Source organism: Rhodococcus sp. NPDC057014 (genome assembly GCF_042673295.1).
In the GTDB taxonomy this organism is placed as follows: domain Bacteria; phylum Actinomycetota; class Actinomycetes; order Mycobacteriales; family Mycobacteriaceae; genus Rhodococcus_F.
Genome location: NZ_JBHUSF010000009.1, coordinates 1 through 57,671 on the forward strand (window position 1 = coordinate 1; position 57,671 = coordinate 57,671).

The 57,671-nt window shown below is 69.5% G+C and carries 30 protein-coding genes (1 of these 30 running past the window's edge); 7 read left to right on the plus strand and 23 right to left on the minus strand.

The features are described from left to right. Nucleotides 1-189: 189 nt before the first annotated feature. The 5 genes from ACFTZB_RS03275 to ACFTZB_RS03295 form a co-directional block, all read right to left on the minus strand. Nucleotides 190-441: an MbtH family protein gene (locus ACFTZB_RS03275; protein WP_005244517.1), complete on the minus strand. Its 252-nt coding sequence runs from the start codon at nt 439-441 to the stop codon at nt 190-192. Next, a complete protein-coding gene (locus tag ACFTZB_RS03280; RefSeq protein ID WP_378430070.1) occupies nt 438-1,784 on the minus strand; it encodes a lysine N(6)-hydroxylase/L-ornithine N(5)-oxygenase family protein in 1,347 nt (448 codons plus the stop codon). The genes ACFTZB_RS03275 and ACFTZB_RS03280 overlap by 4 nt, the downstream gene beginning before the upstream one ends. A gap of 162 nt (nt 1,785-1,946) precedes the next feature. Further along, nucleotides 1,947-18,662 (minus strand): amino acid adenylation domain-containing protein, encoded by a 16,716-nt coding sequence (locus ACFTZB_RS03285; RefSeq protein ID WP_378430071.1) that lies wholly within the window; start codon nt 18,660-18,662, stop codon nt 1,947-1,949. A 308-nt stretch (nt 18,663-18,970) separates the two neighbouring features. After that, nucleotides 18,971-20,170 carry a diguanylate cyclase domain-containing protein gene (locus ACFTZB_RS03290; RefSeq protein WP_378430072.1) on the minus strand — a complete coding sequence of 400 codons (1,200 nt, stop codon included), beginning with the start codon at nt 20,168-20,170 and terminating at the stop codon, nt 18,971-18,973. Between the two features lie 79 nt (nt 20,171-20,249). Further along, a complete protein-coding gene (locus tag ACFTZB_RS03295) occupies nt 20,250-21,053 on the minus strand; it encodes an alpha/beta fold hydrolase (protein ID WP_015888572.1) in 804 nt (267 codons plus the stop codon). Nucleotides 21,054-21,163: 110 nt separating this feature from the next. Between ACFTZB_RS03295 and ACFTZB_RS03300 the strand changes: the two genes are divergently transcribed. After that, nucleotides 21,164-22,099, plus strand: coding sequence for a methionyl-tRNA formyltransferase (locus tag ACFTZB_RS03300; RefSeq protein ID WP_378430073.1), 936 nt, complete (start codon nt 21,164-21,166; stop codon nt 22,097-22,099). A gap of 87 nt (nt 22,100-22,186) precedes the next feature. Here the strand turns inward: ACFTZB_RS03300 and ACFTZB_RS03305 are convergent, their stop codons facing one another. Next, a complete protein-coding gene (locus tag ACFTZB_RS03305) occupies nt 22,187-23,944 on the minus strand; it encodes an ABC transporter ATP-binding protein (protein ID WP_378430074.1) in 1,758 nt (585 codons plus the stop codon). Then, on the minus strand, nt 23,941-25,671 hold the full coding sequence (locus tag ACFTZB_RS03310) for an ABC transporter ATP-binding protein (protein ID WP_378430075.1): 1,731 nt from the start codon (nt 25,669-25,671) through the stop codon (nt 23,941-23,943). Before ACFTZB_RS03310 ends, ACFTZB_RS03305 begins: the two co-directional genes overlap by 4 nt. A 166-nt stretch (nt 25,672-25,837) precedes the next feature. Between ACFTZB_RS03310 and ACFTZB_RS03315 the strand changes: the two genes are divergently transcribed. Both ACFTZB_RS03315 and ACFTZB_RS03320 read left to right on the plus strand, forming a co-directional pair. Next, complete coding sequence (locus ACFTZB_RS03315) at nt 25,838-26,011, plus strand: hypothetical protein (RefSeq protein WP_005244525.1); 174 nt, start codon at nt 25,838-25,840, stop codon at nt 26,009-26,011. 33 nt (nt 26,012-26,044) lie between these two features. Next, entirely contained in the window at nt 26,045-27,592 is a 1,548-nt protein-coding gene (locus ACFTZB_RS03320; RefSeq protein WP_378430076.1) for a trehalose-6-phosphate synthase, read from the plus strand. On the opposite strand, the gene ACFTZB_RS03325 is transcribed toward ACFTZB_RS03320, so the two are convergent. The 13 genes from ACFTZB_RS03325 to ACFTZB_RS03385 all read right to left on the minus strand — a co-directional run bounded on the left by ACFTZB_RS03325 (nt 27,562) and on the right by ACFTZB_RS03385 (nt 40,615). Beyond that, complete coding sequence (locus ACFTZB_RS03325) at nt 27,562-28,572, minus strand: NAD-dependent epimerase/dehydratase family protein (RefSeq protein WP_378430077.1); 1,011 nt, start codon at nt 28,570-28,572, stop codon at nt 27,562-27,564. The genes ACFTZB_RS03320 and ACFTZB_RS03325 overlap by 31 nt on opposite strands. Before the next feature lie 173 nt (nt 28,573-28,745). Then, nucleotides 28,746-29,264 (minus strand): h domain protein, encoded by a 519-nt coding sequence (locus ACFTZB_RS03330; protein WP_378430078.1) that lies wholly within the window; start codon nt 29,262-29,264, stop codon nt 28,746-28,748. Further along, on the minus strand, nt 29,261-30,007 hold the full coding sequence (locus tag ACFTZB_RS03335; RefSeq protein WP_378430079.1) for a hypothetical protein: 747 nt from the start codon (nt 30,005-30,007) through the stop codon (nt 29,261-29,263). Before ACFTZB_RS03335 ends, ACFTZB_RS03330 begins: the two co-directional genes overlap by 4 nt. Beyond that, nucleotides 30,004-31,413 carry an MCE family protein gene (locus tag ACFTZB_RS03340; protein ID WP_378430080.1) on the minus strand — a complete coding sequence of 470 codons (1,410 nt, stop codon included), beginning with the start codon at nt 31,411-31,413 and terminating at the stop codon, nt 30,004-30,006. The genes ACFTZB_RS03335 and ACFTZB_RS03340 overlap by 4 nt, the downstream gene beginning before the upstream one ends. Then, nucleotides 31,410-32,639 (minus strand): MCE family protein, encoded by a 1,230-nt coding sequence (locus ACFTZB_RS03345; RefSeq protein WP_378430081.1) that lies wholly within the window; start codon nt 32,637-32,639, stop codon nt 31,410-31,412. Before ACFTZB_RS03345 ends, ACFTZB_RS03340 begins: the two co-directional genes overlap by 4 nt. Next, nucleotides 32,636-33,928, minus strand: coding sequence for an MCE family protein (locus ACFTZB_RS03350; protein ID WP_378430082.1), 1,293 nt, complete (start codon nt 33,926-33,928; stop codon nt 32,636-32,638). The genes ACFTZB_RS03345 and ACFTZB_RS03350 overlap by 4 nt, the downstream gene beginning before the upstream one ends. Beyond that, nucleotides 33,925-34,980, minus strand: a complete 1,056-nt coding sequence (locus ACFTZB_RS03355) for an MCE family protein (protein ID WP_378430083.1) — start codon at nt 34,978-34,980, stop codon at nt 33,925-33,927. The genes ACFTZB_RS03350 and ACFTZB_RS03355 overlap by 4 nt, the downstream gene beginning before the upstream one ends. 2 nt (nt 34,981-34,982) lie before the next feature. After that, a complete protein-coding gene (locus ACFTZB_RS03360; RefSeq protein WP_378430084.1) occupies nt 34,983-36,005 on the minus strand; it encodes an MCE family protein in 1,023 nt (340 codons plus the stop codon). Beyond that, the gene (locus tag ACFTZB_RS03365) at nt 36,002-37,177 is read right to left on the minus strand and encodes an MCE family protein (protein WP_378430085.1); all 1,176 of its coding nucleotides are present in this window, start codon (nt 37,175-37,177) and stop codon (nt 36,002-36,004) included. Before ACFTZB_RS03365 ends, ACFTZB_RS03360 begins: the two co-directional genes overlap by 4 nt. Nucleotides 37,178-37,189: 12 nt before the next feature. After that, nucleotides 37,190-38,041 (minus strand): ABC transporter permease, encoded by an 852-nt coding sequence (locus ACFTZB_RS03370; RefSeq protein ID WP_087561127.1) that lies wholly within the window; start codon nt 38,039-38,041, stop codon nt 37,190-37,192. Between the two features lie 20 nt (nt 38,042-38,061). Beyond that, nucleotides 38,062-38,826 carry an ABC transporter permease gene (locus tag ACFTZB_RS03375; protein ID WP_015888557.1) on the minus strand — a complete coding sequence of 255 codons (765 nt, stop codon included), beginning with the start codon at nt 38,824-38,826 and terminating at the stop codon, nt 38,062-38,064. A gap of 575 nt (nt 38,827-39,401) precedes the next feature. After that, the gene (locus ACFTZB_RS03380; RefSeq protein ID WP_378430086.1) at nt 39,402-40,319 is read right to left on the minus strand and encodes a 3-oxoacyl-ACP reductase; all 918 of its coding nucleotides are present in this window, start codon (nt 40,317-40,319) and stop codon (nt 39,402-39,404) included. A gap of 104 nt (nt 40,320-40,423) precedes the next feature. Next, a complete protein-coding gene (locus ACFTZB_RS03385; RefSeq protein WP_378430087.1) occupies nt 40,424-40,615 on the minus strand; it encodes a ferredoxin in 192 nt (63 codons plus the stop codon). Between the two features lie 247 nt (nt 40,616-40,862). Here ACFTZB_RS03385 and ACFTZB_RS03390 point away from each other — a divergent pair, with 247 nt between their 5' ends. From ACFTZB_RS03390 to ACFTZB_RS03400, 3 genes are read left to right on the plus strand one after another with little or no spacing between them, the layout of a single operon-like run. Further along, the gene (locus ACFTZB_RS03390; RefSeq protein ID WP_378430088.1) at nt 40,863-42,044 is read left to right on the plus strand and encodes an acyl-CoA dehydrogenase family protein; all 1,182 of its coding nucleotides are present in this window, start codon (nt 40,863-40,865) and stop codon (nt 42,042-42,044) included. Between the two features lie 10 nt (nt 42,045-42,054). Next, complete coding sequence (locus ACFTZB_RS03395) at nt 42,055-43,176, plus strand: acyl-CoA dehydrogenase family protein (protein WP_378430089.1); 1,122 nt, start codon at nt 42,055-42,057, stop codon at nt 43,174-43,176. Continuing rightward, nucleotides 43,173-44,744, plus strand: a complete 1,572-nt coding sequence (locus ACFTZB_RS03400) for a long-chain-fatty-acid--CoA ligase (protein WP_378430090.1) — start codon at nt 43,173-43,175, stop codon at nt 44,742-44,744. Before ACFTZB_RS03395 ends, ACFTZB_RS03400 begins: the two co-directional genes overlap by 4 nt. A 43-nt stretch (nt 44,745-44,787) precedes the next feature. Here ACFTZB_RS03400 and ACFTZB_RS03405 read toward each other — a convergent pair whose 3' ends face one another. The 3 genes from ACFTZB_RS03405 to ACFTZB_RS03415 form a co-directional block, all read right to left on the minus strand. Beyond that, entirely contained in the window at nt 44,788-45,753 is a 966-nt protein-coding gene (locus ACFTZB_RS03405; protein WP_378430091.1) for a pirin family protein, read from the minus strand. Between the two features lie 155 nt (nt 45,754-45,908). Next, entirely contained in the window at nt 45,909-46,322 is a 414-nt protein-coding gene (locus tag ACFTZB_RS03410; RefSeq protein WP_378430092.1) for a DUF732 domain-containing protein, read from the minus strand. Nucleotides 46,323-46,416: 94 nt separating this feature from the next. After that, nucleotides 46,417-56,997, minus strand: a complete 10,581-nt coding sequence (locus tag ACFTZB_RS03415; protein WP_378430093.1) for an SDR family NAD(P)-dependent oxidoreductase — start codon at nt 56,995-56,997, stop codon at nt 46,417-46,419. Nucleotides 56,998-57,233: 236 nt separating this feature from the next. Here ACFTZB_RS03415 and ACFTZB_RS03420 point away from each other — a divergent pair, with 236 nt between their 5' ends. After that, nucleotides 57,234-57,671 carry the 5' portion of a putative protein N(5)-glutamine methyltransferase gene (locus ACFTZB_RS03420; RefSeq protein ID WP_378430094.1) on the plus strand. It continues 351 nt past the right edge of the window, so only the first 438 of its 789 coding nucleotides appear in the window; the start codon lies at nt 57,234-57,236; its stop codon lies off the right edge, out of view.

Genomic DNA, 57,671 nt, shown 5'->3' on the forward strand with positions numbered 1-57,671 from the left:
GCACAGACGACATCCGCCGCCCCGTCTTCAAGACGAGGCGGCGGAAGCCGGTCGAAACACACACACAGAAAGCGGCCTGAGGCAGTTTCAGGTGACGGCCTCTCGGCCGTCGGCCGGGCGCGACCGCCGGAATCTCACCGGACGGTCGTCCCGGCCCGGATCGGCACCGAACCGCGGGCGCCGTGGAGGTCAGCTCTTGTCGACGCTGTGCCGTCCGCCCGACTTCTCGTCGGCCTCCATGGCCTCACGCAGGCTCTTCGGCCGCATGTCGGTCCAGTTCTTCTCCACGTACTCGAGGCAGGCTGCCCGGCTTTCCTCGCCGAAAACCACGCGCCAGCCTGCCGGCACCTCAGAGAACGTGGGCCACAGTGAGTGCTGGTCCTCGTCGTTCACCAGCACGTAGAAGCGGCCTTCTTCGTCATCGAATGGATTGGTGCTCATCTCGCCTCGCTTGTCGCATACGTGTCCTGTGCGTTCACACTAGCAAGCGCGCCGTTGCGGCTACGCCTTGTTACGACAGATGTAACGATCTCTCCCGCCCGCACGGCAACGTTCGACAGGAGCGACGACGTGATTCCGTGCGTTTTCTCCGTGCCGCCCTGCAGATAGATTCCCGCTGTGACGTCCGGTGAAACCGCCAATCGGTAATCTCGGCCGACTTCCCGCGGCGGGTGGGTTTTCGGCGCCAGGTCGCCGAGCAGCGGCCCGAGCGGGGCGGGCGTGAAACCGGTGGCCAGAATCAGTGCGTCGCAGGCAAGAGTGTCGGTGAGGCCGTCCACACCGCTGCGCACCGACACCTCGATTCCGTCCGAAGTCTCGTCGACGGCAACGATCTCCGACGCGCGGCGCATGAACAGCCGGCGGCGCCCGCGCACGCGTTCCTGGTACTCGGTCGCGTACAACTCGTTGATGAGCTCGATGTCGACCACCGAATAGTTAGTACTCCTATGGACATCCAGCAATCGCAGACGCTCCGCCTCCGGGGCGCCGTGCAGGTCGTCCACGGCCTCCGGATCGAAGATGCGGTTGGCGTACGGACTGTCGTCGGCCGGGCTGTAGCCGTAACGCGAGAAGACGCTGTGGACTTCGGCGTCGGGGTAGTTTCCGTGCAGGTACTGCACGATCTCGGCGGCGCTCTGGCCCGCCCCGAGGACGACGAACCGCTGGTGGACCGGGGCAGGCATCTCGCCGAGCCGGAACAGGAATTGATGGTTGTGGAAGCACCGCGTAGAGGGGTTGGCCCACTCGGGGATTCGTTCCCGCAGGCCGGCGCCCACCACGACGTTGCGTGCGATCACCGCGCTGCCGTCGGCGGCCCGGACCTCGAAGCGGTCGATCACCCCGTCGTCGCCGCGGATTCCGCGTACCGTCTCCACCGCTGTGCCGTACCGCACGTCGGCGTCCACTCGGCGTGCCGCCCACTGCAGGTAGTCGTGGAACTCGTGCCGAGTCGGGAAGAAGGTCTGGTGATTGACAAAGTCGACGAGGCGACCCTGATCGAAGAGGTAATTGAAGAACGTGAATGCGCTGCGCGGATTCCGGAACGTCACCAGGTCCTTGGGGAACGCGATCTGCATGGTCGCGCCGTCGAGCAGCATCCCGGGATGCCACCCGAATCGATCCTGCTTCTCGAAGAACTGCGCGCTGATCCGCTCGCGCGGGGGGCACTCCGCATTGTGTTCCTCGATGGCAATGGCCAGTGCGAGGTTGGCGGGACCGAATCCGACACCCACGACATCTCGCACCGGGAGATCTGTACCGGCCGTTTCCGGCGATTCACTCATAGCTCGTTGTCCGTCCTCGACGCCGCGCCGCACCCGACCCAGCCGCCGTCTGTCTTCCGGCAAGATAGTGAAGCCTATCCTTATTTCGAGCACAGTACCAAGTACTTCCGGCTCCCGCGGCGGCGAAGTCCGCCCCGAATGTGCGATCTAGATCACTCCTGATCATCGGGCTCCTTCCGCCCATGCGGTAACCAGCGTCGACAACTCCGACGCCCAGCCACGGACCTCCCCGGCATCGAGCACATCCGAGGAGAACGAGAAATATGCGTGGACGGGTCCGCCGCCGATCGGCTCGTAGAAGCTCAGCGTCAGATCCGAATCCGGCACACCCACCGGCACCGGCATGAAGCCGCCCAGCGCATCGAGGTGACCGAGCCTGGCCTGTTCGTGATGAACGATCATGACCTGCGGACGAAGCACCGGCGTGTCGCCGAGCGCCTCCGCGACGTCGGCGAACGCCACGTCCTGATTGTCCAGCGCGTCGAGATTCGCGGCCCGGATACGCTGCAGCAACTCCACGGGATCGGGATCGCCACTCGTATCCGTTCGCAGCAGAACGATATTGAAGAAGCAGCCGACCAGCGCGTCCAGCGACTCCTCCGTGCGTCCCGCGACGAGCGATCCCAGCGGAATGTCCGTGCCGGCGCCGTGCCGTGTCAGCACGGTGGCGAGCGCCGCCTGCAACACCATGAACAGGCTGGTGCCCGTGTCGCTCGCGAACTTCGCGACCGCACTGTGCAGTTCCGCGTCGATCTCGACCGGCACGATCTCCGCGGTCCGCAGTCCGCGGACGGTCGGGGCAGGAAGGTCGAGCCGGGACGGCATCCCGTCGAGCGTCTCGCGCCAATACGCGAGCTGACGGGACCGGCGGCTGTCCGGATCCCCGGGATCGCCGGCGACTGCCTGCGACCACACCACGTAGTCGGCGTATCCGACGGGCAGCGGTTCCCATTCGGGTTCTTCGCCGTGCGACCGGGCAGCGTATGCACCCATCAGATCTCCGAGCAGCGGCACCACGGACCACTCGTCGACGGCGATGTAGTGCATCGCGAGGAGCAGCGCCTGGGTGCCGTCTTCACCGGTCACCAGATGCACCCGCAGCGGTGCGTGCTCGGTGAGGTCGAGGGTGGCCTGCGCCAATTCGAAGACCGTGCGGTGCACGTCCCCGTCCCCGACGTCGACGAGTTCGAGAGCGGGCCGCACCGCCTCCTGGGCGAACACGTGGTCCCCGACCTCCACGTACACGGTGCGCAGCGGTTCGTGCCGCGACGTGACGTCGTCGAGAGCCTGCGCCAGGATCTCGGGGTCGACGGTGTCGCGAAACTGCAGCGACAGTGCGTGACTGGCGCGCGCGTCGGCGCCGGCCGCCCGGAACTGCTTCCAGAACCGGCGTTGCGGCCCGGACAGCGGAAGCGTCTCGGGCCGGGGATCCGACGCCGTCAGCACCGGCCTACCGGTGGACGCGGCCGCCGCGACGATCGCGGCGAGTTCGGCCACCGTGGAACTGTCGAACACGTCCCGGATGCCGATGTCGACGGCGAACCGCCCACGGATCCGGCCCACCAGCCGCATCGACGCCATGGAGTTGCCGCCGAGGTCGAAGAAGTTGTCGTGGACGCCCACCGACGGCAGGTGCAGGATCTCGGCGAACAGGTCGGCGAGATCCTTCTGCTCCGGCGTCTGCGGGGTGCCGTCCCCGGTCAGGGCCGACCAGTCCGGCAGTGGCAGTGCCTTGCGGTCGAGTTTCCCGTTGGGGGTCAACGGAAGTTCGCCGTCCAGCACGACCACGAGGGTCGGCACCATGTAGTCGGGCAACCGCGCGGCGGCGTGGTCCCGCACCACCTGCGGGTCGATCTGCCCGGCCCCGTGGCCGTCGGCCGGGGTGACGTAGCCGACGAGGCGGACGATGTCGCCGGACCGATCGGCGACGACCGCCGACTGCTTCACGGCGGGATGGCTTCCGAGGGCCGCGATGATCTCGCCGAGTTCGATGCGGAACCCCCGGATCTTCACCTGGTCGTCGACGCGCCCGAGGAAGTCGATGTTGCCGTCGGCCCGCCAGCGCGCCCGGTCGCCGGTCCGGTACATGCGGGTGCCCGCGTCGCCGAAGGGGCTGGGCACGAACCGGACCGACGTGAGGTCGGGCCTGCCGAGATACCCGCGGGCCAGTCCGCGGCCGGCGATGTACAACTCGCCCGCCACCCCCGGCGGCACCGGCTGCAGGCGGTCGTCGAGGACGTACGCCTGTTCGTTGGGGTCCGGGATGCCGATCGGCACAGCGGAGTTCCACCCGGGCTGCGCCTGCCACAGCGTGTTGTTGACGGTGGCCTCGGTGAGACCGTAGGCGGCCAGCAGGTTGAGCCGTTCCGCCCACCGTCCGATCAGTTCCGGCGGCACGGTCTCCGTGCCCACCAGCACGGTGCATCCTTCGGGGACGTCGCATCCGGACGGCAGCGCCGCCAGCAGGGACGGCGGAATGATAGCGTGCGTCACGGAATGCGCAGCCATGAAATCGGTGAGTTCCGGCCCGGCGACGCGGGACTCGTCGGGCACGATCACCAGACGGGAGCCCGTGCAGAGCGCCATCGACAACTCGAAGACCGCCACGTCGAATCCGATCGACGCGAACTGCATCACCACCGAGCCCGGGATCAGTTTCATCCGCTGTTCGGCGGTCGCGACGAGGCTGGGGATCCCATCGTGAGTAAGGATCGCGCCCTTGGGTTTACCGGTGGAGCCCGACGTGTAGATGACGTACGCGGCGTGGTCCAGGCCCCGCGGGGGCAGCGGCACCGGTCCGCCGGGCCCGGACTCGAGTTCGGCGACGACGCCCGGGTCGTCCAGGAGAACGCGAACGAGGCCGTCGGCCTCCGCGATGCGCGGGCTCTCCCCCACCGTGGTCACCAGCACCCGCGCGGCGGAGTCGGCGAGCATGTAGGAGATGCGGTCGGACGGGTGGTTCAGGTCGAGCGGCAGGTACGCCGCCCCGAGCTTCAGCACCCCGAGCACGACCGCCACCATCTGCGCAGACCTCGGAACCGCCAGACCCACAACACTTTCGGCCGACACACCGCGCCGATGCAGCAGCGCGGCGATCCGGTCGGCGCGGGCACTCAATTCCGCGTACGTCACCTCGCCCTCGGCATCGACGACGGCCACCGCGTCGGGGGTCGCGACGACGTGGCGCGTGAACGCCTCGTAGAACGTCTCCTCCGCCACCGGCTGTGCGGTGTCGTTGAATCCGTGCAGCACCAGTTCGCGTTCCGCACCGAGGAACACGTCGAGGTCGCCGACGGCGACTCCCGGGTCCGACGCGACGGCGCCGAGCACCTCGACCTGCCTGCGCGCGATCTTCTCCGCGGTGGCACGGTCGAACAGGTCCGAACCGTATTCGAGGCGCAGTTCCACCCGTTCGTCGTCGAGGTATTCGGTGAAGTTGAACACCAGGTCGAACTTGGCGGTGCGTTCCTCGAACGTCACCGGGGTGAGGGCCGATCCGGGTGCGAGAACCGCATCGGACGTCCGGCTGTGGTAGCCGACCATCACCTGGAACAGCGGGTTCCGGGCCAGGGTCCGCGCCGGATTCACCTTCTCCACAACGGTTTCGAACGGGACGTCCGAGTGCGAGAACGCCGCCAGGTCGGTGTCGCGGACCCGCTCCAGCAACTGGTCGAACGTGGGGTTGCCCGACACGTCCGTCCGCAGCACCACGGTGTTGACGAAGAACCCGATCAGGTCGTCGAGGCCCTGTTCGCTGCGGCCGGCGACCGGCGCCCCGATCGGCAGGTCGTCGCCCGCGCCGAGCCGGTGCAGCAACGCCGCCGACGCCGCGTGCAGCACCATGAACATGCTGGTCCCCGACGTCCGCGCGAGCGAACGCAGCGCCCGCGTCGTCGCGGCGTCGAGCGTCGTCTCGATGGCGCCGCCCGCGAAGCTGGGCCGCGCCGGACGGGTGCGGTCGGCGGGGAGCACCAATTCCTCGGGCGCCCCGTCGAGGGTCTTCGCCCAGTAGTCGAGTTGCCGGCTGACGAGGCTGGACTTCTCCTGCGGATCACCCAGCACGTCGCGCTGCCACAGCGTGTAGTCGGCGTATTGCACGGCCAGCGCCTCCCACCCCGGTGCCGAACCCTGCGCGCGAGCGGCGTACGCCGTCATCAGGTCCCGCAGGAACGGCCGGTCCGACCACTCGTCGGTGGCGATGTGGTGCAGCACGATCGCCAGCACCTGCTCGTCGCCGACCCGGATGAGGCTCGCGCGCACCGGGATCTCGGTGGCCAGATCGAACGGCCGGCCGACGGTCTCGGTGACTTGCCGGACCAGATCGGCCTCGGTGCCGTCCACGACCGCCACGTCGGGGCGGACGTCGTCCAGGATCACCTGCACGGGTTCCCCGTCGTGCTCCCCGAACACGGTGCGCAGCGACTCGTGCCGGGACACCACGTCGGTCAGCGCCTGCTCGAACACCGCCGGGTCGAGTGCGTCCCGCAGTCGCAGGACGATCGGGAAGTTGTAGGCGACGGCGGCGCCCGCGCCCGCCTCCACCTGCTGCAGGAGCCAGAGGCGTTGCTGCGCAGCGGAGAGCGGCAGATGCTCGGGCCGTGGCCCGGCCGCCAGCACCGGACGCGACGACGTGGTGTCGTCGCCGATCCGGGTGGCGAGTTCCGCCACCGTCGGCGCCTCGAACAGGTCGCGCATGGTGAGGTCGGTGTCGAGCGCGGCCCGTGCCCGGCTGATCAGCCTGGTGGCGAGCAGCGAGTGACCGCCCAGGTCGAAGAAGTCGTCGTCGACCCCGGGAGCGGGAACGCCGAGGACCTCGCCGAACAGTTCGGACAGCACCCGTTCGGTGTCGGTGCGGGGTTCGGTGCGCGCACCTCCGCTGCGGCCGAGCACGTCGTCCGCGGACGGCAGTGCCTTGACGTCGAGTTTGCCGTTGACCGTCATCGGCAGCCGGTCGACCTCGATGACCGCGGCGGGCACCATGTAGTCCGGCAACGTTGCGCGCAGCGCCTGTGAGTACTTGTTAACGTCCGGCGGTTGACAAGTACTCACGGGTGCGGCGTAGCCGACGAGCCGCTTGAACCCGCCCGGGCCCGAGTCGACGACGACCGCCGCCTGGCGCACGCCGTCCAGCGCTTCGAGCGCCGAGGCGATTTCGCCGAGTTCCACCCGGTGACCGCGGATCTTCACCTGATCGTCCGTGCGGCCCAGGAAGTCGAGGTTCCCGTCGTCACGCCGGCGGACGAGGTCGCCCGTCCGATACATACGTACGGATTCACAGAAGGGGTCGGCGACGAAACGCTCCGCCGTCAACGCGAACCGGTCGAGGTAGCCGCGGGCCAACCCGACCCCGGAGATGTACAGCTCACCGGGAACGCCGTCGGGAACGGGGCGCAGCCAGGCGTCGAGCACGTACGCGGACGTGTTCCAGATCGGTGTGCCGACGGTGGGCGTCGCGCTGTCGGCAGTGCCGGCACCGAGCGTGTTGATGGTGTACTCGGTGGGACCGTACAGGTTGTACCCGCACGTTCCGTCCGTGTCGCGCAACCGGTTCCACACCGAATCCGACACCGCTTCGCCGCCGAGAAGCACCAGCGGCGGCCGGTGCCTGCCCGGGCCGTCGTCGAGCAGACCCTCCTCGATCAGGTGCTGCGCGTACGTCGGTGTCACGTTGACGACGTCGATCCGGTGGGTGTCGCAGTAGGCCACGAGCGCCTCGGCGTCACGCCGCAGGTTCTCGTCGCAGATGTGGACCTCGTGGCCCTCCACCAGCCACAGCAGCTCCTCCCACGACATGTCGAACGCGAACGACACGGTATGGGCGATGCGCAGTCGCCTGCCACCCGCCGCGGCGACGACGGGCTCGAAGATCGCCTCCCGGTGGTTGAACTGCATGTTGGTCAGGCCGCGGTACGGGGTGACGACGCCCTTCGGCTTGCCGGTGGACCCGGACGTGTAGATGACGTACGCCGGATGGTCCAGGCGCCCTTCGGTTCCGGGCGCGAACCCGCCGAGTTCGGCCTCCGACAGCGGTACCGACGCGACCGTGCCGAAGTCGAGGGTGTCGACGGCCAGCGTGTCCACGGTGGCAGCGGCGAGCGTCCCCGCGACGTCCGACGTGGTGACGAGGACCGTCGGCCGGGCGTCGTCGAGCATCGCGACGAGACGCTCGGCCGGGTGGTCGAGTTCGAGCGGCAGATACGCGGATCCGGTGCGCAGGACGGCGAACAGCGCCACCACCATCTCCACAGTCCGCGGCAGCGCGAGCGCGACGATCCGCTCCGGTCCCGCGCCGCGGCCCAGCAGGAGCCGCGCCATCCGGTTCACGTCGGCGTCGAGTTCGGCGTAGCTCACGGTGCGGTCACCGAATACGAGCGCGGTCTCGTCAGGACGGATGCGGGCCGCGTCGGCGAAGAGGTCGGCGATGGTTCTGTCGGGCAGGGCCTTCGGCTCGGCCGGCGCGGGCGTTGCGGCACCGGCGATTCCGCCGACCACACCCGACAAATCCGTGGACCACTCCTCGAGCACGGTCACGTACCGCGACAGCATGCGTTCGACCCGCGACGCCGGGATCTTCTCGGGGTGGAACTCGAACTTCACCCTCACGCTCGCGCCGGGGGTCACGACGACGGTGACCGGGTAGTGCGTGTGGTCGATGCTGTCGCCGCCGCTGATGTCGTGCGCCGCGTTGAGCGCCGACACCTGCTTCTCGTCCACGAAGTTCTGCAGCACGTACAGCACGTCGAACAGTTGGCGGTGCTCGGAGACCCGCTGGATGGAGGCGAGCCCGAGGTAGTCGTACGGGGTCAGCGCCAGCCGCTCGGACTGGGTGCGCCGCAGCAGGTCGGCGACGGTCTCGTCGGCGCGCAGCGTCGTCCGGACAGGAACGGTGTTGAGGAACATTCCGGTCACCGCGTCGATGCCGGGGACCTCCGGTGGGCGTCCGGCCACGGTGGTGCCGAACACGAGGTCGCGGCGTCCGGTCTCGATTCCGAGGACGACGGCCAGCGCGGCGTTGAGCACGGCGTTGAATGTGACACCGGCACCGCGGGCCCCGGCCCGGAGCCGTTCGCTCAGGTCCATCGGCAGCACCGCGTCCCGGCGCTGCGGCGGCTCCGGCTCCCCGGTGATCGTCGCGGCGAGCAGCGTCGGCTCGTCGAGCCCGGCGAGGGCGTCGGTCCACGCCGCCTGCGCGGCGTCCGCGTCCCGGGTGGCCAGCCACCGCAGGTAGTCCTCGAAAGAACCTTCCGGGGCGGCGAACCCGGAGTCGTCGCCGCCCGATTCGTAGAGCGCGAGCAACTGGCTGACGACGAGACCGTTGGACCATCCGTCCCACAGCAGGAACTGCCGGTTGATCACGAGGCGGTCGTGGGCGTCGCCGAGCCGCAGCACCATGGCCCGCCACAGCGGCGGGGACGTGAGGTCGAACGGTGTCAGCCGGTCCTGCGCCGTCAGTTGTGCGGCGTAGGAGTCGCGTTCGGGCTCGCCGAGTTCGCGCAGGTCGAACTCGGCGACGGGCACGTCCAGTCCGGTGCCGAAGAACTGCACCGGCGCGGGCAGGCCCGCGCTGACGAATCCCGCCCGCAGCGTGGGGTTTCGGCGCTGCAGGGTGCGCAGCGCGGCGGCGAGCCGATCGGTGTCGAGGGGGTGCTCGAAGTCGAGGGAGAACTGTGCCGTGTAGATGTCGTTGCCGGAGTCGAACCCGGCCTGGAAGTACAGACCCTCCTGCAGCGGCGACAGCGGCAGCACCGTGTCGATCCCGCTCGGACTCGCCAGCGCGATCCGGTCGATCTCGTCCTGCGTCAGCGTCACGAGCGGGAGGTCGGACGGCGTGAGCATCGCCGGTCCGTCGTGTTCTGCGGCGGCGTCGGCGAGTTCACGAAGGGCGGCCACCCAGCCGTCGCTCAACGCGACGGTGTCGGCCTCGCTCAGGTCGGCCTCCGACCAGGCGAACACGGCCTGCAGTTCGGTGCCCTCCGCGGATTCCTCGCACAGCGCGTTGATCACCAGACGGTACGGACCGCCGAGGTCGGCATCGGGATCGGTGGCCAGGGAGTCGGATTCGACCGCGGGAGTCCAGGGTCCGGGCGCGGCGTGCGGCATGCGGCCCAGGTAGTTGAACAGCACCTGCGATTCGGACCGCGCCGCGAGGAGACCGGCGGTGCGCGCGTTGACGTACCGGAGCATGCCGTAGCCGATGCCGCCGTCTGGCGCGCCGCGCAACTGTTCCTTGACGTCCTTGAGCGTGTCGAGTGCGCCCGCCCGGCTGCGCAACCGGACGGGGGTGACGTTGGTGAGCCAGCCGACCGTGCGGGAGAGATCCACGCCCTCGGCGAGTTCTTCGCGCCCGTGCCGCTCGAGATCGACCAGCAGGTCGTTCTCCCGTCCGCGCTCGGCGAGCCAGCGGTCGGCCGACAGTCGCAGCGCCGCGAGCAGCACGTCGGTGACGTCCGCGCCGACGACCGCGGGCACGGTGGTCAGCAGGGCCGTCGTGAGTTGCCGGTCCAGGCGGACCGTCCGCCGGGCGCCGCTGCTCACGACGGCAGGCCCGTCGGTGCCGGGCACCAGGTCGGCACCGGGTTCGGTGACCCGCAGCCAGTGGTCGAGTTCGGCCAGGCGGGCCGGTTCCTGCGCCTGCTCGGTGACGATGCGGGCGAATCCGCGCAGCGACGTGGGAACCGGGTCGAGTGCCGCGTTCTCGCCGCTGTCGGCGGCCACCCACGCCATGGCGAGGTCCTCGATCAGGGTCCGCCACGACACCCCGTCGATCACCAGGTGGTGCGCGACGAGCAGCAGCCTGCCCAGTTCCCGCGGGCCGGCGTCGAACCACACCGCCGACAGCATGGTGCCGTCGTCGGGGTTCAACCGGTCGGTGGCGGCATCGGATTCGGTTGCCACCGTCTCGCGCAGCGCGTCGGCGTCGAGTCCGGTGACGTCGACGCGGCGCACCGTGACCTCGGCGGTCGCGGCGATCTCGAGCGACCACACGCCCGGTGCGTGCCGGGTGAGCGTCTGCCGCAGGCCGTCGTGGTGAGCGACCACCGAATTCAGGGCGGCAGCCAGCACGGCACCGGTGGTGCCGGCCGGTGTGTTCAGCAGCACGGCCTGGTTGAAGCGGTTCTTTCCGCCGCTCCACTCGGACAGCCGGTGGACGACGGGCAGAGGCAGCAGGACGCCGATGCCCGACTCCTCCACCCGCGGGGCCTGCGGGACGGCCGTGGCCGCGACCAGACGTGCGAGCGCGGCGGGCGTCCGTTGTTCGAAGATCTGCCGCGGGGTGACGGTGATTCCCTCGCGGCGCGCGAGATTCACCAGCCGGATGGCGAGGATGCTGTCGCCGCCGAGAGAGAAGAAGTCGTCGTCCACCCCGACCGCCCCGAGACCGAGAACCTCGGCGTAGTGGGCGGCGAGCACAGCCGCGGAGCCGCTCTCCACAACAGGCTCGGAGCTCGCCTGCCCCGAAGTCGTGTGTGCCGCGAAGTCCGGCGCGGGAAGGGCTTTGCGGTTCAGCTTGCCGCTGGGGCCCAGCGGGAATTCCGTCACGTCGACGAACGCGACGGGCACCATGAACTCCGGCAGCGCCGAGGCCAGGCGCGCACGGACGTCGTCGAGGTCGGCGTCCCCGACGACGTACCCGACCAGCTGCTGCCGGCCGGGCGCGTCCGAGCGCACGACGGCGGCGGCCTGCCGCACGCCGGGGCAGGCGGCCATCTGGGCTTCGATCTCGCCCAGTTCGATCCGGAAGCCGCGCAGCTTCACCTGATCGTCGATCCGGCCGAGGTACTCGACGGCACCGTCCGCGTCGACCCGTGCGACGTCACCGGTCCGGTACATGCGGGCCCCGGCGCGGGAGAACGGGTCGGCGACGAAGCGTTCCGCGCTCAACCCGGGCCTGCCCAGGTAGCCGCGGGCGAGCTGCGGCCCGGACAGATAGAGCTCACCGGCGGCACCCGCGGGCACGGGCTGCAGGTACCGGTCGAGCACGTAGAGTCCGGTGTTGGACGTCGGCAGGCCGATCGGCACGGACGGCGCGGCCGCGTCGATTCCCTGGACGGACGCGGCGTAGCTGACGTCGACCGACGCCTCGGTGGGACCGTAGAGGTTGTCGAGTTCCACCCCGGGCAGGAGTTCGGCAACGCGCCGCGCGGACGCCACGGGCAGCGCCTCACCGCTGCAGGAGATGATCCGCAGACCGGTGCACCGGGCGGCGGCCGGCTCGGCGAGGAACACCTCGAGCATCGAGGGGACGAAGTGCACGCGCGTGATCGCCTGCCGCACGATGACGTCGGCGAGGTACGCCGGATCCTTGTGACCGTCCGGCCGGGCGAGCACGAGCGTCGCCCCGGCGAGGAGCGGTCCGAAGAATTCCAGCACCGACACGTCGAAGCTGGACGGCGTTTTCTGGAACACGTTGTCCGAAAGGGTGATCGGGCGGAATCGCTGAACCCACAGCAGGCGGTTGACGATGCCTGTGTGCGGCACGACGACCCCCTTGGGCCGTCCCGTCGAGCCCGACGTGTAGATCACGTAGGCGGGGTGCTGCGGTGCGAGCGGGACACCGGTCAGCGGCTCGGGCGAGTACCGGTCGGCGTCGGACACCCGGACCTCCGGGACGCCGGACCCGGCGAACGTCACGGTGCCGTCGGTGAGCACGCACACCGGCTGCGCGTCGGCCAGCATGTACGCCAGCCGATCCGCGGGGTACCCGGTGTCGAGCGGAACGTACGCGCCGCCCGCTTTCCCGACCGCGAGCAGCGCCACCATCAGATCCAGCGAACGCGGCAGTGCCACCGCGACCTTCGACTCGGGTGCCACCCCACGCTCGACGAGCAGCCGGGCGAGGCGGTTGGCGCGCGCGTGCAGTTCCGCGTACGTGAGGTGGTCGTCCTCGAACACGACGGCGACCGCGTCCGGTGTGCGCTCGGCCTGCTCCTCGAGCAGGGCCGTCACCGTCGTATCGGGGAACTCCACGTCGACGTCGCGCAGTGCCGTCTCAATCGGCTCACGCGACGCCAGCGGGACGGCGGACACGGTCTGGTCGACGTCGCGGGTCAGCTCGGCGAGATAGGCGACCGTCGACTCCGCGAACCGGGTCGCGGTCGCCGCATCGACGCGGGCGGCGTCGTACTTCAGCTCGAGCATCAGCGCGTCACCGGGCACCACGATCAGCGTCATCGCGTACGGCGGATGCTCGTCGAAACGGATGCCGGTCAACTGCACCGCACCCGTGGGATCCGCGACCGCGCCGTCGCCGAGCGGATAGTTCTCGAACACGACCAGCGTCTCGAACAGGTTCTGCAGTCCCGCTTCCCGGCGCAGCTCGGCCAACCCGAGGTACTGGTGGTCGAGCAGCGTCGACTGCTCGTGCTGCCACCGGGCGAGCGTCGCGGCCACCGTGTCGGTGGCCCGGTACCGCAGCCGGGTGGGAACGGTGTTGATGAACAGGCCCACCATGGTCTCGATGCCGGGCAGGTCGCCGCCGCGCCCCGACACCGTCGAACCGAACAGCACGTCCTCGCGGCTGGTGAGGCGTCCGAGGACCAGGCCCCACGTGCCGTGCACCAGCGTGCTGAGCGTCAGTCCGCGGGCCCGGCCCACCGCGGTGAGGGCGGCGGTGTCTTCCGGCGGCAGCGCCACCCGGACACTGCGGATCCCGGACTCCCCCTTCAGCGTGGGGGTCGGCAGTTCCACCGGCTCGGGAGCGTCGGCGAGCGCCTCCCGCCACACCGCGAGCGACGCCTGACGGTCCCGCGTCCGCAGCCATTCGAGGTAGTGCCGGTAGGGCGTCGGCGTCGGTAGCGCCTGCGGCGCCCCCTCGACGCTGTACAGCGCCATCAGCTCCCGCAACATCACCGGCACCGACCACCCGTCGGCGACGATGTGGTGAATCGACTGCAGCAGAACGAACCTGCGCGGCACATCCCCCGTCGCTTCGCTCACCCCGAGCCCGACCCGGGCGAGCGTGTACCGCAGCAGGGGTCCGCGGGCGAAGTCGAAGCCCCGCGCGCGATCCGCCGCCAGTACCTCTTCCACGCGCTGCTCCGGATCCGCGACGCCGGTGAGGTCGAGTACCTCCATCGGCACCTGGACGTTTTCGCCGACCACCTGGACCACCCGGCCGTCCGATACCGCCCGTACCGCGACGCGCAGGGCCGCGTGCCGGTCGACGACGGCCTGCAGTCCGCGGTGCAGCGCCGCCGCGTCGACGGGCCCGGTCAGTTCGATCACCTGCTGCACCACGTACGGGTCTGTGCCGGTGTCCTCGAACGCCGACTGGAAGTAGATGCCCTCCTGCAGCGGTGTCAGCGGCAGCACGTCGGCCGCCCCCGCCAGCGCGGCAACATCCGGCTGCGTCAGTGAGACGAGCGGGAAGTCCGACGGCGTGTGACCGCCGAGGCGGTCGACCCCGGCGAGCACCCGCAGCACCGCGGTCCACTCGTCGGCGAGGGCCCGGACGGCGTCACGGGTGAGCACACCGGGCGCCCACGTCAGCGTCGTCCGCAGCACCGGACCGTCGGCGCCGTCCTCGGCGATCACGTCGAACGCGAGGGCATGCCCGAGCGGCATCCGCGGGTCGTCGGCGCCGCCCATCGCCCGCGGCAGCCAATCGGCGCCGGCGCCGGACGCCACCCGTCCGAGGTAGTTGAACAGCACCTGCGGTGCCGGCGCGTGCCCGAATTCCGGTGTCGCGGCACCGAGGTACCGCAGGGCGCCGTAGCCGAACCCGGCACCCGGGATGCGGCGCAACTGGTCCTTCACCGCCTTGAGTGCGTCGGCGATGCCCGCCTCGTCCGCGGCCGCACCGGGGTCGAGCACCACCGGGTAGACGGTGGTGAACCAGCCGACGGTCCGGGAGAGGTCCAGGGCTGGTCCGCCGGCGCGGCGCACGAGGTCTTCCTCGCGTCCGTGCCCCTCGACGTCGAGGACCACGGGGCCGGGTTCGGCGTCCCGCCACCGCTGCAGCGCCACCGCGGCGCCGGTGAGAAGTGCGTCGTTGACGTGGCCGTGGAACGCTGCGGGCACCGTGGACAGCAGCGGCCCGGTGAACTCCGCAGGCAACGTCACGGTGAGGGTTTCGGCGTGACCGGCGAGGTCGACGGCCGGGTCGAGCGCACGCGAGCCGATCAGCGCGTCGGGGGTGGCCGCGACGTCCGCCCAGAACGACAGTTCCCGGTCGAAGGCGCCCGACTTCGCGCGCTCGTCCAGCAGTTCGGACCAGCGGCGCAGCGACGTCCCGACCGGCGGCAGTTCGGGAACGTCCCCGGCCGCCGCGGCGGTGCCCGCGCGGGCGAGGTCTTCGAGGATGATGCGCCACGACACCCCGTCGACCACCAGGTGGTGGCCGATCAGCAGCAACCGGCCGGATCCCTCGACCGCGGAGAACAGGACGGCCTGCAGCATCGTGCCCGCGTCCGGGTCGAGCCGTGCGACGGCCGCGCGGGTCTCGCTGTCGAGTTGTTCGGCGCTGCCGTCGAATTCGACGACCCGGAGGATTCCGTCGACCGCCGCCGGGGACGGTTCCGGCACGGAGAGTGTCCAGTGGCCGGTTCCGTTACCACGGACCAGCGTCGCGCGCAGGGCGTCGTGTCGCTCGAGCACCGCCGCCAGGGCCGCCCTCACGGCAGGTTCGTCGAGGGCCGCCGGAGTCTGCACCAGCACCGACTGGTGGAACGCGGCGATCTCGCCGCCCCGCTCGGCGGTGCGCGCGAGGATCGGCGTGCTGCGGACGTCACCGACCGCGACATCGTCCGAATCCACGGCGGCCGCGGTCCGGCCGTCCTGCGCCAGGGCGAGCGCCTCCGCGGTGCGGAGCTGGAATATCTCCCGCGGGCTGATCGAGAGCCCTTCCCGCCGAGCGTGGTTGACGAGCTGGATCGCCACGATGCTGTCGCCGCCCAACGCGAAGAAGTCGTCGGTGACACCGACCGAGTCCACCCCGAGGACACCCGCCATCAGCGCAACCAGGGTTTCCTCGGCGGCGGTGCGGGGCGCGACCTTCTCGCCGGCCGCGGCGAGGTCCGGCTCGGGCAGTGCGCGCCGGTCCAGTTTTCCGTTGGGGGTGAGCGGGAACCGGTCGAGGACGACGAACGCCGACGGCACCATGTACTCCGGCAGCTTCGACGACGCCCAGACCCGCAACTCGGCGACGTCCGGCACCGAATCCTGCTTCGCCACGACGTAGGCCGCGAGATACTGTGCACCCGTCGGCGTTTCCCGCACGACGACGGCGCTGTGCCGGACGGCGGGATGCGACACGATGCCCGCCTCGACGCCGTCGAGGGTGCCGTCCGGCGCCCACCGGGCGAGGTCGCCGGTCCGATACAGCCGGGAACCGTCGTCCGCGAACGGGTTCGCGACGAAGCGGGACGCCGTCAACCCCGGTGCGTCCACATAGCCGCGCCCGAGGAGGAATCCGCCCGCGTACAGTTCGCCGCCGGCACCGAGCGGCACCGGGTTCAGGTGCTCGTCCAGCACGTACAGCTGGGTGTTGGGGTTCGGGCGCCCGATCGACGTCGCGATCCGCGCGGCGTCCTCCCGGTAGATCACGTGCGACACCCCGATCGTCGCCTCCGCCGGACCGTAACCGTGGTACATCGTGATGGCGAGTTGCGCGCGGAACCTCTCGAACAGCCGGGGTGTGAGAACCTCACCGCCGCACCACACGTGCTTCAGCGCCGACAGCCGGTCCGTGCCCCGGGACAGGTCGAGCAGCACGTCCAGCATCGACGACACGAGGTAGACGAACGTCACCGACTCGCGCGCGATCAGGTCCAGGAGATACTGCGGGTCCCGTTCTCCGCCGGGCTCGGCCACCACCAGCCTGCCACCCGCCACCAGCGGCAGCAGGACCTCGTTCACGGAGATGTCGAACGACAGCGGCGCCTTGAACAGCGACGCATCCGAAGGTCCGAATCCCAGGATCTCGTCGCGCTGCCACAGCAGTCGCGCGCAGACGGCCTCGTGCCGGATCATGGCCCCCTTGGGCCTGCCCGTCGAACCCGACGTGAAGATGACGTACGCCAGCCGCGCGCCCTGCACGGTCACGGTGGGCGGTTCGGCCGGCTGCCCGTCGTGCGCCCACGCCGCGAGGTCGACGGGCACGGCCCGCTCCCCCGCGTCGGTGACCCCACCGGGGCCGGTGAGAACGAGTGCGGCCCCGGCGTCGGCGAGCACCGACGTCCGGCGGTCCTCCGGCCACGACGGGTCGAGGGGCACGAACGCCCCACCCGAGCACATGACGGCGAGCAGTCCGATCACCATTTCCGCGGAGCGCGGAAGGCCGATCGCCACAACGGTTTCCGGCCCGACACCGCGGCCGAGGAGGTGGTGGGACAGCTGCGCCACCCGCTCCCCGAGCTCCCGGTAGGTGAGCCGGACGTCGCCGGCGATCAGGGCCTCGGCATCCGGTGTCCGCGCCACCTGGGCGTGGAACAGTTCCGGGACCGTCACCGATTCCTGCGGGGACGCCGTGTCGTTGAACTCCACCAGCAACTGCCGGCGCTCGGCCGCGGTCATCGGATCGAGAGACGCGATGGGCTGCGCCGGGTCGGCGACGATCTGCCCGACGAAGTGCTCGAGCCGACGGCGGTGCTCCTCGAGCTCGGCCCCGAGGCCGGCCGGGGCCCGGAGGTCGATCTGGATGGGCTCCGAATCCTGCCCACCGCGGATCGAGAAGTCCAGGTCGCGGACCGGTCCGGTCGCCGAACCGCGCACCCACGCCGGGAATCCGCCGAACGTCAGCGAATGCTCGAACATCATGGAATTGATTCCGGGACCGAAGATCTGGCGGTCCGGGTCGATCGACCGCAGTTCGCGGGCGAGGTCCTCACCGCGGTAACGCCCGTGCCGCAGCACCGAGATCAGCGTCGTGTCGATGCGGGTGGCGAGCTCACCCACCGTCATCTCGGGATCTACCTGCACCCGGAGCGGCAGGATCGTCGAGCACATCCCCGGGATGCGGCGCAGTTCCCGCCCGACCCGCGCCGTCATCGGCAGCGACAGCGTGAGGTCGCGGCGGCCGGTGAGCCGGTGGATGTATGCCACGACCGCGGCGAGCGGCAGCCGGGTGCGCCGGATCCCGGCGTCGGAGGCGAAGGCGTAGAGCGCGTCGGCGTCGTCCCCGTCGATCTCGACGAGAGCGGAGATCGGCGTCCCGGAGTGGTCGACGACCTGCGGGAGCAGCCGGGGCGGTTCCGGCGCGTCGACGACCTGCCGGACCCAGAAGTCGCGGTCGGATGCGAAACGCTCCGAGGAGCGGTAGTCGCGATCGGACGCCACGAGGGTGTCGAGGGGCCACGACGACGTGGACGTCTCGAGTTCCGGGTGGTCGTATCGATCGACGACGTCCGCCACGAGCAGGGTGATGCCGTACCCGTCGATGAGACTGTGGTGGTAGCGCTGATACCAGATCACCGACTCGTCGCCGGTGCGCAGCAGGGCGTGCCGGAACAGCGGTTCGTCGCCCTCGATGTCGACGACGGTCTGCATGTCGCGGTCCATCCACCCGCGCGCACTCGTGTCGGGATCGGCTTCGCGGCGCAGGTCCACGACGCTCAGGGTCCACTCGCCGGGCGCTGTCGGCACCTGGAGCAGTTCGTTGCCTTCGCCGCGCTCGAAGCGCACGTGCAGGGCGTCGGCGCGTTCGACGGTCTTCCGGATCGCCTCGACGGTCCGGTCCAGATCGATCCGGCCCGCGACCTCGACGACGAGCGAGAGGTTGTAGACCGGGCTGCCCGGGTTCAGTTGCTGCCCGACCCACACCTCGGACTGCGCGGCGGTCACCGGCAGCGCGACAGGCGTCGCACCGGCGCCGGTCGAGGAAGAAGCGCTCTCAGCCGAAGGGTACTGAGGGCGCGCAGCCGCCGAGTGGTCCGGAGACATGGGTGATCCGATCGTCCGTCGAGAGCGCCCGTCCAACGACGGGCACCCGAAGGAGTTTAGGTTAGGCTACCCACCAGCAACAAGCCGGTTGCCAGCAAGTTCACAGGCGATGGTTATCACAGCGGCACTTCCGGTTCAATCTCCCAGGCCGCGTGTCCCCCGCACCGCCGACAGAATCCCCTGCGCCAAACCGGTCGCGACGTCGGGTTTCCCCACACAAACATACCGTGCGTTCATTCACTCGGGTGGCACCGACGGCCGTCGATTCCCGGGTGCAGCCGCCCAGCAACCGCCGCCGCCCGGACGACCTATTCGTGCCAGACCGCGGTGTTCCCGCCACGACGCTTGGCGGCGTAGAGGGCGATGTCGGCGTGATGGAGCAACTCGTCGACCGTGCGAGCCGACGTGCTGTGCGCCATCCCGACACTGATCGTCACGACGAGCCGTTCGTCGCCGACGTCGATCGGCGTCGTTATCGCGGCGAGCATCCGGTCGACCACGTCGTCGACGTCCAGTTCGTCGACGTCGGGGAGGATCGCGACGAACTCGTCGCCGCCGAGCCTGCCCACCGCGGACGGCGTCCGCATCGCGTGCCGCAGATGCGCCGACACCGCCTGCAGGATGCGGTCGCCGACGCGATGCCCCCGAGTGTCGTTGACCTCCTTGAACCCGTCCACGTCGAGGAACAACGCAACCGCCGGACCCACGCCGGGCTCGAACAGGCGCTGCAGATGCTCGGTGATGGCGGCGCGATTGAGCAGCCCGGTGAGACTGTCGTGTGTGGCCTCGTGCAGAAGCAGCGCATGCGCCTCCTCAGCCTGCTTCTGGGCGGTGACTTCCGCGGTGACGTCCCGGAAGTGCACGACCAGCGCGCCGGCATCGGCCGCGGCGGTCACCTCGATCGTCGCCCCCGGCGAATACAGCGAATCCGCCCGGGTCTGCTGCTGCGCGCCGGTGGCGAGAACCTTGCGGCACAGCGCGTCGAAATAGCTGCCCTGTGTTTCGGGGAGAACCTCGGTGACGACGCGGCCGAGCAACTCCTCCCGCGACCGGCGCACGTGCCGCAGGCAGCCGGAGTTGGCGTAGATGATCCGCAAATCCTCGTCGAGGGCCATGAACCCCAGACCCACCCGGTCGAGCAGAGACGCGAGTTGCGCATCCCGGCCGGCGACGTGTCCGAGTTCGATGACGACCCCCGTCAACTCGACAGCGGCCCCGGACGCATCGGTGGTGACGTCGATGCTGCGGGTGAGGATGTACCGGGTCGACCGATCCGGCAGCACGATACGGAACACGCATTCCGCGCCGACCGAGCCGGCGGTGTCCCCGAACATCCGGCGCACCGTGCCGATGTCCTCGGAATGGACGCGCTCCCGCCACAATTCGAGCGGCGGCAGGGAACCGTCGTCCCCGAAGATGGCGGCGGCCTTCTCGTCCCACCACAAAATGCCGTTCACGACGTCGTACCGGACGATGCCCACCCCGAGGCGCGGAATGCCCAACGCCATCAGATCCTCGCCGTCACCGTGATCGTCCCCCAGCCACTCGAAGATCCACCCTACTCACAACGGTGGCGGCAACCACGGGTCAGTTGGCGAGGAACTCGAGCAGTACCTTGTTCACCACTTCGGGCTGTTCGAGGTAGCCGTAGTGCCCCACGTCGGGGATCTCGTAGTACCGGGCGGACGGGATGGCCTCGGCCACCTCACGCGAGAGGTACGGCGGAATCATCCTGTCGTCGGCGAAACCGACGGACAGGCACGGCGCCGTGATCGCCCGGTAGGCCTGCCTGCGGTCGAAGCTGCGGTCCATCTCCATCTGCGCGCGCACACCGTCCGACGTCCGGCCGCCGCTGAACTCGAACAGGTCGAGCCAGTCGCGGGCCGTGTGCGGGTCGACGAGCGACGCGGGCGACAGGTTCATCACGGCGGTCACCGCGGCCCGGTACTTGGCGGGGAGTTCGACCCCGCTGTCGTGGAGGGCGCGCTCACCCTCGGTCAGGGTCTGCTGGAAGTAGTCCATGCGGGCGTGACCGGCGAGGAAGGCCGCCTTGAGCACGAGATCGGGGCGGGACAGGGCCAGTTCCTGCGCGACGCGGGCGCCCATCGAGGTGCCGACGACACGGGCCGGGCCGCCGCCGAGGTGCTCGATCAGTCCCGCGGTGTCGGCGACGAGGTCGTCCATGGTGATCCCGTCGACGCTCTCACCGGACGGCGCGATGCCCCGGTTGTCGAACGTGCAGACGCGGTAACCGGCGTCCACGAGCGCGGGCGTCTGATGCAGATCCCACACCCGTCCCGGGCTTCCGGTCCCCATGATGAGCACCACTAAATCGCCGGATCCCTTGACCTGGTAATTCAGGGGGATCCCGTTGATCGTGGCGATCGTCATCTTGCCTTCCTTCCATGGCCGGTCTCACCGAAATAGATTGGATAGCCTAAGCTGGCTTTGCTGCCGCTCAATTGCGGCGCTGACCGACAAGCTCGTCCAGGAGGACCGCGTTGAGAGTCGCCACACTCGGATATCAAACCTGGGGTCACCGTACCCTGCAGGCCCTGCTCCAGTCCGACCATGAGGTCGTCCTCGCGATCACCCACCCCAAGAGCGACCACGTCTACGAGCAGATGTGGGCGGACTCCGTCGCCGACCTGGCCACCGAGCACGGTGTGCCCGTGCACATCGCCACCAAGCCGGACGAGAACTTCAAGGCCGCGCTGAAGGAAGCCGACCCGGACATCGTCGTCGCCAACAACTGGCGCACGTGGCTGCCACGGGACGTCTTCGACTCTCCCCGCTACGGCACCCTCAATATTCACGATTCGCTCCTGCCCAAGTACACAGGATTCTCCCCGCTCATCTGGGCGCTCATCAACGGTGAAGAAGAAGTAGGCCTCACCGCGCACCTGATGGACGAGGAACTCGACGCCGGCGACATCGTTTTGCAGAGGTCGACGCGGGTCGGGCCGACGGACACTGTCACCGATCTGTTCCACCGCACCGTCGACATGATCGGCCCGATCACCCTCGACGCGCTCGCACTGATCGAGTCCGGTCGCACGGACTGGACGCCGCAGGACCGCTCGCAGGCCACGTTCTTCCACAAGCGCGCCCCCGAGGACAGCCGCATCGACTGGACGTGGCCCGCCGACGCCATCGAACGCCTCGTCCGCGCGCAGTCCGACCCGTACCCGAACGCGTTCACCCATTTCAAGGGTCAACGCGTCCGGGTCCTGAAGGCCGCCGTATCCGAAGGAAATTACGGTGGAACGCCCGGGCGTGTCTTCATCCACGAAGGCGACGGAATGGTCATCGTCGCCGGACCCGACGCCCGCACCGGACAGAACAAGGGCCTCAAGATCCAGCGCGTCCGCCTCGACGACGGCACCGAACTCGCCGGGACCGACTTCTTCCCCCACGGCGGCGGCTACCTCAGCTGACCGTCCCGTCCGTTACTACCGGGTGGATGTACCTTTCGACGCCTCAGCAGCGCCGAGCGGTGCATCCACCCGAGGTGTTTCCGGGATTTACCGCCCCTCCCACGCCGACCACAGCTCGGCGTAGCGTCCGCCGGCGGCGACGAGCCGGATGTGCGGACCTTCCTCGACGATCCGGCCGTGTTCCAGCACGACCACCCGATCGGCGGCAGCCGCCTGCGTCAGCCGGTGGGCCACCACCAGCGTCGTGCGACCGCGGGTCGCGGCCTCCGCCGACGCCTCGAGTTCCCGCGCACCCGCGCTGCCCGCTTCGGCCGTCGCCTCGTCCAGGATCGCGACCGCCGGGTTCGCGAGGACGAGCCGGGCCAGAGCCAGTTGCTGCGCCTGCGCGGCGGTCAGCTCGTGTCCGCCCTCCCCGACCACGGTGTGGACCCCGTCGTCCAGAGCGGTCACCCAGCCGTCGGCGCCGACGGCCTTCAACGCCATCGCCGCGTCCTCCTCGGACGCGTCGGGAGCCGCGAGCCGCAGGTCGTCGATCAGCGGTCCGGCGAACACGTGGACTTCCTGGCTGACGATCGCGACCCGGCGACGGAGATCGCCCGGCTCGAGGTCCGACAGCGCGGTTCCGCCGATCCGCACCGACCCCAGCGTGGGGACGATCGACCCGGCCGCGATCGCCGCGACCGTCGTCTTGCCCGCCCCGGTCGAGCCGACGAGTGCGACGCGTTCACCGGACTTCACGTGCAGGCTGATGCCGTGCACCACTTCGTGGCTGCCGTCGTAGGTGTGCCGGACGCCGTCGAGTTCGAGCGTCGCGTCGGTGTTCTCCCCGACGTTCTCCCCGGCGGCGGAACCGGCGGACGATTTTTCGTCGAGGTCGACGACGCCGACGAGCCGCGCCAGGCTCGCGCCGGCCGACTGCACCTCGTCGAACGTGTACATCAGCATGCCGATCGGGTTGAACAGCCGGTGGAAGAGCAGCGCCGCGGTGGTGGTCTGGCCGACGGTGACGATGTCCGCGTTCACCAGCGCGAATCCGGCGGCGAGGATGGTGGCCAGCCCCACGAACTCGGCCCGGTTGCCGCGTCCCGCGAACCGGGTGAACAGCGCGAAGACGCCGACGGACAGGTCGCGGGCCTTCTCCGACGCGCCGTTGATCTGACCCAGGTGGCTGTCTTCCAGACCGTAGGCGCGCACCGTCCTGGCGCCCTGCATGCTGCTGATCAGGGCCTGCGAACGCTCTCCCATCGCGACGCGTTCGGCGGCGTACACGGGCGCGGACCGGGGCAGGTACCAGCGCATCGCCAGCGCGTACATCGGTAGCGCCACCATCCCCGCGAGTCCGAGCCGCCAGTCGATGCCGAGCATCGTGACCATGCTCAGCACCACCAGCAGGACCGCCGTGACGAGGTTGGGGACCACGTCGGTGACGGCCTTGCCGATCACCGCGACGTCGTCGCCGACACGCGACAGCAGGTCGCCCTTGCCGACGCGTTCGACCGTCTGGATCGGCAGCCGCAGCGCCCGGTCGACGGTGCGCTCGCGCAGGTCCGCCAGGATTCCCTCGCCGAGACTGCGGATCAGGTACGACGCGAACCCGGCGCACAGTCCGCCGATCACCGCGGCGGACGCGATCACCGCGACCACCCAGCCGATGGTGGACGGCGGCGCACCGTCCTGGACGCGGTCGACGAGGACGCCGAAGACGTAGACGGGGACCAGCGCCATGCCGGCCGCGACAGCCGCCACCAGCAGCGTGAAGACGCTCCGGCCGCGGCGCCGTCCCAGCTCGGACCTCAGCCACGCCCACGTGTCGCGCGCGTTCGCGATGGGAAGCAGTTCACTCATCGCAGGACCGCCTGACGGTAGTTCGCGTTCTCGGTGGCCAGTTGCGAGTGGGTGCCCTCGCCGGCCACCGTTCCGTCGTCGAGCACGACGACACGATCGGTGACGGACAGCAGCGCGGGGCTGCTCGTGATGAGGATGGTGGTCTGGCGGCCCGCGACCGTCGGAGACGTCGGATCCAACGCGACCGTGCGATGCCGGAGGTCCGCGATCCCGCCCGCGATCGTGTGTTCGGTGACGGCGTCCACCGCCGTCGTCGGATCGTGCAGCACCATCACCGGCGACTGCGCCACCAGTGCGCGGGCCAGGGCGACGCGCTGGCGTTGACCGCCGGACAGCGAGGACCCGCGGTCGGCGACCTCGTGATCGAGCCCCTCGGGGTGTGCGTCGACGACATCGACCGCCGCCGACGCGGACAGCGCCGCCTGCACTTCGGACGGCGTCGCGCCGGGCCTGCCCGCGGTCACGTTCGACGCGACGGTTCCGGAGAACAGGTCGCCGTTGTGCGGTTCGACGAGCAGTGTCCGGCGGGCGTGCGAAAGATCCGCGTCCGACAGACGGACGCCGCCCACCGTCAGTTCGCCGTCGTAGCGGTCGGGCGGAATCTGCCCGGACAGCAGCGCGGCCAGCGCCTCCGCGTCCTGCGGGCGGTACGCGACCACGCCGAGCAGTTCGCCGGGGGTGACCCGGAGGTCCAGTCCGCTCAGCGACCGGTAGGACACGCCGGTGAGGCTGAGTTCGCTGCCGTCGAGTGTCCGGCCCGACCCGGCGGGCAGCAGGGGTTCCGCGTCCAGTACGAGCGCGAGGCGGTCCGCCGACGCGCGGGCGAGGGCGAGGAACCCGGGCAGGCCGGCGAGAACGCCGAGCGGTTCGATGAAGAACTGGGACAGTCCGACGACGGTGATCAACTCGCCGATGGTGATGCGGCCCTCGAGCGCGAACCAGCCCGCGAAACCCGCGACCCCGACGGCGAGGAGCGCGCTGACGGTCATCGACACCCCGGCGAACACGGCGGAACTCTTCGCCGTGTGCAGGGTGGCGCCGAGTGCGTCGCGGCTGGCGGCCCGGTACCGGCGCGACGCCGGCACCTCGGCGCCGATCCCGCGCAGGGGCCGGAGCCCGCTGACGAGGTCGGTGGCCATCGCGGACGCCCGCGCGACCGCCGCCTGCTGGTCGGTGGCGCGGCGGGTGATCAGCGGCGCCGCGAGTTGGAGAAGTCCGAGGATGACGGGGGTGCCGATCAGTACGGCGAGGCCGAGGGGCACGTCGATCAGCAGCAGGGCGATGGCGGATCCGATCGCCGCGGTGAGGGCCGCGGCGGCGCGCGGGGTGATGTCCGCGATCCACGCCGCGCGGTCGGCGTCCGACGTCGACACGGACAGCAGCTCGCCGGCCCGCAGGTCGGTGCGCACTCCGCGCGGGTCGAGGATGCGGTGCGCGACCTCCATCCGCAGCCGGTGGGCCTCGTTCTGCATCGCCACGACGATGAAACGCGCACCGTAACGCCAGGCCGCGGTGAGCACCAGGAACAGCAGTGCGAGGGCGCACAGCCACACCACGAGAGCGAACACGTCGCCGGTCGCGACGGCCCGGTCGACGATCACACCGATCGAGATCGGGACGAGCGTCTCCGCCACCTGATGCAGGCAGACGAGTACCGTGCCGATGCCCAGCCGACCCCGATTCCGCACCAGGGTGCGACGCAGAATTGCGGTGCCACCAGTCTTCACGCGCGTAACTCCCAACGCCGACGCTTCCCCACCCACCACCAAGTAAGCGGACCCTAACTAGATGAACCCTAATCGATGGGCAACTAGCGTTGACATGCCCGGTTCTCATAGAGTCGCCGATACGAACTACTGCGCGTGACGCAGCAGCAAGCCCGAGAGGACAAAGATGGCCGCGAAGACGACCGCCGAAAACGACATCGCGGACGAGGATCTCGAACCCCTAGCCGACGAGACCGCCCGCCAGGCGCAGCGCGTAGTCGCTGCATACGCCGAAGATGCCGACGAGTGCAGGATGCTGCTTTCCATGCTCGGAATCGGACCCACCACCAAGCTCGACTGAGAATTTCATCCACTTCGACTGCGAAGGAAGCCCGTGGCTGCCAGTTCGGAATCGTCAGCATCGTCATCACGCTCGACTTCTGATCCGGTTTCCGGGCAAGCCGACTTCGTCGTCGTCGCGAACCGGCTCCCCGTCGATCTCGAACGCCTCCCGGACGGCACCACCCGCTGGAAGCGCAGCCCCGGTGGCCTCGTCACCGCGCTCGAGCCGATCCTGCGCCGCAACAAGGGCGCATGGGTCGGCTGGGCGGGGGTCCCGGATGCCGAACTCGATCCCGTCGTCGAGGACGATCTGGAGCTGTACCCCGTTCCCCTGAGCGCCGCGGAGATCGCCGACTATTACGAGGGCTTCTCCAACGCCACCCTCTGGCCGCTGTACCACGACGTCATCGTCAAGCCCGAGTACAACCGCGACTGGTGGAACGCGTACGTCGAGGTCAACCGGCGTTTCGCGGAGGCCACGTCGAAGGCTGCCGCGCAGGGCGCCACCGTGTGGATCCAGGACTACCAGCTGCAGCTCGTTCCGAAGATGCTGCGGATGCTCCGCCCCGACCTCACCATCGGGTTCTTCCTGCACATCCCGTTCCCGCCGGTGGAACTGTTCATGCAGATGCCGTGGCGCACCGAGATCATCGAGGGCCTGCTCGGCGCCGATCTGATCGGGTTCCACCTCCCCGGCGGCGCCCAGAACTTCCTCTACCTGGCCCGCAAACTCGCCGGCCAGCAGACGTCCCGCGGCAACGTGGGCGTCCGCTCCAAGCTGGGCGTGGTGCAGGTGGGTTTCCGCACGGTGCGCGTCGGCGCGTTCCCGATTTCCATCGACTCGGGGCAGCTGGACGAGCAGTCCCGGTCCAAGTCCATCCGGGAGCGCGCCAGGAAGATCCGCAAGGAACTGGGCAACCCCAAGCACATCATGCTCGGCGTCGACCGCCTCGATTACACGAAGGGCATCGACGTCCGTCTGGCCGCGTTGCACGAACTGCTCGACGAGAACCGCGTCGACCCCGCCGACACCGTGCTCGTGCAACTCGCGACACCCAGCCGTGAACGCGTCGAGAGCTACGTCCACATGCGCGGCGAGATCGAGCAGTCGGTGTCGCGGATCAACGGCGAATACGGCGAGGTCGGCAGGCCCGTCGTGCACTACATCCACCGGCCCATTCCCCGCGACGAACTGATCGCGTTCTTCGTCGCCGCCGACGTGATGCTGGTGACCCCGCTGCGGGACGGCATGAACCTGGTCGCCAAGGAGTACGTGGCGTGCCGGAGTGATCTCGGTGGCGCGCTGCTGCTGAGCGAGTTCACCGGCGCGGCCGCCGAACTGCGTCAGGCGTTCCTGTGCAATCCGCACGATCTCGACAGCGTCAAGGACGCGATGGAACAGGCCCTGAATCAGGAGAAGGAAGACGGCCGACGCCACATGCGGGCCCTGCGCAGGCAGGTCCTCGCACACGACGTCGACCGGTGGGCCCGGTCCTTCCTCGACGCCCTCGCGCACGGCGGCGCCGCGGGCCCCGCGCTGATCGCCCCCGCCGAGGCTTCCGAGTCCGACTACACCGAGGACGCCACCGGGGACAACTGACCTCCCCGGCTCAGCTGACCGGACGTCACGAGGAAGGCGACGAAGTCGCGGATCGTCTCGTCGGCGGGACGCGGAGCGTAGCCGAGTTCGGACCGCGCCTTGCCGCCGTCGACGACCGGTGCCGCGAGCAGCGCCGACATCGCCGACCGCGACAGCACGTCCGACCCGAACCGGGTCCCGATCGGTTCGGCGATCGGCAGCACGCGTTCGATGACGCTGAGCGGGAACGAGTACAGCGGCCCCCGACGGCCCGCCGCACGCGCTGCCCTCCTCACGACATCATGCATGCCGAGCATGTGCCCCGAGATCAGGTAGTTCTCACCGGTCCGGCCCTTCTCGCCTGCGGCGATCAGTCCGGCGGCGACGTCGCGGACGTCGACGAAGTCGAATCCGCCCTGCACGGCCGCGGGCACCCGACCGCGGGCGGCGTTGCGCAGCAACGCGTTCACCCGCGACAGCCCGTAGTCGGCGGGCCCGTACACCCCGGTGGGGTTGCAGATCACCGCGTCGAGGCCGGCGTCGACCACCTCACGGAGTTCGATCTCGCCGGCCCATTTCGACCTGTCGTACACGGGGATCGACGCGTCCACGGACCGCGGGGAGTGCTCGTCGAGCGTTGCGCCGCAACTGCTCTGGTCGAAGGAGTGCACCGAACTGCAGTGCACCATCCGCCGAACCCCTACCGCGAGAGCGGCTTCGGCGACGGTGCGAACACCCTTGGTGTTGACGGTCCACGCCAGGTCGTCCTTCTGGGCGAGGGTGATCATCGCGACCAGGTGGTAGACCACCTCGGCGCCGTCCAGCGCCTGCTTCATGGATTCGACGTCGAGCACGTCCGCGTTGACCCACGTGACCCCGTATTCGGGTGCGTACCGGGAACGCACGCGGTCGATGGCGGTCACGTCGTGCCCCGCCTCGACCAACAGATTCAGCAGATTGTTGCCCACGAATCCCGCGGCGCCGGTTACTGCAACCTTCATCGACGACTCCCCGTTCGGTTGTGGCCGTGCGACACAGCGTCGTGCGTCGACACTCGGCCAGGAGACCCCGACACTACTAGAACTTGTTTCATTTTGTGAAGGGGTGGCTCCGCCCCGTGAGTACTTATCAACGTCGGGCGGTTAATAAGTACTCACGGGCGGCGCAGCCGCAACTACACCGGGGTCAGTTGATCGACCAGCCAGCGGTCGTCGACCTTCTGCAGCGACACCCGCACCCGGCTGCCCGACGTTCGGGCGTCGGGGGCGTCGGCGCTCGTCGTCGTCTGGTTCAGGTACAGCAGGACCACCGCCTCGTCGGGTGTCGTCGACACCGGTGCGGCGGCCTGCACCGACACCTGCACGGTGAGTTGCTTCTGCTTGGCGCCCGGTGCGATGGTCTCCTGCACGAGCGTGGTGTAGTCGTCACGGAACGAACCGGTGAGTCCGTCTGCGGCAGCAGCCAACTGGTTGTCGACGTCGGCGAAGTCGTACGCCAGCATCGCGACGGCCTGCTTGCCCGCGGCGTCGACGGCGTCGATGCGCGCCTGCTCGGACAGTTGATCCTGCCGGTGTCCGTACCAGAGGAAGCCCACCCCGACGGCGAGCGCGACCACTACGACCGCGGCCGCGATCTTCAGCGCTACACCCTTGGTGAGTGCGAACTTTCGCTTGCCTTCGTTGTTGTCGCTCATGGCACGAACTCCACCTTCGATGCGGTCAACTTGCCGTCGACGTCGCTGATCGTCACCCGCATCCGGAAGTCGCGCGGGGAGGGTTCCGGCTGTTCCTTGCTGCTCAACATCGTCCGCGCGGCCACCAGGACGTTCGCCGAGATCGACGTCTCGGTCCCGTTCTCGACGCCGGCCTCGATGACCTCGCCCTCGGTGGTCACGTTCGCGTCCTGCACGACACCGACGAACGGATCCTCCCGGCCTTGGAACTCTTCGAGGAACTGGCCGGACGCGCCGGCGATGATCCGGTCGACGTCTTGCTTCGCGGTCTCGGGGTGGATGGTCGTCAGGTTGAGCACCGTCTGCCGGGCCGTGTCGACGAAGGCCTGACGGCGGTCGTCCCGTTCGCGCGCGGACCGTTGGTCGAGCAGCAGGACCACCGCCGCGACGGCCAGTGCGACGATCACCACCGCGGTAACGCCCCACGCGAGCAACGACTTCAGGGACCGGCCCTGCTTCGCTGTCTCGATCGGCGGCGCCTCGGACGCCGGTGGTGCAGACGTCGTCGTGGAGACCTTCTCCGCCTCGGGCGCAGCCTGCGCGGCCGCCGGCTTGGCGAGGATCACCGGCTTCGGGGCCTCGGTCTCCCCCACCGGCGGGCCGGCATGTCGGACGGCCCGGCGTCTGGTCCGGTCCGTTGCCGCGGGTGCCTGCTGCGCCTGCTCCGCGGAGTCGCTCACACGCTCGTCTGTTCCGGAACTCAAATCTGCTGACCTGTCATCATCGTCTGCCACGTCGAGTCCTTTCCCTGCACCGCCAGATCCGGTTGGGTGTACGTCTTTCCATCCGAACCAATGAAGCTACCGGTGGCCGGGTCGTAGGGCACGGCCGCGACCGGTGCACCCGCGGAGCCTTCGTAGGAACTCGGAACGGCTGTGTACGAGGGTACATCCGGCGGCATGATCGGCCCGTACGGCGGGTTGTTACCCGACGCCTCCCAGCCCTCGCGGCACGCCTCGACCGTCGGTGCGCGGCGTCCGGGGAACTCCATGCACGGCAGGTTGCGTGCGCCGCGCACGACGGACGGGTCGTCCGGAGCGGCCTTGCAGTACAGGTCGTTCGGTGTCGCGATGGGGTCGGTCTGATCTCCCGACCGGCGTTGCTCGGGGGGCAGGAATCCCGTCGTGCAGGCCGGGGGGTCGTGCAGTTGCAGGGCGAAGTCGACGATCGCGCCGTCCTCCACGGGCCCGCCGGTCGCCGCCGTCACGAGCGCCGCGGTCAGCGGCGGGTAGATGACCAGCACCTGCTCGATGCTCTTGTTGTAGATCACCCCGACCTGCCCGACGCTCACCAGATTCCGCAGCAGGATCGGCAGCGTCGGCTGCAGGTCCTGGAACAGCTGGGTTGCCTCCTGCGCCGCGCCGGGGCCCTTCTCCAGCACCGACCGCAGGCTCGGGTCGCTCGCCCGCAACTGGTCGGTGAACGTCACGAGGTCGCGGGTCCAGGAGCGGATGGCGTCGCTGCTGACGGTCTGGGTGTCGAGCAGCGGGCCGACCTGATCGATCAGGGCCTTCGTCGCGTCGCTGTTCGCGTCGGCCTCCTCGACGAACAGGCGGGCCGAGTCGATGAGCCGCTGCAGGTCGGGACCGGATCCGTTGAATGCCGTGAACGCCTCGTCGATCACCGTCTGCAGCCTGGTGTCCGAGATGCTGGCGAGCAGTTCGTCGGCCTGGTCGAGCATCTCGCCGACGTCCTGCGGAATGGTCGCCCGATCCTCCGGGATCACGTCGCCGTTCGCGAGGTACGGGCCGTCGGCTGCACCTTCCCGCGGAATCAGGTCGACGTACTGCTCGCCGACCGCAGACACGCTCTTGACCGCCGCATCGACGTCGGCCGGGATCTTGTAGTCGCTGTCGAGCGACATCTTCGCCTCCACGCCGTCGCCGGTGAGCGTCACGTTCTCGACGACACCGATGTTGGTGCCGCGGTACGCGACATTGGCGTGGGAGTAGAGCCCGCCGGTGGACGGCAGCCGGACGCTCACCTCGTAGCGTCCGACGCCGAACAGCACCGGCACCTTGATGTACTGGATCGACATCACGACCAGCCCGATGACGGTGAGGATGGAGAAGATGATCAGCTGAATGCGAACGAATCTCGTCATTCTCATGGTGTCGGCGCTCCTCCCAGTTGCGGCGGAAGGCCCGGGATCTGCGGCAGTCCGGGTATCTGCGGGAGCCCGGGAATCACCGGCGGCGCGGGTGCCGGTTTCGGCGCCGGCTGCAGTGGCGCCTGCAGCGGATCGCCGGACTGTCCGGCCACCCCGGCGAGCGATCCCACGGCCCCCTCGACGCCGCCGAGTGATCCGCCGAGACCGGTTCCGGTCAGGAAGTTGCTGTCGACGCGTTCGTTGGTCATGTCGATCGTCATCATGAGGTTCGCGTAGTCGCCCTGAATCGCCTTGTCCATCGTCTTCATCGGGAAGGGGTACGTGAGCATCAGGGTCAGCACCTCGGTCAGCGCGCTCCCCGAGTTGGCGAGTTCACGCAGCACCGGGGTGAGGTTGCGCAGGTTCGCCTTCAGGTCCTCGCCGCTGCTCTCGACGAGACGGGAGGCGGTGTCGCTGAGCTTGCCCACCTCGACCAGGGCGGTGGTGAGATTCTGCCGTTGGGTGACGAGCACGTCCAGCGCGGGAGGGATGCCGTCCAGCGCCGCGTCCAGGGTGGCCTTCTGCTCGTTGACGGTGCCCGACAACCGGTCGAGCCCCTCCATCGCACCGATGATGTCGCCGCGCTGCTGATCGAGGCTCGTGACGAGCCGGTCGAGCTGCGGAAGGAGGTCCCGGATCGACTCCTCCCGTCCGCCCAGTGCAGCATTGAGTTCCTGGGTGATGTCGCGGATCTGGGCGATGCCGCCGCCGTTGAGCACCACCGACAGCGAAGACAGCGTCTGCTCGGTGGTGGGGTAGGCGCCCGCCCGCTCGATGGGGATCACGTCGCCGTTCTCGAGTTTCCCCTCGGGCTCGGCGTCGGTCGGTGGAGCCAGCTCGAGGTGCTGCGAGCCGAGAAGGCTGGTCTGGCCGATCTTGGCGGTCGCGTTGGCGGGCAGCTGGACGTCGCCGTTGATCGACACGGTGACCAGGGCGTGCCAGTCCTGCACCTCGATGCCCGTCACCGAACCCACCGTCACGTCGTTCACCCGGACGGGCGAATTCTGCGACAGCGTGGTCACATTGGGCATCTGGATCTCGACGGTGTAGGCGTCGTCGCCCTGCCCCTCGGTCCCCGGCAGGGGAAGTGAATTCAGCCCCTCCCACTCGCATCCGGTCAATGTCAGCGTCAGGGTGATCGCCACGGCGGCGATGCCGCTGCGACGCACCCGTGCGTGCTTCGTCATCGCCCACCTCCCGGCTGCAGCAGATCGTTCAGGTCCCGGGGCACGTCCACCGTCGGCATCCCGGCGAGGGTGCCGGTCACCGGGGGCGCGGACCGGGGCGGCACGGAGGCCTCGAGACTCGGCGGGCTGTACTCGATCTGGTCCGGGAACGCATTCACACCCGTGGTCGGGTTGACGAGGGCCGGAAGATAGTTCATCGTCAGCGAGTTCAGCACCGGCGACAGGTACTGGGTGCACAGGTCGGCGCTGCGGTTCGCCTCGTTGGCCTGCAGGCTCTGGATGGCGCCGCACATGAAGTTCACGGGGTTCCCGAGGTTCGCGAACGCGACCGCACCGACCAGTGATCCCTGCGCCGGCTTGTAGATGTTGCTGAAGTTCGCCAGCGCCGTCGGCGCCACGTGGAGCACCTGCTCGATCTGCGGCCTCTTGTCGGCGAGCACCTGGGTGGCGTCCGCCAGACGGCCGACCTGCTCACCGAGGGCGGCGCGGTTCTCCGCCACGAACCGGTTGACGTCGCCGAGCGCCAGGTCGAGGTCGTTCAGGGCGGTTCCGAGTTCGTCGGAGTTGGTGGCGAGCATGTTCGACACCGACGCGAGCCTGCCCTCGAACTGGACGATCTGCTCGTTGCTCGACGACAGCGCCGCCACGAACGTCTGCAGGTTGCGGATGGTCGCGAACAGGTCGGTGCGGCCGTCGGACAGGGTCCGCATGGTCTCCGACAGTTCCCGCAGCGTGTTGCGCAGCGACTCGCCGTTGCCGTCGAGATTGGCGGCGGCGGTGTCGATGAACGTGCCGAGCGAGCCCTGCGGGTCGGCGCCCTGCGGTCCGAGCGCCTCCGACAGTTTGTTCAGCTCGGTCTTGATCTCGTCCCACTCCACCGGGACGGCGGTGCGCTCCACCGGGATGCTCGCGCCGTCGCCCATCGTCGGCCCACCCGCGTACACGGGTGTCAGCTGGACGAACCGTCCCGACACCAGGCTGGGTGCGACGATGACGGCCTTCGCGTCGGCCGGAATCTCGACGCTCTTGTTCACGTTCATCGTCACGCGCGCGAAGTCGGCGCCGGGCTCGATCGACTCGATCGTCCCCACCTTCACACCGAGGACGCGGACGTCGTCGCCCGTGTACAGCCCGGTGGTCGCCGGGAAGTACGCGGTGATCGTGTTCTGGAACAGTTTGGGCACGAACATCACTGCGGCGCCGACGATCAGCACGATTACGACCGCGGCGACGCCGACGCGGATCAGCCACTTCTTCCGCGTGTTGGTGATTTCCGGGTTCGTCGTCATCGCGGCGGTTCCCTCAGCTCGATGGACGGACCCGTCTGCAGGTAGGCCTGGAGGTCGTTGGGCAGGTGCTCCGGCCACGTCACGGCGTCGCTGAGCCCCTGGAACAGGTTGCCGATGCCGATGTTGTAGACGTACGCCATGAAGAAGGGGCCGCTCCCCACCGACTCGCCGAGCTGCGTGGCGTACGGCGCGAGGCCGTCGAGTGCCTGCGAGATGTTGTCCTTGTTGCGCTGCAGGACGTCGACCACCGAGTTCAGCTTGTCGAGCGTCGGTTTCATCTGCTCCTCGTTGTCCTGGACCAGCCCGGTGAGCTGCCGGGACACCTCGGAGATGTTCACGATCAGCTGGCTGATCGCCGCGCGGCGACGGTCGAGCTCACCGAACAGCTGATTTCCGTCGACGATCAGCGAGTTGATCTGCCCGCTGCGCTCGGCGAGGATCCCGGTCACGTTCTCGGCCCGCGAGAGCAGCTGCCGCAGGCTCTCGTCCCGCGAGTTGATGCTCTCCGACAACCGGGTCAGGCCGTCCAGTGCGGTGCGCAACTCGGGCGGTGTGTTCTCGAGGGCGCCGGACATCGCGTTCAACGCGTTGTTGACCTCGTCGGTGTCGAGTTCGGAGACGGTGGTCGACAGGTCGCCGAGTGCGTCGTTGAGCGAGTACGGAGAGTTGGTGCGCTCCAACGGAATCGTCGATCCCACCCGCATCGTGTCGTGCCCGAGCGGGGTGACGGCGAGCGACTTGCGCCCGAGAACGGTGTTGGTCTTGATGTTCGCCTCGGTCGCGTCGCCGAGGGCGATGCCGTCCTGGATGGTGAACGTGACGAGCACGTTCTGGTCGTCGAGTTCCACCTCGGCGACCTTCCCGACGTCGACACCGGCGAGGGTCACCGTGTCGCCGGTCATCAGCCCGCCCGCGTCCTCGAAGTAGGCCGAGTACTGCGTGCCACCCGAAAGGAATTGCAGCTGATCGTATTGCAGGGTCGCGATCACGATCATGCTCGCGACGGCGACACCGATGAGTCCCACCTGCACGGGATTGCGTTCACTCTTCATGGCTACGGTGCACACCTCCCTGCCGTCTGACCGCCCGGCATGTTGAGGAGCAAATCCGATCCGTCCGGGCCGGAGAACTTGAACTTGACCGTGCAGACGTACATCTGGAAGAAGCTGCCGTATGTGCCGATGCGGATGAGCCTGCGGTACGCGTCGGGCAGATTTTGCAGCACCCAGTCGAGGTCGTCCTCGCCCGCCTGGAGTTGCGTCGCGGTGCGGTTGGCCTCGGCGATCGTGCTCTGCAGCGGCGGCCGCGCACCTTCGAGCAGATCTGCGAGATCGCCCGTCGCCCCGGCGATGCGGGGAATGGCGTCACCGATCTGATCGCGGTCCTGGGAGAGCCCGCTCACCAACTGCTGCAACTGGTCGAGTGTCGATCGGAACTGCTCGCCGCGGTCGTTGATGGTCCCGAGCACCTGGTTGAGGTTCGTGATCACCTCGCCGATCAACTGGTCCCGGTCGGCGAGGGTGTTCGTGAACGAACTCGTGCTGCCGAGGAGCGAGACGAGCGTGCCGCCCTGCCCCTGGAATACCTGGACCAGCGCCTGCGACAGGTCGTTGACCTGCTGCGGATCCAGCGCCCGCAGCAGCGGCTTGAACCCGCCCAGCAGAAGGTCGAGATCGAGTGCGGGAGAGGTGTTCTCGACGGGAATCGAGCCACCGTCCGGCAGCGGTTCCACCGATCCGGCGCCCTCGAGGAGCTCCATGTACCGGTCGCCGACGAGGTTCTCGTACCGCACCGTGGCCTTCGTCCCGTCGAACAGCGAGTACTTGGTGTCGACGGTGAAGTCGACGTCGGCGAGGTTGTCGTCGTCGATGCTCACCTTCTCGACGGCGCCGACGGGAACGCCGGCGATGCGGACCTTGTCGCCGGGCTTGAGCCCGGACACGTCGGTGAACGTGGCGTGGTATCCGTCGGAGCTGCTGAAACGGTACTGACTGAACACCAGGGCGAGCCCGGCGAAGATCATCGACATCACCGTCGCGAAGATCAACAGCTTGACCGTGGTCGCTCGCACAGTCACTGCCCACCCTGCTCGGGGTACACACCCGCGAACAACAGCTGGAACACCTTCGGCAGATGCACCTGGACTTCCGTCGACGGGACGAACGGCACCGTTCCGGTGTCGGCCACGACGAAGTTCGCGTGCTTGCTGAGATCGGGGTTGGGAAGGCCGTGGCAGTTCGGCCCACCTGTCGCGTTCACCTTCGGCAGGTCCTTCGGGTAGGTGTACGGCTCCTGCCCGTACATGAAACTGGCGCTCAGCGCGATACCCGGCTGATTGCCGCCGATGAGCTGTTCGGCGAGCGGGATCACGTTGTTCAGGCCGACGATGAAGCAGGAGATCTCGGGCGAGTACTCGGCCAGCAGATCCGTCGTCGGGAGCAGCAGGCCGAGAGCGGAGTCCAGGTTCTGCTCGTTCTCGGTCAGGACGGTGTTCGCCGTGTCGGCGAGCCCGGTGACGTTGAGCAGCACGGCATCCAGGTTGTCCTGTTCGTCGACGACGGTGCCGCTGGTGGCCGTCACGTTGTCGAGCACCCGCAGCAGGTCGGGCGCGGTGTCGGCATACACGTCGGTGACCTGTGCTGCCTTCGCCAGATCTTCCTGCAGCTGGGGCAGACTCGGATTCATCTTCGCCAGGTAGCTGTCGCTCTGCTCGAGCAGGGCGCCGAGTTCCTCCCCCCGCCCGTGCAGCGCCGAGGAGATGGCGCCGAGGGTGGCATTGAGCTTCTCCGGCTGCACCTGGGCCAGCACGTCGGACAGGTGCTGAAAGACCGTGTTGAACTCGACGGTGACGTTGTCGGACGCGATGACGTCGCCCGCCTGGAGGGGGGTGGACGACGGGTTGTCCGGCATCACGAAATTGACGTATTTGGCGCCGAACACGGTGGTGGACTTGATCTCCACGGTGGCGTTGGACGGGATCAGCGACATCATGTCGGGGTACATCGCCAGTTTCAGCTCGGCCCCGTCGGTCACGTGTTCGATGGAGGCGACGCGGCCGACCTGGACACCGAGGAGCTTGACCTTGGCGTCGGGTTCCATCACCAGTCCGGAGCGATCCGACGTCACGGTGACGGGCGTGGTCTCGTCGAACGTGCCGTTGAACATGGCCAGTGACACACCGATGATCGCGAGAAGACTCACCACGAGAACGAGCGCCGCGAGCTTCTTCTTCCCACTCGAATCAGTCATCTACCGGCACTCCTATCCCGAAAGGTTGAAGTTGCCGGACCCGCCGTAGATGGCGAGCGAGATGAGCAGGGTGACGGTGACGACGGCGATCAGCGAGGACCGCACCGCGTTGCCGACGGCCACACCGACGCCGACCGGACCACCCGAGGCGTTGAAACCGTAGTAGGTGTGGATGAGCATGATCGCGATCGCCATGACGATGGCCTGGGCGAACGACCACAGGATGTCCGTGGGTATCAGGAACGTCGAGAAGTAGTGGTCGTACACGCCGGACGACTGGTCGTACAGCACGACGGTCGCGAACCGGCTCGCCATGAAGGACGCGATCACCGCCAGGGCGTACAGCGGGATGATCGCGATCATGCCCGCCATCACGCGGGTGCTGACCAGGTACGGGATCGACGGGATCGCCATCGTCTCGAGCGCGTCGATCTCCTCCGAGACGCGCATCGCACCGAGTTGGGCGGTGGAGCCGGCGCCGATGGTGGCCGCCAGCCCGATGCCGGCGATGACCGGCGCCGCGATGCGCACGTTGATGAACGCCGCGAAGAAGCCGGTGAGGGCCTCGACGCCGATGTTGCCGAGCGAGCTGTACCCCTGCACCGCGATGGTGCCGCCGGTGAACAGCGTCAGGAAGCCGACGATGACGACCGTTCCACCGATCACCGCGAGCGCACCGGTGCCCATGCTGATCTCGGCGATCAGCCGCAACGTCTCCTTCGGGTAGTGCATCAGGGCGCGGGGCGCCGAACCGATGGCACGCGCGAAGAACAGTGCCTGCTCACCGAGCCGGTCGATCGAACGGGACGCCGACGCGAACCGTCTGCGAGTTCGGGGAAAGCGCCCGGCCGCCGCTAGTGCCATCTACTCCACCACCAAGTCGATCACCCTGCCGTCAGTTTGATGCCGACGGCGGTGACGAGAACGTTGACCACGAACAGGGCCATGAACGAGAACACGACGGTCTGGTTGACGGCGTCGCCGACGCTCTTCGCGCCACCCTTGACGTTCAGGCCGAGGTAGGCGGCGACGAGGCCGGCGATCATGCCGAACAGACCGGCCTTGACTTCCGAGATCACGAGCTCCCCGAACCCGGTGAGCAGCGTGATGCCGTTGACGAACGCACCCGGATTGACGTCCTGGATGTAGACCGAGAAGACGAAACCGCCGAGGATGCCGATGGTGCAGACCAGCCCGTTGAGCAGGAGCGCCACGACCGTCGAGGCCAGCACTCGCGGCACGACCAGGCGATGGATCGGATTGATGCCCAGCACCCTCATCGCGTCGATCTCTTCGCGGATGGTGCGGGCGGAGAGGTCTGCGCAGATGGCGGTGGCACCCGCACCCGCCACGATGAGCACGGTGACGATGGGGCCGACCTGGGTGACGGTGCCGAGAGCGGCGCCCGCGCCGCTGAGGTCTGCCGCGCCGATCTCGCGTAGGAGGATGTTGATCGTGAAGCTCACCAGCACCGTGAACGGAATGGCCACCAGCACGGTGGGCACCATCGAGACCCGGGCGACGAACCACGCCTGGTCGACGAACTCACGACGCTGGAAGGGCCTCGAAAAGACTGCCCTCAACGTTTCGCCCGACATCGTGAAGAACCCGCCGACCGCACGCAACGGCACCTCGAGGAGGTCCACCATCCGTCCTCCTCGTCCATGATCTCGCCCAGCACCGACTGTCAGTTCGAGCCCAGCCCCCCATCGGTCTGTGACTCAGGTCATATTAACTAGAACGTGTTCACCTGTCAAAGGTGGTCGCTCATCAGCAAGAATCGTCCCACATTCAGCACGCCCCAAGGGTCGGATTCGACCGAAAATCCGGGCGTGTCGCAGTCCGGTCGCACCGGGCGGTTCGCGCGGCGAAGAACACGGATCTCGAGCGTTAAAATGTTATAGCACAAGAACTTTAGATGAATGTCATCACGCAAGATCGAGCGCGGAAGTCGCGTCTGCGTCCGATTCCGGCAGCCCCCCACGACCGCTGGGCGCCGCCGCTGCGGGAGTGTCGCAGGCAAGGGTGATCGAACCGGTCGACGGCGGAAAACTAGAACACGATCTAGTCAAATCCGGCACGCGTTCCACAACCCCTCCACCGTCACCCGGCCCCGCTCCGCAGCTGTTCAGTTGCCTTCAGTATCGCCCATCGCGGAAGCATTACCTGCGGAAACGATACGCAAACACGCATCGTGTCGATTCTTCGCCCCGCAGGACGCAGATCAGCCCAGTTCGCGCAGCGCCGCGGAGGCCGAGAACATCGCGGCGGGATCCCGGTCCCCGAAGTACGTCCCGAGCTCCTCCGCGAGCGCATCGGGTGTCCACCTGCCGTCCACGGCGTCGAAGCGCCGCTCCACGACCGGCGCCGCCATCAACGCCACCATCGGGCCGTAGACGACGAAGACCTGGCCGTTCACGGAGTCGGCGGCGGGAGATGAGAGGTAGGCGACCAGCGCGGCCACATGCTCGGGCGACAACGGATCGACTCCCTCGGCGGGCGCCTCCCCGAAGACGTTCTCGGTCATCGACGTGCGAGCCCGAGGGCAGATCGCGTTGGCCCGGACGCCGTACCGGGAGAGCCCACGGGCCGCCGACAGCGTGAGCGCTGTGATGCCCGCCTTGGCGGCTCCGTAGTTCGCCTGCCCCTCGGGTCCGAGCAGACCCGCCTCGGACGACGTGTTGACGATGCGCCCGTACACCGGCGCACCGGCCTCCTTCGACTTTGCGCGCCAGTACGACGCGGCCGAACGGCACAGCAGGAAGTGCCCGCGCAGATGCACTTTCAGCACCAGGTCCCAGTCCTCGTCGGACATGTTGAACAGCATGCGATCCCGCGTGATGCCCGCATTGTTCACCAGGATGTCGAGGCTGCCGAGCCGGCTCTGCGCCGCCTCCATGATCGCGTCGGCGGTCGACCGCTCCCCGATGTCCCCGGCCACGAACTCGACCTTCGCGCCCAGGCCCCGGATTTCCTCCAGAGTTTCCTCGACGGCCTCGTTCGCGGCCAGGTCGTTGACGACGACCGACGCACCCGCACGGGCTAGTGCGATCGCCTCGAACTTACCGAGGCCGGACCCGGCACCGGTCACGACGGCGACCTTGCCGTCCACGCTCACTTCGCGGTCAGCCACAGTATTCATGAACACGCTCTCCTGGTTCTGTGCGCTCGCCGCAGGTCGTGAACCACGGCGCGGCGGTGGGTCGACGTCACTGTAGAACGTGTTCTCATTCCGGGCAACAATCCTCAGGGATGCTCGGTGAGCGCAGCCCTCGGGCACTGGGCGATCGCCGTACGCACGTCTTCCTCCCGGTCAGCGGGAGGAACGGCACTCGCGATGTGCAGCTGATCGTCGTCGTCGAGCTCGAAGATGTCGGGTGCGATCCCCACGCAGACACCATTGGCCTCGCAACGGTCGAAATCGACTCTGACCTCCATGGCAACCCTCACTTCTCCTCGTCTCGTCACTCGCGGATCCGGGTGCATCCGGGCTGTGGCGCACGCCGTTCCTGCGATAACACTAGAACCTGTTCCAGTCGTGTGCAATGATTCGTTCCACGACTGCGGGCACGCCCACCGGGCACGCTCCGGGGCCGGCCCGAGCCGACTCCGCCGATGCACCGCAGAGACTGGAACCTGTGCCAGATTTCAGCTGATTTCGCTCTCGGACCGGAGAGGTATTTCGATGCACATCACGTACACACCGCAGCAGCAACAGCTGCGGGAAGAGCTGCGCGCGTACTTCGCGAAGCTGATGACGCCGGAGCGTCGAGAGGCACTGGCCGCCACCACCGGCGAATACGGCGAAGGCAACGTCTACCGTGACGTCGTCGCCCAGATGGGCAGGGACGGCTGGCTGACACTCGGGTGGCCGAAGGAGTACGGCGGCCAGGAACGATCCGCCATGGAGCAGCTGATCTTCACCGACGAGGCGGCCATCGCGGGCGCGCCCGTCCCCTTCCTCACCATCAACTCGGTGGCGCCGACGATCATGCACTTCGGCACCCCCGAGCAGAAATCGTTCTTCCTTCCCAAGATCTCGGCCGGCGAACTGCACTTCTCCATCGGCTACTCCGAGCCCGAAGCGGGCACCGACCTCGCGAGCCTGCGCACCACCGCGGTCAAGGACGGCGACGACTACGTCATCAACGGCCAGAAGATGTGGACGAGCCTGATCGCGTACGCCGACTACGTGTGGCTGGCGTGCCGCACCGACCCCGAAGCGAAGAAGCACAAGGGCATCAGCATGCTGATCGTCCCGACCACCGCCGAAGGCTTCTCGTACACCCCCGTCCACACGATGGCGGGACCGGACACCAGCGCCACCTACTACCAGGACGTCCGGGTGCCCTCGTCCGCGCTCGTCGGCCCCGAACACGGCGGCTGGGCGCTGATCACCAACCAGCTCAACCACGAACGCGTCGCGCTCACGTCCGCCGGGCCGGTCCTCACCGCCCAGCGTGAAGTACGCGAATGGGCACAGAACACCAAGCTGCCGGACGGTCGCCGCGTCATCGATCAGGAATGGGTACAGATCAATCTCGCGCGCGTCCACGCGAAGGCCGAGTACCTGAAACTCATGAACTGGGAGATCGCTTCCTCCACCGATCAGGCTCCCGGCCCCGAGGCGGCGTCGGCGAACAAGGTGTACGGCACGGAGTTCGCCACCGAGGCGTACCGGCTGCTGATGGAGATCCTCGGACCGTCGGCGACGCTGCGGCAGAACTCCCCCGGCGTCCTGCTGCGCGGGCGGCTCGAGCGGATGCACCGGTCGTCGCTGATCCTCACGTTCGGCGGCGGAACCAACGAGGTGCAACGCGACATCATCGCCATGACCGCCCTCGGCCTGCCCCCCGCCAAGCGTTAGGACTATCACCATGGACTTCACTCCCACCGAGGCCCAGCAGGATCTTGCCGGGCTCACCCGAGGAATCGTCTCGGATCTCGTCACCAACGACCGGCTGCGCGAACTCGACGCGGCGGAAGACCGTCTCGATCGCCGGCTCTGGTCCGCGCTCGCGTCGTCGGACGTCCTCAGCGCCGCGCTGCCGGAGTCGGTGGGCGGCGACGGTTTCGGCGTCCTCGAGCAGTGCAGCATCCTCGTCGAACTGGGCCGTGCCGTCGCGGCGGTCCCGTACCTGTCGTCGATCGTGATGGCGGCCGGGGCGCTCGCGCAGTACGGCAGCGACCAGCAGCGTGCCGACTGGGGCACTCCGGCCGCGCGGGGCGAGAAGATCCTCACCGTGGCGCTCGACGAGGAACTGGGCGACAACCCGGCCGCGCCCACCACCCGTGCCGAACCCGGCGCGGACGGCTGGACGCTCGACGGCACCAAGATCGTGGTCGACGCGGCACCGTCCGCCAACCTCTTCCTGGTCCCGGCAACCACCCCGGACGGGGTCGCGGTCTTCCTCGTCCGCCCGGACGACGCCGGGGTCACCGTCACCCGCCAGCAGACCGTCGACCTGAACAGCGTCGGTGAGGTGACCCTCCGCGGAGTGTCGCTGACCGGGGACCGCATTCTCGGCAGCGTCGAGCGGGGCCGCGAGATCGTCGACTGGATCGTCGAACGCGGCACGCTCGGCGCGTGCGCGTACCAGTACGGCGTCCTCGACGAATCCCTGAAACTCACCGCGGCCTATGCCCGGGAGCGGGTGCAGTTCGGCCGGCCCATCGGCAGCTTCCAGGCCGTGGCCCAGCGACTCGCCGACGGCTACATCGACGTGAAGGGCGTCCGGCTCACACTGTGGCAGGCGACGTGGCGGCTCAGTGAGGGACTGCCCAGCGAAGGCGACGTCCGGACCGCGAACTTCTGGGCGTCCGACGCGGGACACCGGGTGTCGCACACCCTCGTCCACGTCCACGGTGGCGTCGGACTCGACGAGGACCACCCCGTGCACCGGTACTTCCTCGCCGCCAAGGCGCTCGAGTTCCGGCTCGGTTCGGCCACACAGCAGTTGCGGGTCCTCGGCGCCGAACTGGCCACCGTCCCGGCATGACCGCCACGCTCGCCCGCACGGTGTCGGACCTGCTGCTCGGTGTCGCGCACTCCGGCGCGCAGGGGCTGTACTTCGAGGACCGGTTCCTGTCGTGGTCCGAACACGTGCGGGCGAGCCTGCGGCGCGCCGCGATTCTCGACGACCTCCTCGACGCGCAGCGGCCCCGGCACTTCGGGGTGCTGATGGACAACGTCCCCGAGTTCTCGCTCCTGGCCGGGGCGGCGGCGCTGTCCGGCGCCGTGCTCGTGGGGCTCAACACCACTCGGCGCGGGGAGGCGCTGGCCCGCGACATCGCGCTGGCCGACTGCCAGGTGGTCTTCACCGAAACCGGCCGGTCCGCCCTGCTGGACGGTGTCGGCCCCGGTGTTCCCGTCGTCGACGTGGATGCACCGGAATGGTCCGCGCTGCTCGCCGGGGAGCGCCCCGACTTCGCCCCGAGGGCCGCCGCGCCCGAAGACCTGTTCATGCTCATCTTCACGTCGGGCACCAGCGGTGATCCGAAGGCGGTGCGGTGCACGCACGCGAAGATCACCGGACCCGGTGTCATGCTCGCCGAGCGCTTCGCGCTGTCCCCGGACGACGTCGTGTACATGTCGATGCCGATGTTCCATTCCAACGCCATGATGGCGGCCTGGTCCGTGGCGCTCGCGGGGCACAGTTCGATCGCACTGCGGCGCAGGTTCTCCGCGTCGAACTTCCTGTCCGACGTGCGGAGGTTCGGCGTCACGTACGCCAACTACGTCGGGAAGCCGCTGTCATACGTGCTGGCGACCCCCGAAATGCCCGACGACGCCGACAACACCCTGCGGGTGATGTACGGCAACGAGGGGTCCGCGCCCGCGGTCGCGGCGTTCGCGCGGCGCTTCGGCACCGCGGTGATCGACGGGTTCGGCTCCACCGAGGGCGGCATCGCCATCTCCTCGACACCGGAGGCGCCGCCGGGCTCGCTGGGCAGGCTCCCCGAGGGTGTCGCGATCCTCGATCCCGATACCGGAAATCTGTGTCCGCCTGCCGAATTCGATGCGGCCGGCCGGGTACTCAACGCCGAGGCCGCCACGGGCGAACTCGTCAATGTCGCGGGGTCGGGGGCGTTCGCGGGCTACTACAACAATCCCGAGGCCGACGCCGAGCGGATCCGCGACGGCCGGTACTGGAGCGGCGACCTCGCCTACCGGGACGCCGACGGATTCGTCTACTTCGCGGGCCGCAGTTCCGGGTGGTTGCGCGTCGACGGCGAGAATCTCGGTTCGGCGCCCATCGAACGCATCCTCCAGCGGTACGACGGGTTCGCGCAGGTGACGGTGTACGCGGTGCCCGACGCCGAGGTCGGGGACCGGGTGATGGCCGCCGTCGTCCCGACGCGGGATTTCGATCCCGTGGCTTTTGCGGACTTCCTCGACGCGCAATCCGATCTGGGTCCGAAGCAGCACCCGAGTCTGATCCGGGTGTGCGCCGAATTCCCGCGGACGGCCACGTTCAAGGTGCTCACCCGCGTGCTGAGCGCCGAGTCCACGAACTGCGCCGATCCGGTGTGGGTCCGCGACGGCCCCCGCTACTCCCCCAGGTGAGTGGCAAAGTGTGCTCGCGCACGCTTTGCCGCTCACGTACCCGTCAGGCGAGCGTTTCGTGCGCTGCGGGAACGGAACCCAGGCGACCGGCCTGGAAGTCCTCGAACGCCTGCAGCACCTCGGCCTTGGTGTTCATGACGAACGGTCCGGCCATCGCGACGGGCTCGCGGATCGGCTTGCCGCCGAGGACGAACACCTCGAACGACTCGGTCCGCGAATCCTGCGTGTCGGCGGCGGCGATCGTCAGGGTGTCACCGCGTCCGAAGACGGCCGTCTGACCCATGCGGATCGGACGGCGCTCCGCACCGACGAGTCCGTCGCCCGCCAGGACGTAGGCGAGCGCGTTGAACTCGGGGTTCCACGGCAGCGTCAGGCTCGCACCCGGCGCGACCGTCGCGTGGACGAGGCTGATCGGCGTGTAGGTGGAACCGGGACCGTGGTGACCGTCCACGTCACCGGCGATCACGCGAACGAGGGCGCCGCCGTCCGGCGAGGACAGCAGGGCCACCTTCGCGCCGGTGATGTCCTGGTAGCGGGGTGCGGCCATCTTGTTGTCGCGCGGCAGGTTCACCCACAGTTGGACGCCGTGGAACAGGCCGCCGCTCGTCACCAGATGCTCGGGCGGGGTCTCGATGTGCAGGATGCCGCCGCCCGCGGTCATCCACTGGGTGTCGCCGCCACCGATGGTGCCGCCGCCGCCGTTGGAATCCTGGTGCTCCATGATGCCGTCGATCATGTAGGTGACCGTCTCGAAGCCGCGGTGCGGATGCCAGGGGGTGCCCTTGGGTTCACCGGGTGCGTAGTCGACCTCGCCCATCTGGTCCATGTGGATGAACGGGTCGAGGGCCGGCAGGTCGATGCCGGCGAACGCGCGGCGCACCGGGAAGCCTTCACCCTCGTACCCGACGGGTGCGGTGGTGAGCGAACGGACCGGGCGGTCGACGGCGCCGGGAGCAGGTGCGTCGATACGCGGCAGGGCAAGGATGTTGTCGACCGTCACGGCTGGCATGGGGTGTCTCCTCGTACTCAGGTAATTGATTGTTCAACTACTTCATGGTGTGTAACACCCGCTGCGTCCAGGTATTCCCACAGGGCTGCTCCGCCGCCCGTGCGTGGCCGGCGAGTGCAGAGACTCGTCAACCACGCACGGGCGCGAAGCGCCTACTAGTTGAGGACGTTCTCGTGGTCCGGGCAGTACCGCGTGATCGCGCCGATGATGTACGGATAGACGCCGTCGTTGGTGAGCATCGGCGTCCACTCTTCACGCACCTGATCGAGGGGCTTGCCCGCGTCGAGGGCGGTGCAGATCTCGCCGGCCTGATGGACCGCCAGGTCGTCGTCGGTGACGGTCTGGTTGTTCGCGCGCAGGTAGGCCAGGTAGTCGGCGGCCGTCTGCGGGTCGTCGGCGACCGAGAAGACGCGGCTGCCGGGGGCGGTGGCGGCGGTCGTCCGCGCCGCCACGGACGCCGAGGCGGACGTCGTCTCGGATGCTGCGGTGTCGGTGTCGCCACCCCCGCAGGCGGTGAGGAGTGCCGCGGAGCAGACGGTGAGGGCGGTCAGAGCAAGGGTGCGGCGCATGGGGCGTGTGATTCCTTTCGAGGCCTGTGACGGCGACGATCGTATCGCCTGCGGGGGCGGTGTTCCCGGCGGCGAGCACCCACGCTGTTCCCGGTCAGAGACCGCGATCGATCAGGTCCAGGATCTCTTCACTCGTCGCGGCGTGAATCTTGTCGACCGCGGCGGCGTGCGCGTCGTCCGACGTTCCGACCTCGGCCAGGAGGCTTCCGAGGCGTTGCGCGATGGCCGACCGCGCCTCGGCGTCGTCGCCGAGTTCGGCGATGGTGGCGCGAAGCCGGTCGACGTCGGCGAGCGCCACCGACATCGGATCCGGAACGAGTTCCGAGCGCAGGAACTCGGCGACGGCCCGCGGGCTCGGGTGGTCGAACACCATGGTCGGCGGCAATCGCAGGCCCGTGGCGGCGCCGAGGTGGTTGCGGAGCGCGACGGCCGCGAGTGAATCGAAGCCGAGTTCCTTGAACGCCTGGTCGGGGTCCACCGAGTCCGACGCGTCGTAGCCGAGCACGGTGGCGGCCCCGCCCCGCACGAGGTCGAGCATCAGGTGCCGCTGTTCGGGGATCGACAGGTCGGCGAGTCGCTGCGACCAGTCCGACGGCCCCGACCCGTTCGGGCCGGTCACGACCGAATCCGATCCTGCGGCGTGTGGGCGCGACTCCCGGATCAGGCCCCGCAGCGGTGGGGAAACGTACGGTGCGGCCGAACCGGAGTGGTCGAACCGCGCGGCCGCGACGGTGGGGGCGCCGGCCGCCAGCGCGCTGTCGAACAGCGCCAGGCCGTCGGCTGCGGGCATCGGCACCATCCCGCTGAGGCGGGCGCGGGCGAGGTCGATGGCACCGAGGTTGTCGGTCATGGCGCTCGGTGTCGCCCACATGCCCCACGCGATCGAGAGTCCGGGCAGCCCGAGGGCGTGGCGGTGGTGGGCGAGGGCGTCGAGGAACATGTTCGCGGACGCGTAGTTCGCCTGCCCGGGGGCCCCGAGGACGCCGGCGAGCGAGGAGAACACGACGAACGCCCGCAGGTCGCTGTCCGCGGTCAGCCGGTGCAGGTGCCAGGCCGCGTCGACCTTCGGCCGCAGCACCGTGTCGAGTCGCTCGGGTGTCAGCGACGCCAGGGTGCCGTCGTCGATCACGCCTGCCGCGTGGATCACCGCCGTCAGGGGATGCTCGGACGGGATCCCCGCCAGCAACCCGGCGACCGCCGACTCGTCCGCGGTGTCGCAGGCGACGATGCTCACCTCGGCGCCCAGTTCGCTCAGTTCGCGGCGCAGCCGGTCGCTGCCCTCGGCGCCGGGTCCGCGCCTGCTGGTCAGTAGCAGGTGCCGGGCCCCGTGCCCGGTCACCAGGTGGTGGGCGATCAGCGACCCGACCGTGCCGGTGCCGCCGGTGACCAGCACGGTGCCGGCGGGATCGAACGTCGTCGGTTCGTCGACGGCGGGCATCCGCCGCAACCGCGGTGCGCACAGCGTGCCGTTCCGGGCTGCCACCTGCGGTTCCCCGCTTGCCAGTGCCGACGTGATCGCGGCCTCGGCGTCCGACGCGTCGTCGAGGTCGATCAGCACGAACCGGTCCGGGTTCTCGTTCTGCGCGGAGCCCACCAGGCCCCACACCGCCGCGGCCGCGAGGTCGGGGCGAGCGTCGTGGTCCTGCCCGTCGTCGGTGACCATGGCGTTGCGGGTCACGATCACGAGCGGGTTGTCGGCGAACGTCTCGTCGTCCTGCCAGTCCTGCAGCAGTCGCAGCACCCGCGCGCACAGTTCGTGGGTCGCGTCCGGACCGTGGTCGCCGTCGGTCGCGCACCCGACCAGCACCGTCCACGGACGCCGATCGTCTTCGTCCGGCCCGGATTCCATCGCGGTCCGCAACGACTCCAGGTCGGGGCACCCCGGGAACGTCGATCCGATGCCCGGGTCGCCGAACCCGTCGGCGCCGAGGACGACCACCGGTCCGCGAGGCCCGGACGGCGCGACCTCCACCCGGATCCAGGCGGTGCGGTGCAGTCGCAGCGACGCCGGGCGGCCCCCGTCGTCCGTCCTCTGCGCCACGCGCAGCGCCTCGACGGTCAGCACCGGTTCACCGGCGGGGTCGACGGCGGTGATGCGATGCCGTCCGTCGTCGCCGGGGGTGAACCGGGCGGTCACCGCGTCGGCGCCGACGGTGTGCAGGCGGATTCCCGACCAGGTCGACGGCCAGCCGTCCCACCCGAGGAGGGGTTCGATCGCGGCTTGCAGCAGCACCGGGTGGATGCCGAACCCGCTCGTGTCGACGCCGTCCTCGAGCCGCACCTCGGTTTCGGTGTCGCCCGGATCGTGTTGCGGCACTGTGGTGGAAGCGCCGACGACGTCGTCGATTGTCGCCGACGCGTTGCGAACCCAGCTGTCCGGGCTGTCGGTGTCGCCCGACTTCGACGAGACGGTGATGGTGCGTGCCCCGGTGGTGTCCGGCGGCGACACGAGCACCCGGATCGAGGCCAGCCCCGACGTGGGGAGGACGAGCGGGTGGTGCAGGGCGAGTTCGTCGATGTGGTCGAGGCCGGCGTGGTGGGCCGCGTGCAGGGCGAGTTCGACCGGCACCGCGGGCAGCACCGTCTTCGCCTCGCCGTGGTCGGGTACCGGGGAGTCGCCGTCGTCGACCGACGGTGACACGAGCCAGGGATCCCGGTGCAGCGACAGTTGTCCCGTGAACAGGATCGCGTCGTCGTCGAGCGTCACCGCGGCACCGAGCAGCGGATGATCGGACGGGGTCAGCCCCAGTTCGGTCGGGTCGCCGGTGTTCCGGGCGGCCGCCGTCGGCCAGTAGGAGCGGCGCTGGAATGCGTACGTGGGCAGGGCGATGCGGCGCCGGCCGGGCAGCACGCGATCCCAGTCGACCGGTGCGCCCTGCACGTACGCGGCGGCGACCGCCGCGATGATCCCGTGGGGTTCGTTCTCGTGCCCGGGCAGCGTGGCGATCGTGTTCGGGACGACCTCGGCGGCGAGTGCCGCCAGGGTCGCGCCGGGACCGACTTCGACGAGGCGGGTGACACCGAGTTCGTCGAGGGCGCGAACACCGTCGTGGAACCGCACCGTCTGCCGGATGTGCCGGGTCCAGTACTCCGGCGACACGAGTTCGTCGGCGGTGGCGACGCGTCCGGTGACGTTGGAGACGACCGGGATCTTCGGCGGCTGCGCCGTCAGCTTGGACAGCACGGCGGTGAACTGGTCGAGGATCGGATCCATCAGGGTCGAGTGGAAGGCCCGCTCGACCCGCAGGCTCGTGGTCTTCAGTCCGGCGGCGGACAGTTCGGCGGCGACGGCGTGCACGTCGCGTTCGCCGCCGGCGAGGACCACGGATTCGGCGCCGTTGACGGCCGCGAGATCGACGCGGCCGTCGATCCGCGGCAGGATGTCCTCCTCGCGTGCCCGGACGGCGATCATCAGACCCGGCTTGGTGGACTGCATCAACCGTCCCCGGTCACCGACCAGGGCAGCCGCATCGGGCAGGCTGAACACGCCCGCGACGTGGGCCGCGGTGATCTCGCCGATCGAATGGCCGATCAGGTAGTCGGGGGTGATGCCCCACTCCCGCAGCAGCCGGTACAGCGCGACCTCGATCGCGAACAGGGCGGGCTGGGTGTATTCGGTGCTGTCGAGCTTCGCGCCGTCGTCCTCGTCCCAGATCACCTGCCGCACCGGGGTTTCCACGTGCTCGTCGAGGACGGCGCAGACCTCGTCCAGCGCCGTCGCGAACACCGGGTAGGCGTCGTAGAGACCGCGGCCCATGCCGATGCGCTGCGCGCCCTGGCCGGTGAACATGAACGCAGTCTTGCCGCGGGCGCTCGTCCCGGTGACGACGTTGCCGCCGGGACGTTCCGTGACGATGCGAGCCAGTCCGTCGCGCAGGTCGTCCAGCGTTTCCCCGAGCACCGCGGCGCGATGCGTGAAACCGGATCGGGTGGTGGCCAGCGAATAGGCGAGGTCGGCCGGGTCCGGAAGTTCGGTCTCGGTCGTGTCGAGGAATTCCGCCAACCGGGTGGCCTGCGCGCGCAACGCGTCGCCGGTCTTTCCGGAGAGCACCCACACCAGTGGCGACGACGACGGCGAGGCCTCCGCTACCGCGTCCTCGGGTGGCTGCTCGAGGATCATGTGCGAGTTGGTGCCGCTGATCCCGAACGACGACACGGCCGCCCGCCGGGGCCGCCCGGTGTCCGGCCACGCAACCGATTCGCCGAGCAGCGACACCTCGCCCGCGGTCCAGTCGACGTGCCGGGTGGGGACGTCGCCGTGCAGGCTCGGGGGCAGCACCCCGTGCCGCATCGCCATCACCATCTTGATCACGCCGGCGACGCCCGCCGCCGCCTGGGAATGGCCGATGTTCGACTTGACGGAACCGAGCCACAGTGGCCGGCCCTCCCGGCCCTGCCCGTACGCGGCGAGCAGCGCCTGCGCCTCGATCGGGTCGCCGAGCGTGGTGCCGGTGCCGTGTGCCTCCACGGCGTCGATGTCGGTGGGGCCGAGCGCGGCGTCGGCCAGAGCCTGGCGGATGACGCGTTCCTGGGACGGCCCGTTCGGGGCGGTCAACCCGTTGGACGCCCCGTCCTGGTTGACCGCGGATCCGCGGACGATCGCCAGCACCCGGTGCCCGTTGCGCCGGGCGTCGCTGAGCCGTTCCAGCACCACCATTCCCGCGCCCTCGCTGAGGCCGGTGCCGTCGGCCCGGTCGGAGAACGGCTTGCAGCGCCCGTCGGAGGCGAGCCCGCGCTGGCGGCTGAACTCGACCAGCACACCGGGTGTGGCCATCACCGTCGCGCCGCCGGCCAGCGCCAGCGTGCATTCACCGTCGCGCAGTGCCCGCGCCGCGAGATGCATCGCCACCAGCGACGACGAGCACGCCGTGTCCACGGTGACCGCGGGACCGGTGAAGCCGAGCGTGTAGGAGATCCGGCCGGACGCGACGCTGTTGCTGGTCCCCGTCATCAGATAGCCCTCGGCGTCGACGTTGCGCTGCGTCATCAGGTGGAAGCCGTAGTCGCCGCCCATCAGCCCGACGAACACACCGGTGTCGGTGAGCCCGGGTGCGGTCGGCTGGATCCCGGCCTGTTCCAACGCTTCCCACGCGCTTTCGAGCAGCAGCCGGTGCTGCGGGTCCATCGCGATCGCCTCGCGGGGGCTGATACCGAAGAACGCGGCATCGAATTCGTCTGCGTCGTAGAGGAACCCACCCTCCTTCATGTACGTGGTGCCGGGCCGGTTCGGGTCGGGGTCGTACACCTCGTCGAGATTCCAGCCCCGGTTGTGCGGATACGCGCCCACCGCGTTGCGACCGTCGTGGACGAGCCGCCACAGGTCCTCCGGGCTGTACACCTTGCCCGGGTAGCGGCACGCCATCCCGACGATCACGATCGGGTCGTCGTCCCGCCGGGCCCGCGTCGGGCCCGCCGGCTGCGGAGCCGCCTCGTCCCCGAGCAGTCGGGACACCAGTTCCCGGGTGAGCGCGTCCGCGGTGGGATGGTCGAACACCACCGTCGCGGCCAGTCGCACACCGGTGGCGGTCGTCAGCTGATTGCGCAGTTGCACCGCGGTCAGCGAGTCGAAACCGAGTTGCTTGAACGCACGTTCCGGGTCGATCGCCTCCTTACCTTCGTGACCGAGCACGGCCGCCACGTGGGTGGTGACGATGTCGAGCACCCGGCTGTGCCGCTCTCCCGGGTCCAGCGCGCGCAACTCCTCGGCCAGTCCGGTCGGGGAATCGGCGGCAGCGGCGCGGCGACGACGAACCCCGAGCACCCGGCGCAGGATCGGAGGCAGCGACTCGCCCTCGGAGCGGGACGCTCGCGTCGACAGCCGGACCGGCACGATCAACGGCCGGTTCACGGCGAGTGCGGCATCGAACAGCGCGAGCCCCGCCTCCGGGCTGATGGTGTCGATGCCGTTGCGCTGCAACCGGTCCAGATCGGCCGCATTCAGATGGGACGTCATCCCGCTGGGCCGGTCCCACAGCCCCCACGCCATGGACGTCGCGGGCAGCCCGCGGGCGCGGCGGTGCTGGGCGAGCGCGTCGAGGAAGACGTTCGCCGCCGCATAATTCGCCTGTCCCGCGCCGCCGAGCACACCCGCCGCCGAGGAGAACAGCACGAACGCCGACAGGTCACGGTCCCGCGTGAGGTCGTGCAGATTCCAGGCGCCGTCCACCTTCGGGCGGAGAACCGCGTGCAACTGCTCCGCGCTCAGCGTGGCGGCGGTGGCGTCCTCGAGCACGCCGGCCGCGTGGATCACACCGGACAGGTCGGGAATGCCGTCGAGCAGCGCGGCCACCGCGTCGCGGTCGGCCACGTCGCAGGCGACAGCGTCGACTTCCGTTCCCGACTCGGCGAACTCGGCCCGCAGTTCGTCCGCCGCCTCGGCGTCGAGCGCGCGCCGCCCGGTCAGCACCACGCGCCGCACCCCGTGCTGCGCGACGAGATGCCGGGCGATCAGCCTGCCGATGGTGCCGGTGCCGCCGGTGATCAGGACGGTGCCGTCCGAGCCGAACGTGGCGGGGCCCTCGTCGGGCGCGGCCGTCGCGGGCGTCACCGCGGCGAGCATCGGCGCCAGCAGCACCCCGTCCCGGACGGCCAGCTGAGGTTCGTTGCAGGCCAACGCCATGGACAGCAGCGCGGGATCGGACCGTTCACCGGCCGCCGCGTCCAGGTCGACGAGGGTGATGCGGTCCGGGTGCTCGTTCTGCACCGCGCCGATCAGCCCCCACGCGGGCGCCGCGGACACGTCGTCGACCGGGTCGTCGTCCCGGACCGCCACCGCGAGCCGCGTCGTCACCAGCAGCCGGGTCTCGGCCAGGCGGTCGTCGCCGAGCCAGGACCGGACCGCCCGCAGCGTCGACTCCGCCGCGGCGTGCGACCGGGCCGGCACGTCCGGCTCGTCGCCCGGCGCACGGTCGAGCCACAGCACGCGACCGTCCGGGTCACCGCCCGCCAGCGCCTCGTCGAGCGGCATCAGGTCCGCGGCAGACGTGCTCGACGCACCCACCGGCATCCACTCCACCCGGTACAGGCTGTCGCGGACCCGGGCGGCAGGCACGCCCGCGTCGCCGAGCGGCCGCAGCGCCAGCGACTCGGCGGTCAACACCGGTCTGCCCGCCGCGTCGGACGCGGAGACCCGGTAACGCTCGGGCCCGATCATGGTGACGTGCACGCGCAGGGCGGTGGCGCCGACGGCGTGCAGCTGCACCCTGTCCCAGGCGAACGGCAGCCGGATGCCGGTGTCCGCGGCTCCGAGCGCGATCAGGTGCAGCGCCGCGTCGAGCACCGCCGGATGGATCCCGTACCCCGCGACTGCGGCGGCCGGGTCCTCTCCGCTCAGCCGGACCTCGCCGTACAGGTCGTCGCCGCGGCGCCACGCCGCCTTCAGGCCGCGGAACACCGGGCCGTACTCGTAGCCGGCGTCGTCGAGCACGTCGTACAGGCCCCGCACGTCGATCGGCGTGACGTCGGCGGGCGGCCACTGCTGTTCGAGGGAGCCGGCGGTGTCGACGGCGACCGTGAGTGTGCCGGTGGCGTGCCGGGTCCACGGCGTGTCCGGCGCGGCGTCCGCGGGCCGGGAGTGCACCGACACCGTGGATCGGCCCGCCTCGCCGTCGGAGAGCACGCTCACCTGCAACGCCACCTCGCCCTCGGCGGGAATCACCAGGGGAGCCTCGATGGCGAGTTCCTCGAGCCGGCCGCACCCGACGCGGTTCCCCGCGTGCAGGGCGAGTTCCACGAACGCCGTCCCCGGCAGGATGACGGTGCCCTCGACGCCGTGATCGCTCAGCCAGGGAAGGCGTTGCGGCGACAGCAGACCCGTGAACACGGCGCCCCGGCCGTCGCCGAGTTCGACCGATGCCGCGAGCATCGGGTGCCCGCCCGACTCCATGCCCGTGGACGCGAAATCGCCCTGCGGAACCGGGCTCTCCAGCCAGTAGCGGCGATGCTGGAAGGCGTATGTGGGAAGGTCCACCCACTGCTGCCGGTCGTCGTGCCGGGCCCAGCCCACCCGGTCCCACTCGACGTGCAGTCCGTGGACCTGCGCCTCGGCGAGCGCGGCGGTGAACTGCCGCAGCCCCGCGCGGTCGCGGCGGATGGTGCCGACGGCGCGGCCGGCGACGCCCGCCGCGTCGAGCGTTTCCTGCAACGCCACCGTGAGAACGGGGTGGCTGCACGACTCGACGAACAACCGGTAGCCGTCCGCTGCCAGTGATCTCGTCGCCTGCTCGAACCGGACGGTCCGTCGCAGATTGCGGTACCAGTAGTCGGCGTCCAGTGCGGTGCCGTCCAGCACGCCACCGGTCACCGACGAGTAGAACGGAATCCGCGAGCGGCGGGGGGTGATCGACGCGAGGACGTCGAGAATCGGCTCCCTCAGCACGGACACGTCCGCGCAGTGCGACGCGTACTCCACCGCGATCCGCCTGGCCTGGACGCCGTCGCCCTGCAACTGTGCGATCAGCAGGTCGAGGGCGTCGACGGGGCCGGAGATCACCGTTGCGGACGGACCGTTCATCGCCGCGACCTCGACGGCCCCTGCCCAGGGCTGAATCTTCTCCCGCACGAGGTCCGCGGGCAGCGTCACCGACGCCATCCCGCCGCCCCGCCGGGCCGACGCGCCGATCACCCGGCTGCGGGCCGCCACGACGAGCGCCGCGTCGGAAAGACTCAGCGCCCCCGACACATACGCGGCCGCGATCTCGCCCTGCGAATGCCCGACGACCGCCGCGGGTTCCACGCCGTGGGAACGCCACAGCCCGGCGAGCCCGACCATCATCGCGAACAGTGCCGGTTGCACCACGTCGACCCGGTCGAGCGCGGCGGGATCGCGGTCGCGCAGCACGTCCAGCAGCGAGAAATTCGTGTACGGAGCCAGCGCTTCGGCGCACTCCCGCACCGTGTCGGCGAACACCGGTGACGTGTCCAGCAGTTCGGTGGCCATGCCCACCCACTGCGATCCCTGGCCCGGGAAGACGAACACCGGCCGGTCACCGGCCTCCAGCGCCACGCCGGTGATCACGTCGGCGCTGGGCGCGCCGCGGCTGAGCGCGTCGAGGCCGTTCAGCAGGGCGTGGGGCTGCGTGCCGATCACGGCGGCGCGGTGATCGAACGTGGCCCGGGAACCCAGCAGGGTGCCGGCCACCGCGGCGGGCGTCAGGTCGGGGTGGCCGCTGACGTACTCGCGTAACCGCTCGGCCTGCGCGCGCAGGGCGGGCTCGGTGTGTCCCGACACGAACCAGGCGACGACTTCGTCAGCGGGACGCGGCGGTTCGCCGTCCGACGGCTCGACCGGCGGCGCCTCTTCCAGCACGACGTGCGCGTTGGTGCCGCTGATGCCGAACGACGAGACCGCGGCCCGGCGCGGACGGTCGGATTCCGGCCACTCCCGGTTCTCGGTGAGCAGCGACACCGCACCGGCGGACCAGTCGACGTGCGGGGTCGGCCGGTCCACGTGCAGCGTCTTCGGCAGGACACCGTGCCGCATCGCCATGATCATCTTCATCACCCCGGCGACGCCCGCAGCCGCCTGGGTGTGCCCGAGATTCGACTTCACCGAGCCGAGCCACAGCGGCCGGTCGGCGGGGCGCTCGCGGCCGTAACCGGCCAGGAGGGCGGACGCCTCGATCGGATCCCCCAGCTTCGTGCCCGTGCCGTGCGCCTCGACCACGTCGACGTCGCCGGGGCCGAGCCCCGCATTGGCCAGCGCCTGCGCGATCACCCGCTCCTGCGCCTGCCGGTTCGGCGCCGTCAGTCCGTTGCTTGCGCCGTCCTGATTCACCGCGCTGCCGCGGATGACGGCCAGGATCCGGCGACCCTTGCGTTCCGCGTCGGACAGTCGTTCCAGCGCGACCATCCCCGCACCCTCACCCCAGGCCGTGCCGTCCGCTGCGGCGGAGAACGCCTTGCACCGCCCGTCGCGGGCCAGTCCGCGCTGGCGGCTGAACTCCACGAACACCGCGGGGGTCGCCATGACCGTCGCCCCGCCCGCCAGCGCCAGCTCGCACTCGCCGCTGCGCAGCGCCTGCATGGCGAGGTGGATGGACACCAACGACGACGAGCACGCGGTGTCCACCGTGATCGCGGGACCGTTCAATCCGAAGCTGTACGCCACCCGGCCGGACGCGACGCTCATCGCGTTGCCGGTGATGAAGTAACCCTCCAGATCCTCGGGCGGCATCCCGCCCGCCCGCGCCGCGTAATCGATGCCGGACAGCCCGGTGAAGACGCCGACCTGCCGGCCGTGCACCGACCGCGGGTCGATGCCGGCGTCCTCGAACGTCTCCCAGCTCGTCTCGAGGAGAAGCCGCTGCTGCGGATCCATCGCCAGCGCCTCGCGCGGCGAGATGCCGAACACCTCCGGGTCGAACCCGGCGGGGTCGTCGAGGAAACTGCCCTGCACCGTGTACGTCTTACCGGCCTGCTCGGCCTTCGGGTCGTAGAGATCCGCCAGGCCCCAGCCGCGGTCCTCGGGGAACCCGGCGACGGTGTCCGCGCCGGACTCGACCAGCCGCCACAGGTCCCGCGGCGACCGCACACCGCCGGGGAACCGGCAGCCCATGCCGATGACGGCGATCGGTTCGCGGCTGACGCCCTCGACCTCACGGAGCTTCTCCCGCGCCTGATAGAGGTCCGCGGTGACTCGTTTCAGATAGTCGAGGAGCTTCGCCTGATCGGCCATATCGAGGTCCTATCCGAGATCCGCCGTACGTAGCGCGGAAACCTCGATTGTATCCGCGGTCACGATGCGGAAGGAGCGGTCTGAGCTTCGCCGACGACCGATCCACCTGGTCAGGCCGGCACGCCCAGGGGATACCCACCGGCGCTCCGGTGTATGCCGATTCCGGCTGTTCGGCTTCCGGCGGCCATCGCCGTCGGTAGTGTGGCGACTCCGAGCAGGATCCGTAAGGCCCTCCCATGTCAGTGTCTCTCTCACCGTCCCTCGAATTCGTCCTCGTCACGAGGTTGCGCGCCGCCGGCTGTGTGTTCGCCGAGGACGAGGCGCGCCTGATCGTCTCCGCCGCACGGACGTCGGACGAACTCGCCTCGATGCTGGACCGCCGCGTCGCAGGCGTCCCCCTCGAACACGTCCTCGGCTGGGCCGAATTCTGCGGGCTCCGGATCGAGGTCGATCCGCGGGTATTCGTGCCGCGGCGGCGCACCGCGTTCCTCGTCGAGCAGGCGGCGGCCCTCGCGTGCCCGCACGCTGTCGTCGTCGACCTGTGCTGCGGTTCGGGGGCGGTGGGTGCCGCGCTCGCCGACACCCTCGACGGCATCGAGTTGTATGCGGTGGACATCGACCGCGCCGCGGTCCGGTGCGCGCGGCGCAACCTCGCCGAATCGGCCCGGGTGTTC

Coding starts and splice junctions, on each gene's coding strand:
- ACFTZB_RS03390 (WP_378430088.1), top strand. CDS start 40,863: ATGCACATCACGTACACACCGCAGCAGCAACAGCTGCGGGAAGAGCTG.
- ACFTZB_RS03375 (WP_015888557.1), bottom strand. CDS start 38,826: ATGGTGGACCTCCTCGAGGTGCCGTTGCGTGCGGTCGGCGGGTTCTTC.
- ACFTZB_RS03285 (WP_378430071.1), bottom strand. CDS start 18,662: ATGTCTCCGGACCACTCGGCGGCTGCGCGCCCTCAGTACCCTTCGGCT.
- ACFTZB_RS03400 (WP_378430090.1), top strand. CDS start 43,173: ATGACCGCCACGCTCGCCCGCACGGTGTCGGACCTGCTGCTCGGTGTC.
- ACFTZB_RS03380 (WP_378430086.1), bottom strand. CDS start 40,319: ATGAATACTGTGGCTGACCGCGAAGTGAGCGTGGACGGCAAGGTCGCC.
- ACFTZB_RS03295 (WP_015888572.1), bottom strand. CDS start 21,053: ATGACGATCGCCACGATCAACGGGATCCCCCTGAATTACCAGGTCAAG.
- ACFTZB_RS03410 (WP_378430092.1), bottom strand. CDS start 46,322: ATGCGCCGCACCCTTGCTCTGACCGCCCTCACCGTCTGCTCCGCGGCA.
- ACFTZB_RS03325 (WP_378430077.1), bottom strand. CDS start 28,572: ATGAAGGTTGCAGTAACCGGCGCCGCGGGATTCGTGGGCAACAATCTG.
- ACFTZB_RS03370 (WP_087561127.1), bottom strand. CDS start 38,041: ATGGCACTAGCGGCGGCCGGGCGCTTTCCCCGAACTCGCAGACGGTTC.
- ACFTZB_RS03350 (WP_378430082.1), bottom strand. CDS start 33,928: ATGACGACGAACCCGGAAATCACCAACACGCGGAAGAAGTGGCTGATC.
- ACFTZB_RS03385 (WP_378430087.1), bottom strand. CDS start 40,615: ATGGAGGTCAGAGTCGATTTCGACCGTTGCGAGGCCAATGGTGTCTGC.
- ACFTZB_RS03345 (WP_378430081.1), bottom strand. CDS start 32,639: ATGACGAAGCACGCACGGGTGCGTCGCAGCGGCATCGCCGCCGTGGCG.
- ACFTZB_RS03365 (WP_378430085.1), bottom strand. CDS start 37,177: ATGACTGATTCGAGTGGGAAGAAGAAGCTCGCGGCGCTCGTTCTCGTG.
- ACFTZB_RS03305 (WP_378430074.1), bottom strand. CDS start 23,944: ATGAGTGAACTGCTTCCCATCGCGAACGCGCGCGACACGTGGGCGTGG.
- ACFTZB_RS03290 (WP_378430072.1), bottom strand. CDS start 20,170: ATGGCGTTGGGCATTCCGCGCCTCGGGGTGGGCATCGTCCGGTACGAC.
- ACFTZB_RS03405 (WP_378430091.1), bottom strand. CDS start 45,753: ATGCCAGCCGTGACGGTCGACAACATCCTTGCCCTGCCGCGTATCGAC.
- ACFTZB_RS03395 (WP_378430089.1), top strand. CDS start 42,055: ATGGACTTCACTCCCACCGAGGCCCAGCAGGATCTTGCCGGGCTCACC.
- ACFTZB_RS03415 (WP_378430093.1), bottom strand. CDS start 56,997: ATGGCCGATCAGGCGAAGCTCCTCGACTATCTGAAACGAGTCACCGCG.
- ACFTZB_RS03340 (WP_378430080.1), bottom strand. CDS start 31,413: ATGAGAATGACGAGATTCGTTCGCATTCAGCTGATCATCTTCTCCATC.
- ACFTZB_RS03330 (WP_378430078.1), bottom strand. CDS start 29,264: ATGAGCGACAACAACGAAGGCAAGCGAAAGTTCGCACTCACCAAGGGT.
- ACFTZB_RS03275 (WP_005244517.1), bottom strand. CDS start 441: ATGAGCACCAATCCATTCGATGACGAAGAAGGCCGCTTCTACGTGCTG.
- ACFTZB_RS03355 (WP_378430083.1), bottom strand. CDS start 34,980: ATGAAGAGTGAACGCAATCCCGTGCAGGTGGGACTCATCGGTGTCGCC.
- ACFTZB_RS03280 (WP_378430070.1), bottom strand. CDS start 1,784: ATGAGTGAATCGCCGGAAACGGCCGGTACAGATCTCCCGGTGCGAGAT.
- ACFTZB_RS03315 (WP_005244525.1), top strand. CDS start 25,838: ATGGCCGCGAAGACGACCGCCGAAAACGACATCGCGGACGAGGATCTC.